The sequence below is a fragment of the Citrobacter sp. MGH110 genome (assembly GCF_001037515.1).
GTDB lineage: Bacteria > Pseudomonadota > Gammaproteobacteria > Enterobacterales > Enterobacteriaceae > Citrobacter > Citrobacter portucalensis.
The window spans coordinates 2175443-2233113 of record NZ_KQ089830.1 but is presented as its reverse complement, the minus strand read 5'-3'; the positions used below and the strand labels follow the sequence as shown (position 1 = coordinate 2233113).

Here is a 57671-nt window from a genome sequence, read left to right as displayed (position 1 = left end):
CGTTGGCAAATAGTTGGTGCAGCCAGATTTTTCATTGGCTTTTTGCATGATTTCCAGCGTTTCAACGGTTACGGCTTCTGCCGTATCGTTAAACTGCACGCCACCGCAGCCGTTCAGCTGTACATCAATAAAACCGGGGGAAACAATGGCCCCATTCAGTGAGCGCTGTTCAATCCCTGACGGTAATTCAGCCAGTGGGCAAACGCTGTCGATCAGGCCATTGGCGACAACAATCGCATGGTCATCAAGAATTTCGTGACCGGTAAAGATCCGGCCCTGGGTTAAAGCATACATTCCGACCCCCGATTTCAAAAAATGCCGCCCTGCAACTTATCGACAGGGCGGAGACATCAATTACAGACCTTTAATATTTTCCGCTTCTAACTCGTTGAAGTATTTCAGCGTCTTCACTTTCAGTTCCATGGTGGAAGGCTCATCGCAGACCACAACGGCTTTTGGATGCAACTGCAGGCAGCTGATGGTCCACATGTGGTTAACGTTGCCTTCAACGGCGGCTTGCAGCGCCTGTGCTTTCTGGTGGCCCAGAACCAGGATCATCACTTCTTCAGCATCCAGCAGGGTGCCCACGCCAACGGTCAGCGCATATTTAGGTACCTGGCTTACGTCGCCGTCAAAGAAGCGTGAGTTAGCAACACGTGTGTCGTGAGTCAGCGTTTTGATGCGGGTACGGGAAGCCAAAGAGGAAGCTGGCTCGTTGAACGCGATGTGACCATCGTTGCCTACACCGCCCATAAACAGGTGGATTTTACCGTAAGAACGGATTTTTTCTTCATACTGACGGCATTCTGCATCAATATCCGGCGCGTTACCATTGAGGAGGTTGATGTTTTCTGCTGGAATATCAACGTGATCAAAGAAATTGCGGTGCATAAAGCTGTGGTAGCTTTCCGGATGCTCTTTCGGCAGGCCAACATATTCGTCCATGTTGAACGTAACAACATGCTTGAAGCTCACCTGGCCCGCTTTGTGCATTTCAACCAATGCTTTATAAGCTGTCAGCGGAGTACCGCCAGTCGGCAGGCCCAGAACGAACGGACGATCTGCCGTTGGTTTGAACGCGTTAATACGGTTAACGATATGGCGAGCAGCCCATTTGCCGACTTGTTCAGCGGTATTCAGGGGGATCAGTCTCATTCTTCACCTCAAAAGTAAAAGTAAGCAGTTGGCGGATTGAGTCTCTGTGCAGTAATAAGCGTAACCTGGTTTTGCATCGGTAAGGATCAATCCGTTTCGATTTTTTGAATGATAAAATAAGTTTTCGTAGTTAGCCAGTGAAAGGGAGGGTTAATAACGATATTTGGTGACTGGAATCACAAAAAACACGCGTTTAATTTGCGATACGAATTAATTTTTCACACACTCTGAATGTAGATGAATGGTTAATATCGTTGTTCCAGAATCTTGCTGTCAGGAATGGTCGCACAATAAAAATATGGCTTCAAAGAAGCCTAATCGGGGTCTCGTAGGGGGAATAAAATGAATATTTTAGGTTTTTTCCAGCGGCTGGGTAGGGCGTTACAGCTCCCCATCGCTGTGCTGCCAGTCGCGGCACTGCTGCTGCGATTCGGCCAACCAGATTTACTTAACGTACCCTTCATCGCGCAAGCGGGTGGGGCCATCTTTGATAACCTCGCGTTAATTTTTGCGATCGGTGTTGCTTCCAGCTGGTCAAAAGACAGCGCAGGTGCAGCAGCGCTGGCAGGTGCGGTCGGTTATTTCATATTGACCAAAGCAATGGTTACCATTAACCCTGCAATCAATATGGGCGTGCTGGCTGGTATCATCACCGGTCTGGTCGGCGGTGCTGTGTATAACCGCTGGTCTGGTATCAAACTGCCTGACTTCCTGAGCTTCTTTGGCGGCAAACGCTTTGTGCCGATCGCCACTGGCTTCTTCTGTCTGGTGCTGGCTGCTATCTTCGGTTACGTATGGCCGCCGGTGCAGAACGCCATCCATGCGGGTGGTGAGTGGATCGTGGGCGCTGGCGCGCTGGGTTCCGGTATCTTTGGTTTCATCAACCGTCTGCTGATCCCAACCGGTCTGCATCAGGTGCTGAACACCATCGCCTGGTTCCAGATTGGCGAATTTACTAATGCTGCAGGTACCGTATTCCACGGTGACATCAACCGCTTCTACGCGGGTGACGGCACTGCGGGTATGTTCATGTCTGGCTTCTTCCCAATCATGATGTTTGGTCTGCCGGGTGCGGCGCTGGCGATGTACTTCGCGGCTCCGAAAGCACGTCGTCCGATGGTTGGCGGTATGCTGCTGTCCGTTGCGATCACCGCGTTCCTGACCGGTGTTACCGAGCCGCTGGAATTCCTGTTCATGTTCCTGGCTCCACTGCTGTACCTCCTGCACGCACTGTTAACCGGTATTAGCCTGTTCGTTGCAACACTGCTGGGGATCCACGCAGGCTTCTCCTTCTCCGCAGGTGCTATCGACTACGTGTTGATGTACAACCTGCCAGCAGCAAGTAAGAACGTCTGGATGCTGGTGGTGATGGGTCTGGTGTTCTTCGTTATCTACTTTGTGCTGTTCAGCGCGGTTATTCGTATGTTTAACCTGAAAACGCCGGGCCGCGAAGATAAAGAAGATGATATCGTTACTGAAGAAGCCAACAGCAACACTGAAGAAGGTTTGGCTCAACTGGCAACCAACTACATTGCAGCGGTTGGCGGTACTGATAACCTGAAAGCGATTGATGCCTGTATCACTCGTCTGCGTCTGACCGTTGCCGACTCCGGTCGCGTAAACGATGCGATGTGTAAGCGTTTAGGTGCATCTGGAGTAGTTAAGCTGAACAAGCAAACTATCCAGGTCATCGTGGGTGCGAAAGCCGAATCCATCGGCGACGAAATGAAGAAAGTTGTCGCGCGTGGTCCGGTGGCAGCAGCATCTGGTGAAAGTGCGCCAGCAGCAGCGGCCCCAGTAGCAAAACCGCAGGCTGTAGCGAATGCAGTCACCGTTGAAGCGCTGGTTTCTCCGATTACTGGTGACGTAGTTGCGCTGGAACAGGTTCCTGATGAAGCCTTCGCCAGCAAAGCAGTAGGCGACGGCGTGGCAGTGAAACCAACGGATAAAATCGTGGTTGCTCCGGCTGCGGGCACCATCGTGAAAATCTTCAACACTAACCATGCGTTCTGCCTGGAAACTGTTAAAGGCGCGGAAATCGTGGTCCATATGGGCATCGATACCGTAGCGCTGGAAGGCAAAGGCTTTAAGCGTCTGGTTGAAGAAGGTGCGGAAGTTACTGCAGGCCAACCGATTCTGGAAATGGATCTGGAGTTCCTGAACGCTAACGCACGTTCGATGATAAGCCCGGTTGTGTGCAGCAACAGCGATGATTTCGGCGCTCTGGTTATTAAAGCCGAAGGTCATGTGGTTGCCGGTCAAACACCACTGTATGAGATTAAAGGTAAATAACTGCTCCTGAGTAAAGTGAGTTAAGTGCCTTAAGCGGCGGGGGATATTCCTCCGCCGCTTTTTTTTGCAGCAAATGCCCTCATATATCCTGTTGAAACACCTTTTTTGTGCAACTAATAGTTGTCTCCTGACGTCGCTTATAAGATCATACTCCGTTATACGTTGTTTACGCTTTGAGGAATCCACGATGAGTGAGGCTGAAGCCCGCCCGAGTAACTTTATTCGTCAGATCATCGATGAAGATCTGGCCAGTGGTAAGCACACCACTATCCATACCCGTTTTCCGCCGGAGCCAAATGGCTATCTGCACATTGGCCACGCGAAATCCATTTGTCTGAACTTTGGCATTGCGCAAGATTACCAGGGCCAGTGCAACCTGCGTTTTGATGATACGAACCCGGTTAAAGAAGATATCGAGTACGTTGAGTCGATTAAAAACGACGTTGAATGGTTAGGTTTCCACTGGACTGGCGACATTCGCTACTCTTCGGATTACTTCGATCAGCTTCACGCCTATGCAGTAGAGCTTATTAATAAAGGCCTGGCGTACGTTGACGAACTGTCAGCGGACGAAATCCGCGAATACCGCGGCACGCTGACTCAGCCTGGCAAAAATAGCCCGTACCGCGATCGTAGCGTCGAAGAGAACCTGGCGCTGTTCGAAAAAATGCGTGCCGGTGGCTTTGAAGAAGGTAAAGCGTGCCTGCGTGCGAAAATCGACATGGCGTCGCCGTTTATCGTGATGCGCGATCCGGTGCTGTACCGTATTAAGTTCGCCGAACACCACCAGACCGGCAACAAGTGGTGCATCTACCCGATGTACGACTTTACCCACTGCATCAGCGATGCGCTGGAAGGCATTACGCATTCCCTGTGTACCCTGGAGTTTCAGGATAACCGTCGTCTGTACGACTGGGTGCTGGACAACATCACCATTCCGGTTCATCCGCGACAGTACGAATTCTCGCGCCTGAATCTGGAATATACCGTGATGTCCAAGCGCAAGCTGAACCTGCTGGTGACCGACAAGCACGTTGAAGGCTGGGACGATCCGCGTATGCCGACGATTTCTGGCCTGCGTCGTCGCGGTTATACCGCTGCCGCGATCCGTGAGTTCTGCAAACGCATTGGCGTGACCAAGCAAGACAACACCATTGAGATCGCTTCTCTGGAATCCTGTATCCGCGAAGATCTGAACGAAAACGCCCCGCGCGCGATGGCGGTTATCGATCCGGTTAAACTGGTTATCGAAAACTATCCGCAGGGCGAAAGCGAATTGGTCACCATGCCTAACCATCCGAACAAACCGGAAATGGGCAGCCGCGAAGTGCCATTTAGCGGTGAAATTTGGATCGATCGCGCAGACTTCCGTGAAGAAGCGAACAAGCAGTACAAGCGTCTGGTGATGGGCAAAGAAGTACGTCTGCGCAATGCTTATGTGATCAAGGCCGAACGTGTTGAGAAAGATGCGGAAGGGAATATCACCACCATTTTCTGCACCTACGATGCCGACACCCTGAGCAAAGACCCGGCCGATGGTCGTAAAGTCAAAGGCGTTATTCACTGGGTGAGCGCGTCCCATGCACTGCCGATTGAAATCCGCTTGTACGATCGTCTGTTTAGCGTGCCAAATCCAGGCGCGGCGGAAGACTTCCTGTCCGTTATTAACCCGGAATCGCTGGTCATTAAGCAGGGTTACGGTGAGCCGTCGCTGAAGGCAGCGGTTGCAGGTAAAGCGTTCCAGTTTGAGCGTGAAGGTTACTTCTGCCTGGACAGTCGTTATGCAACGGCTGACAAGCTGGTGTTTAACCGTACCGTTGGTCTACGTGACACGTGGGCTAAAGCGGGCGAATAAGCCGCAACACATCCTCTCTAAACGCCGCTTCATGCGGCGTTTTTTTTCGCAAAAAAACCGTGCTCCAGGCTCCGTTTGCGGAGCGAATTAATTACATGTCCGTAATAATGGACTGGGCGAATGTTTTTACGTTTAAATAACTTACCTCAATATGAAATGGGCTGAAACCGATTTCATCTCCATGGAAAACAAGCGATTTTTTCATTTTTTCAACGCTTTTTTATCTTCCGATGAAAATGTAACAGAAAGCAATCAAATATGTGCGGTTGCTCATACTATTACATACTCGTTACAGAAAGAGATTGATAATTCGCGTCGCGAAAAATAGTCTATTCATTGTAGTCACTGAGGTTTTCTTAGCGCTACTTTTTTATTTTTTGTTTTTTCGCTGTCCGCTTTTGTCGGCAGCATTTTATACGTCAAAGAGGATTAACATATGCGTACGTTTAGTGGCAAACGTAGTACGCTGGCGCTGGCTATCGCCGGTATCACAGCAATGTCGGGTTTTGTTGTCGCTCCGCAGGCACACGCCGAAGGTTTCATTGATGACTCAACCTTAACCGGCGGCATCTATTACTGGCAGCGTGAGCGTGACCGTAAAGATGTGACCGATCATGACAAATACAAAACCAACCTTTCTCACTCCACCTGGAACGCTAACCTCGACTTCCAGTCCGGTTATGCGGCCGATATGTTTGGTATTGATATCGCAGCATTTACCGCTATTGAAATGAACGAAAGTAGCGAAAGCGGCCATCCAAACGAAATCGCATTCTCTTCCAAAAATAAAGGCTATGACGAGGATTACTCCGGCGATAAGAGCGGGATTAGCCTTTATAAAGCAGCAGCTAAATTTAAATACGGCCCAACCTGGGCGCGCGCCGGTTACATTCAACCAACCGGGCAGACTCTGCTGGCACCGCACTGGAGTTTTATGCCAGGTACCTATCAGGGAGCTGAAGCCGGTGCCAACTTCGATTACGGTGATGCTGGCGCACTGAGTTTCTCCTATATGTGGGCTAACGAATATAAAGCACCGTGGCACACCGAAGTCGATAAATTCTATCAAGCTGATAAAAAGACCAGCGTTGATTACCTGCACTCAATTGGCGCGAAATATGACTTCAAAAATAACCTGTTGCTGGAAGCGGCATTTGGTCAGTCTGAAGGTTACGTCGATCAGTACTTCGCAAAAGCCAGCTACAAATTCGATTTAGGCGGTAACCCATTTACCACCAGCTACCAGTTCTACGGTGCACGCGACAAGGTTGATGATCGTACCGTGAACGATATTTATGATGGCACTGCCTGGTTGCAGGCGTTGACCTTTGGCTACAAAGTGGCAGAAGTCGTTGACCTTCGTCTGGAAGGGACCTGGGTTAAAGCGGACGGCCAGCAGGGTTACTTCCTGCAGCGTATGACCCCAACCTACGCCTCTTCAAACGGTCGTCTGGATGTCTGGTGGGATAACCGTTCTGACTTCAACGCCAACGGTGAAAAGGCAGTCTTTTTCGGCGCAATGTATGACCTGAAGAACTGGAATCTGCCGGGCTGGGCGGTAGGCGCGTCCTACGTTTACGCATGGGATGCTAAGCCATCAACCTGGCAGCTCAACCCGGATGCGTACTACGACAAAAACCGGACTATCGAAGAATCTTCTTACAGCCTGGATGCGGTCTACACCCTGCAGGAAGGTCGTGCGAAGGGCACCATGTTTAAGCTGCACTTCACTCAGTACGACAACCATTCAGACATTCCGAGCTGGGGCGGTGGCTACGGCAACATGTTCCAGGATGAGCGCGACGTGAAGTTCATCGTTATTGCTCCGTTCACCATCTTCTAATGCCAACAGCGGCAGGCCGGGTGCCTGCCGCATCGTTGAGGAAAGTGCTATGAAAAAACTGATACTCATCGCCGTTATGGCATCAGGGCTGGTGGCGTGTGCGCAATCTCCTGCGCCGAAAGAGGACAGCCGTCTGAAAGAAGCCTACAGCGCGTGTATTAATACCGCGCAGGGATCGCCGGAGAAAATTGAAGCCTGCCAAAGCGTGTTGAATGTGCTGAAGAAAGAAAAACAGCACCAACAGTTTGCCAATGAAGAAAGCGTACGCGTGCTGGATTATCAGCAGTGTATCCAGGCCACGCGCACGGGTAACGGTCAGTCCGTCAATGCTGATTGTGACAAGGTCTGGCAGGAAATACGCAGTAAGAATACTGCGCAGTAAATCGAAAAATGAAAATACAACGGGCGGAGAATTCTCCGCCCGATTTGATTGTGCTGTGCAATTAGCCAAGAATGTTTAAGTATGCCCCCAGTATTGAAACCACAATGATGCCAATGAGGATGCGGGAAATTTGGATATTCTTACCTAACAGATAGTACATGACGCCAAATGCCCCCATGGGTAACAGACATGGCATAATATCGTTCAAGATTTTCTGCAACGGTACGGCATAATCGCCTTCGCCAATCACAAAAGGGACGTTCAACGAGACCATGGTGGCCGTCATCCCTCCTATCACCATTAGCCCCAAAATAGCGGCCCCATAGGTGATTTTTTGCATCATTCCTGATTCTTCCATTTTTTTAAAGAAATCAGCGCCCAATCGGTATCCACCCATTAAGCAGAAGTAGCGGATGAAGTAGTGCGGAACGTTAAATACTAACAGGAACAATAATGGGCCCAGGATGTTACCGCTGGAGGCAAGTGAAATACCCAGACCTGCGGCGATAATACGCAAAGTACCCCAGAAGAAAGAGTCGCCAATGCCAGCTAAAGGGCCCATCAGTGAGGCTTTCACGGCATTTATTGAACTGGCATCAAAGTCATCGTCAAGCATGCGACGTTCTTCCATAGCGGAAGTAATCCCTAACGGTAATGTCGACAGATGGGGTGTGGTATTAAAAAACTCTAAATGTCTGACCAACGCATCAGAGATCTCCTGGTCTGTTTTGCACGTTTTTCGGATGATGGGAACCATGGAAAAGGTGTAGCCCATATGCATCATACGTTCATAGTTCCAAGAGGACTCCATGGTCAATGAGCGAAAATAGACGCTCCATAGGTCTCGCCGGGTAATTTTGGCATCAGAATTCGTTGTCATCGATGACCTCTTGTTTTTTGGCTTCGTTATTGACGAGTACGATGGCGAGGAACAGGCCAAACAGGGCGATCCCGACCAGAGGCAGCTTTAAATAGGCCGCCAGTAAAAAACCAAAGAAAAAATAGGGGAACACTTTTTTGTTGATGATCATTCTCGCCAACATGGCGAAGCCCAGTGCTGGTAGGATTCCCGTCGCTATTGTCATTCCCGTCATAATATCTTTAGGGATTGCTTCAAGGATGGCATTGACTACCGGGGTGCCAACATAAAATGCAAATCCTACCAGAATGGCGAACGGTACCGAGCAGGCGAGGGTCGAGTAAATATGCATCCGTACCACGCCATTAATATTGGCATTTAATGCATGTTTGTCTGCCCGGCGACAAAATATCGGTAAGACAAAAATATAAACGGCGTTCTGTAACACCAATACCAGCGTGGCGATAGGCACCGCGAGGGCGACGGCGGTTGCTACATTCTGCCCGGAGGCAATTGCAAATGCTGTGCCTAAAATCCCTCCGGATGTCACGTCAGGCGGATTGGATGCACCTATTTGAAACGCACCAAGCAGGACGAGTTCGATTGCCGAACCAATAATGATGCCATTGGTAAGATCGCCCATAATCAGCCCTACCAACGGCCCCATAACGATAGGTCGCCGGAGCATGGCGGTGCCAAAGATGGAGTCCAGGTAACCTACACAGGACAAGCCACCTAATAAAAAAGATTGCATTAATAAACTCATATCCATTACCTCATCCAAGTAAGGCGATAGCTTTTAAGCGGGTATCATTTGGAACTTGTCTAATCTCAAGTTCTACACCTTTTTTATCCAGCGCTTTTAATTGTGCTACATCCTGCTCGGTAATAAATATTGCTTTAGAGATTTGACGGGTTCCTGGAGCAGATTTAATCCCCCCGAGGTTTATGCTGGTTATTTTATCGTATTCTATAGCCAGTGCATGGGCATCATTAATTGAGGCGACAACAATAAAGAGGTTGTATTTTTCTGTTGCACCGCTTTGTAATGCTTTAATGGAATCGTGGATATTTTTTATGACCAGCTTAACGTTATTGGGCCTGGCCAGACGCATGGCGGTCATTTTTAGTTCATCATTAATGATGTCATCATTTGCAATGAGAATGCAGTCGGCCTGTAGCGCTGCAGTCCAGGCAAATGCCACCTGTCCATGTAGTAAGCGATGGTCAACACGTAATAATTTAATCATTTTTGTTTTACCTTTTTCATTAACTGCGAAACATGCTCGGCGCAAACATTACCGGTGTCTTTATAGGTATCTTTAAAATAACTGCCAACAACTGCACCTGCGCCAAGTGCCAACTGATCCTGACAATTATCAAGGGTAATTCCTGCGCCGATAATTAAAGGAAAATCACCAATAATTGCCTTGAATTCACGAATTTTATTTTCATCTGTTTCCTGCCCGGTAGCATCACCGGTAACCACAATCGCATCGCAGCGTTGCATGCCCAGCATCAAATCCTCCTCCAGGCTACGCCCAGAGCGATAGGGTTGGTATTTGAAACGTACGCCACCGAAAATGGCAACCGAGGACTCCTGACGGTGTTCTTCAAGGAACTGGGCAAATATGAGATCTTCTTCGGGAGGTAAGTGTCCGGCGACAGAATCTAATTGGATGAAACTGGCATTATATTTTTTTGCCAGCTCAAATCCTTTGCGATCATCATCCAGCAAATTCACACCGTAGATAATGTCTATACGATTACTATCAAGATAATGTAGAACACTTTCTACTTGTTCTGGTGTGCCAAAATAGTTTTCAACAATAACTGCATCAACATCATTTTCCTGATAAATTCGAATTTCTTTCTTAGCATTTTCAAGAACATCATGATCGCCTTCACCTTTCAGATGCAGCATGGCAAGGATGAATTTATTATTGCCGAATAACGTTTCAACTTTATTTTTCATGGGCGCTCCTGATATTAAAAATCTTCTGTTTTATGGTTTCTGGTTAATAGGATATCGTTGCAGTACTGAATGGTTTCTTTTGATTCAAGAACGGCAGTTCTAATCAACTCTTTGGTATCAACGGTATCCGGACTCTCCAGTATCAACGCAATCAGTAACGGTAAATTAAGTCCGGTGATTAAATGCAAGCGCGGGTCTTCAAGATAAGTAATAAATTCGTTGGTGACACTTCCCTTTGAGATATCAGTAATCACAATCGCATCATCCTGACTGTCTAAAGACGCCAGAAATTTTTGTACGCTGACTTTTATATCAGGAACGTCCTCGGTATAGGCGCAAAGTGTAGAGATATCTTCATTTTTACCAACGACCATTTCCAGTGAATCTCTGATTCCATCAGCGAATCTGCCATGACTGGCGAACAAAAACTTACGCATACAGCTCCATTCTCCGCATTAAGTGACGATACCTACGCTTGTCGTAATAAATGATAAGCCTGAGTATCAAATAGCAGGAATCATGCCAGCTAATGTCAAAGCTGAGAGGGAATGGAGAAGGTTATTGTATTAATTAATTGATTTTTAAGGCTAATTTGATTTTATGATGTCGTAAATATAGCCTATTTCGCTAAAGGGAATTGTGACACTATAAGTGTCTTCTATGACACTAAAGGCATCCTGGATCATGCATAGTGTTTCTTTATCGTTCTGGCTAAAGGTATCTTGCGAGGAGTAAGTTTCGATTGGGATCTGACGAATTAATCGCTCCAACATGCAACTCACATGCACATAGAGATTGATCTTCGTTTCATTGGTTAAGCGTTTTTTCAGTAATCTTTCCAGTGTGCAGAGACAAATATCCAGATGTTCGAGAATTTTTCCTGTGTCCAGAATCGTTAACTGAGCAATTACGCGTTTCAACGAAAAATTATGCACCAAGCGGTCGTTGATAGTCTGGATCATTTCAGCATCAGCGATTCCCTGGAATACTGTATCCAAACGGACATCACCCCGCCCACTGATCAGGTCATCTAATGAGATATAAGGAATAAAGGGAATTTCCGGATTGACTGTGCCGACTACGGCAATGATGTTATAGAACTGAAAAAGCGACTGACGAGAGGACTCTGAAAGCAGTAGCTGATGATCGTAGGCAATCACATCAACACCGGCTTCTTTAGGGATACTGTCTTCCAACAATGACTGTACGCGCTGCGCTGTACCCATCCCGGTATAGCAGCAGGTAATGATGACAGGGCGTTTGGCTTGCTCTGAATAGATTATTTTACTGTCATTCTTTTGATACGAGGTAACATTTTCAACAATGTTTTCCAGTGAGGCATTGTCCAGCAATAACTCACCAACATGCAGAGCCATTGCGGTGGATACGTTGTTAATAATGGCGACCGGGAAATGGATACTTTTATTAAATTCGGAGTAAATATCCGTCAATGACCCCATATCCACCAGGATAACCAGTCCGTTGGACATGTCATTATCGTTTATGTACTGCAGAATATTACTGGCAATGTCTTTGATCGCCGTATCAATAGGCATATCGAAAGAGGCAAAAATAGTGTCACCTAGCATCCGGTTGACCACATTGGCGATACTGCTGGCTGTTGCGTAGCCATGCGCTAGAATGACGGCTTTCGTTCTTGGGGAAACCGTCACCATTTTCATGCTTTTCAAATACAGTGTAAAAAATACCTCATCCTCTAACGCAATGGTGAGATCAAACTGTTGTTCAAACTGCGCGGATAACTTACCTGCAATAGATTGCTCCTCAGCCAGATGCTGACTCAAATAATGTTGCAGATTTTTGAGCATTTTTTTCTGTGCTGGGGTAGGTTCGTTGCCTTGTCTCTTTTTAGTGAATAAATACCATGCCAGACCGTACAGGCGGTTGCCATTGAACTGTACGGCATGTTTATCTTCTATCTGTTGAACAATATCCTGAATGGCACTGAGGTTCGAATAAATGGCTGAGTGAACGTTTTTAGTTTTCGGATCAAATATGATTTTATCAAACAGCGTATCGATTTCACGAGACACGGTGGATAGCAGTGTACCCTCACTCTGTTGTTGAAACAGCTCTAAAATGTTATCCCAAAAGTCGCTGATAAATTGGCTCAGGGGTGTTGCTGGGAGGGATAATTGTTGCAGGGTGGTTGTCGGCGTAAAAACAACCGGGTCACCCGACACCGCATGTTTAGTCTTCGCCGCGTGTAAAGCGATGCTCTCGGGTAAATCGTCTAAATGCAAAGAAAGTGTCTGTCCCGGCTGAGATTTTGCGAATCTTCCGGCGCTCAGACAGGTGATCGTATTTTTTAGCTCGCCAACATTTCCAGGGTAAACGTGGTGTTTTAAAACACTATTTACTTGAGATGACAGTTTTATATTCCGGCCAAGTAGTTTGGCTTCCTCAAGGAAGAAAGCATAAATGAACTGGATTTTTTCAGCTTCACCTCTTTCTTCCAATGAAGGAATTGCAATATTCAATGGGATCCGGCGGATAAAGGTATCCAGGAAATACTCTTGAGGTGACACAGTGGTGGCAAAAATAAGCCTGACCTGAGCGCTGTTTTCCTTTTCACTTTCACCCATCCGCCGAAAACGCCCGGTATCCATAAAGGTGAACAACTTTTCCTGGCTTTCTGCATTTAGGCGATGGATTTCATCAAGAAACAGTACCCCGCCATTGGCTTTTTGTAATAAACCTTCGGTGGTTTTATCCGCACCGGTGAACGCACCTTTGACATAGCCAAACAGGTGGCTCGATAACAGCTCCGGGTTGTTGGCATACTGTGCACAGTTAAAGGCAATAAATGGCGCTGCTGGCGGCAGAATTTGCTTCTCAACTGCGCGTTTCCAGGACAACTGCGCCAACATGCTCTTACCGCTGCCTGTCGGACCGTACAGCATTACCGACAGGCCATGCGGCGGATAACAGATAGCTGTATTCAGTTTTTCGATCACCGGGATCAGACTACCATTAGCACCGATTAACTCTGCGAATGTATTTTCTTGTTTATATTGATGATTTTTTAACTCGATAAGACTGGAAAATACGGACTGATGGACAGGGAAAAAGTGTTCTTCAAAGACGGCTCTATGCAAAAAATAGACAGGGCGAGTGTTGAGTTTGATGACTACATTATCATCAATTAACTGATTGAGGTAATGGCTGATGGTATTACGTTTTACATTGAAGCGTTCCGCCATGGTCTGGGCTGTGTGAAAGTCGTCCAGCGAGTCAAAAGAAAAATAACGGGTCTCTTCTGCCAAAAACGCAAAGATTTTATCTTTTAACACCGCGAGCCTCTTGCCTGTTCCGCCCTGGATCTGATGTCCAGTACATTTGAAGAAGTAATAAAAAATAATATTGCGGGACATCATGCCTCATTTAACAGGTAAAGAGTCATCATGCTACAACGATTATTATTTGATTTAGCCGCGGGGGAGGTTAACACATTTTGCGGATTTTCGGCGGACGACTGGCGGTAATTGTGACTATTTCGTACTTATATTTTGCTGGTACGTTAATCCCCGGCTCATGCAGAGCCGGGGATTAATGTGAGACATAAATTACTTGGAGACACCGTCGTGGGCATGCTCATCTTCGCGGCAATCGCCTTCAGCGCAGTGGCCGTAGAGATAGAGACTATGGTTGGTTAAACGAATACCATGTTTAGCCGCAATCTCACGCTGGCGCGCTTCGATGGAATCATCGCTGAACTCGACTACTTTGCCGCAGTCAAGACAGATGAGGTGATCGTGATGATGCTGTTGAGTCAGTTCGAAGACGGATTTACCACCTTCAAAATTATGGCGGGTCACGATACCGGCATCATCAAACTGGTTCAGCACACGATACACGGTCGCCAGACCAATCTCTTCACCCATATCGATCAGGCGTTTGTATAAATCTTCCGCACTGACGTGATGGTTATCCGGTTCCTGAAGAACTTCCAGAATTTTTAAACGAGGAAGCGTTACTTTCAGGCCAGCCTTCTTTAATGCGGTATTGTTGTCAGTCATGCGGAATCTGTCCTGTAGCTAAACGATTCACTTCATTAACAGAAGTGACAGAAATTGCACTTGAGATAATGCGTATCATTATAGAACTGCCATGGCTAAATGAAAACTGCAAGTCTCTGGCATATATTGTTAATCAAAACGTGGTATCGCCGACAAACACACTGTGCAACACCCGATTGGCATCCAGCCATTGTACAGGGTCAGACGAAAAAGTTACAAATTTGTAGCAATTATTTTGATTGGTTTTATCTATTGATGCGGCGCAGATAGAAATCTGCGCCGCACGAAATCAGGCATTGATGATTTCGTCGAGGTGCAGCTCTTCAGAGATCTGCTTAACCCATTTTTCTACGCGTTCTGCTGTCAGTTCTGGCTGGCGATCTTCATCGATAGCCAGACCGACAAAGTGGTCGTCGTCAGCCAGTCCTTTAGACGCTTCAAAGTGATAACCCGCCGTCGGCCAGTGACCAACGATGGTTGCGCCGCGCGGTTCGATGATGTCGCGAATGGTCCCTAACGCATCGCAGAAATATTCTGCGTAATCTTCCTGGTCGCCGCAGCCGAACAATGCAACCAGTTTGCCATTAAAATCAATGTCTTCGAGGGTAGGGAAGAAGTCGTCCCAGTCACACTGAGCTTCACCGTAGTACCAGGTTGGGATGCCGAGCAGCAGAATGTCATAACCTTCGAGGTCTTCTTTGCTGCTTTTTGCAATGTCATGAACATCGGCAACGTCTTTACCAAGCTGTTTTTGAATCATTTTTGCGATGTTTTCGGTATTACCGGTGTCGCTGCCGAAAAAGATGCCAGTGATTGCCATGAGTAAAATAACCTCTTGAAACTTATTGAAATGGTGGTGGCGCATTGCCCACGGATAAGGGCAATCATAGCAGAACAGTCAGGCATGCGGAAACAGCAAACACGCAGGACTGCACTCTGTGCTACACGATTTATGATTTAGAGCAGAAATTCAGACTATGCCTGACCGCGCAATGTGCTGAGTTGGGTCATCAGCATCTCTTCGATGAGTTCACTGCGACTCATGTTGCGCGCCTCGGCCAGCTCGTTCAGAGCGTCAACGGCATCAGCGTTCAGTTTCAGTTCGACACGCTTAAGCCCGCGAACTTTGTCACGCTTAAGCTGATTACGTTTATTAATACGTAACTGTTCATCACGCGAGAGCGGATTAGTTTTGGGTCGTCCCGGGCGACGCTCCTGCGCGAACAGATCTAATGTCGTACGGTCCGTTTGTTCTTTGGCCATGATCTTGGTGACTTCGGGGAAACAATCAGCCAGGCGTCTGCCCGGATGGATAGCGCGCCATAATACATCAGCAGGGGTGACACGCCAACGCCCACGCGCGTAATCGCGCGCAGACGCTGAGTTTTTAATCAGTTAGCCTGTTCGTTCAGATAACGACGGATGGCGCGCAGCACCGCCTCCGGTTTTTCCGCATGCACCCAATGACCGGCTCCAGCAATAACATGCGCCCGAGCCTGTGGGAATTGCGCCAGCAGTTGTTCGCGATACGCTTCGGTAACATACGGTGAGTTGCCGCCAGGGATAAACAGCGCCGGGTGCTCCCATGCAGGAATGGTTTCCCAACCGACGATATGAGGATATTGATCCCACAGCACGGGAACGTTAAAACGCCACTCGCCGTCGACGAAAGATTTCAGCAGAAACTGGATTACGCCTTCTTCATGCAGATGTTGACGCATGACGCTGGCCGCCTGCTGACGCGAAGTGGCCTGGGCATCGGTTACGGCATTAATAGCGGTAAAGATCGCATCGTGACGGCGAACATGATAGTCGACCGGCGCAATATCAATGGCCACCAGTCGATCGATACGATCAGGAGCCAGCGCGGTTAACGCCATGACGGCTTTTCCCCCCATCGAGTGACCAATAAAGGTCGCCTTTTCTATTTGCTGAGCGTCCAGCGTATCCAGCAAATCTTGCGCCATGGCCGGATAATTCATCTCAGGGGAACGAGGGGAGAGGCCATGATTTCGCATATCGACCTGGATGATATCGTGATCGACCACCAGATCGCGCGCCAGGATCCCCAGGTTATCCAGACTGCCAAACAGGCCGTGAACCAGGACGATGGGAGAATTATTGTGCAGGTTTTGCGCAGATTGCGCTCGGATATTCAATTTCATGGCAAAGTTCTTTTTTTCACACTCACGGGTTAGGGTATCATGTTGACCATTCTGCCACATGGCTGCAACAACTACGGTTACTCTGAGTTTTGCTGGCCACCAGGCTTGACGCTATCCGCTGTTGGGATTTGCCTTTACACTACGTGTGTTTACCCCGACAACTTGTATTCAGCTAAACACTGCACTGGATTAAGATGAAAACGATTGAAGTTGATGATGAACTCTATAGCTATATTGCCAGCCACACCAAGCATATTGGCGAGAGCGCATCCGACATTTTACGGCGTATGTTGAAATTTTCCGCCGCATCACAGCCTGTCACTCCGATAGTCAAAGAAGTCCGCGCTGTGCAACCTGTCGTGGAAGCTAAGCCGGTTAACCCCGTAAAAGATAAAGTGCGCGCGATGCGTGAACTGCTGCTGTCCGACGAATACGCGGAACAGAAGAAAGCAGTAAATCGCTTTATGCTGGTGCTGTCTACACTCTATTCACTGGATCAAAACGCGTTCGCCGAAGCAACGGAATCGTTGCATGGCCGTACGCGCGTTTATTTTGCAGCGGATGAACAGACGCTGCTGAAAAATGGTAATCAAACCAAACCGAAACACGTGCCAGGCACGCCGTACTGGGTGATCACCAACACCAATACCGGCCGTAAATGCAGCATGGTTGAACACATCATGCAGTCAATGCAATTCCCTGCGGAATTGATTGAAAAGGTTTGCGGAACAATTTAATCCTTGCATTAGAAGGACCAGGCAATGGCAATCCACAACCGTGCAGGTCAACCTGCGCAACAGAGTGATTTGATTAACGTCGCCCAACTGACGGCACAGTACTATGTACTGAAACCAACAGCAGGGAACGCTGAGCACGCCGTTAAGTTCGGTACGTCCGGACATCGCGGCAGTGCAGGTCGTCATAGTTTTAACGAGCCGCATATTCTGGCTATCGCTCAGGCGATTGCTGAAGAACGTGCGAAAAACGGGATTACTGGCCCGTGCTATGTGGGCAAGGATACCCACGCGCTGTCTGAACCGGCTTTTATCTCTGTACTGGAAGTGCTGGCGGCGAACGGCGTTGACGTCATCGTGCAGGAAAATAACGGCTTTACGCCAACCCCTGCTGTGTCGAATGCTATCCTGGTCCACAATAAAAAAGGCGGCCCGCTGGCTGACGGCATTGTGATCACGCCGTCCCACAACCCGCCGGAAGATGGCGGCATTAAATACAACCCGCCAAACGGTGGTCCGGCAGATACCAACGTCACCAAAGTGGTGGAAGACAGAGCCAACGCGCTGCTGGCTGACGGTCTGCAAGGCGTGAAGCGCATGTCGCTGGACGCTGCGCTGGCATCTGGTCATGTAACAGAGCAGGATCTGGTTCAGCCGTTTGTCGAAGGACTGGCTGACATCGTCGACATGGCAGCGATCCAAAAAGCGGGTCTGACGCTGGGTGTCGATCCGCTGGGCGGTTCCGGTATCGAATACTGGAAGCGTATTGCTAAGCACTACAACCTGAACCTGACTATCGTTAACGATCACGTTGATCAGACTTTCCGTTTCATGCATCTCGACAAAGATGGCGCAATCCGCATGGACTGCTCCTCCGAGTGCGCGATGGCGGGCCTGCTGGCGCTGCGCGACAAGTTCGATCTGGCCTTTGCCAACGACCCAGACTACGACCGTCACGGTATTGTCACCCCGGCAGGGCTAATGAATCCGAACCACTATCTGGCGGTGGCGATCAACTACCTGTTCCAGCATCGTCCGCAGTGGGGCAAAGATGTTGCCGTTGGTAAGACACTGGTGTCCTCGGCGATGATTGACCGCGTGGTGAATGATTTAGGGCGTAAACTGGTCGAAGTGCCGGTTGGCTTTAAATGGTTTGTTGACGGTCTGTTCGACGGCAGCTTTGGCTTTGGTGGTGAAGAGAGCGCGGGGGCATCTTTCCTGCGTTTCGACGGTACACCGTGGTCGACCGACAAAGACGGCATCATCATGTGCCTGTTGGCGGCAGAAATTACCGCAGTGACCGGTAAGAATCCGCAGGAGCACTACAACGAACTGGCTGCCCGCTTTGGTGCGCCGAGCTACAACCGCCTGCAGGCAAGTGCGACCTCCGCGCAGAAAGCGGCGCTGTCTAAGCTGTCTCCGGAAATGGTGAGTGCCAGCACGCTGGCGGGCGACCCGATCACCGCACGTCTGACGGCGGCACCGGGCAACGGTGCTTCTATCGGCGGTCTGAAAGTGATGACTGACAACGGCTGGTTTGCCGCTCGTCCGTCCGGCACCGAAGACGCTTATAAAATCTATTGCGAGAGCTTCCTCGGTGAAGAACACCGCAAGCAGATCGAAAAAGAAGCGGTTGAGATCGTCAGCGAAGTGCTGAAAAACGCGTAAACCGTAGGCCGGATAGCGTCGCTATCCGGCATGAATTAAAAAGCCGGATAGCTTTGCGCTGATCCGGCTTTTTTTTATTCGGCTTAGATTCACGGCATAAACCGATAGCCAATCCCGGTTTCGGTCAGAAAATGACGCGGACGCGCCGGGTCCTGTTCCAGCTTCTGGCGCAGGTGTCCCATGTAAATTCGCAGATAGTGACTGTGTTCGACGGCGTTCGGTCCCCAAACCTGATTTAGCAACTGGCGTTGCGTTAGTACCTTTCCGGCATTATTCAGCAGTACCGCTAACAGGCGAAACTCAATCGGCGTCAGATGAATCTCTTCATCACCACGATGTACGAGGCGGGCGGCGATATCTACTTTTACGTTGGAAAAATGCACCACCGGCTCGGGAGACGCGCCGCTGGCGTGGCGGCGCAATGCCACGCGTAATCGCGCCTGTAGCTCGCCAATACCAAAGGGTTTACTGAGATAGTCATCGGCACCGGCATCCAGGGCAGCGATTTTATCGCTTTCTTCGCTGCGGGCTGAGAGCACAATTACCGGTATCGCGCTCCATTGTCGCAGGTCACGAATAAAATCAATGCCGTCACCGTCCGGCAGACCGAGATCGAGAATGATGAGATCGGGTTTTCGCGTGGCGGCTTCCAGCAGACCACGTTGCAGCGTTTCCGCTTCATATACACGCAGACCATCGGCTTCCAGCGCGGTGCGCAGAAAGCGACGGATAGCCTGTTCATCTTCAACAATCAGTACGTTCGTCACATATCCTCATGAAAATCTTCAAGTTCAGGGGGGATTTCCTGGGGCAGTGTAACACGGAAACATGCTCCTCCCTGTGCGCGATTGTGGACGGAAATCGTACCGCCGTGCACGTCCACAATGGCCTGACAGATTGCCAGCCCCAGCCCAACGCCCGGTACCGATGACTCTTTGTTTCCCCGGGAAAACTTGTCAAAAACTCGCTGCTCCATACCCGATGGAATGCCGGGGCCATTATCCCAGACGTCCAGTTGCAGGTGCTCGCCATCGACGCTGGCATCAATACCGATTTGCGCCGCTGGACCTGCGTATTTAACGGCGTTTTCCAGCAGATTAATCAGCACCCGTTCAAAGAGTGGGCCATCGACGTGGATCAGCGTCAACGGTGCTGGTAGCGACAAATTAATAGGAGCAGAGAGTCCTGGCTCAAGCATCTGCAGGGCGCTGCCGACCACCTCTTCCAGTGTTAACCACTCCTTCTTAAGATTAAAGCCGCCAGACTGAATTCGCGCCATATCCAGCAGGTTATTAACCAGTCGGGTCGTATTAAGGACGTGCTGGCGAATCTCACTGGCCTGGCGCGCGTGCGGCGATCCTTCGCTTGCCAGATCCAACGTTAAGATCTCTGCCTGACCAAACAGCACCGTTAGCGGTGTACGTAAATCGTGGGAAAGGGCGGCGAGCAGCGCGTTGCGAATGCTTTCGCGCTCGCTGGCAAACCGGGCTTGCTCTTCGCTGGCAGTCAGCGTCAGACGCTCCAGCGCACTGGCGACCAGTAAAGTAAAAGTTTCCAGCAGGCGTTGCTGTTCGGGGATCATCAACTGGCGTAAATTTCCTGGTTCCACAACCAGCAGCCCATGCGTTTTGTCAGCACTTTTTAACGGTAAAATTTGATACGGCACACCTGGCAACGTGTCAGTACCTGCGCCAGCCGGTTGCCCTTTATCAAAGCTCCATTGGGCAATGGCATCATCCCACGGCGTCATGCCCTGTTGATGGGTGAGAGGGGCCAGCTTACCGTTCTCACCGGGCAGTAAAACCTGGCTGCGGGCCTGGAACGTTGAGGCAATAAACTGTTCGCTGGTGGCGGCAATATCTTGCTGACTACGCCCAACGGCCAGCGCTTTCGACATCTCATACAAATGGCGCGTACGTTGTTCACGATAACGGGCCACCCGCGCCTGATAACGCACTCCGGCGGTCAGATTACCAATAACCAGCCCTACCGTTAGCATCACGGCGAAGGTGAGCAGGTACTGGACGTCGGAAACGGCCAGCGTGCCACGCGGAGCAATAAAGAAGAGATCGAAGCTGGCGACGTTAATAAAAGTTGCCAGCACCGACGGCCAGCGTCCGTAAAAGAGGGCGATAACCACCACGCCCAATAAATAGATCATCACCAGGTTGGCGGCGTCAAAGGCCATCAACCACTGCATGGCAATCAACGTAATGATGGCGCACAGCGCGACGGCAACCACACAACCCTGAATTTGTACCCGCCATTTATCCTTAAAGGTGCGGTTATCTGCAGTTTGTAGCACAGGGCGCGAAGGTGGCTCATCGAGTGCAACAATCATCAGGTCGAGATCCGGTGCGCGATGGGCCAGTTTGTCAGCAAAGGAATCACTGCGCCACCAGCGTCGTGTAGTCGGACGTCCGAGGACAATTTTTCCCAGATTATGCTCACGAGCGTAGCGGATTACAGCCTTGTCTTCAGCGGGATCGGAAAGGGTGGCGGTTTCTGCACCCAGCTCCTGGGCTAACCGCAGAGCGCTTAGGATTGCCCGGCGCTGTTTTTCGGGCAGTCGGTGCAGCGCTGGCGTTTCGACATACACTGCATGCCAGACGCTGCCGAGGCGCGCTGCCAGACGCGCGGCAGCACGCACCAGCTTTTCGCTGCCGGTATTGTGTCCAATGCACAGTAAAATGGCGTCACGGGTATGCCAGACTTTTTCTTCCCCCGGACGCCCTCGCCAGGCACGCATCTGATCGTCGACCCGATCGGCCGTGCGGCGCAGGGCCAGCTCACGTAGCGCGATCAAGTTCCCTTTGCGAAAGAAATGCTCGATGGCTCTTTCCGCCTGACCGGCGATATAGACCTTGCCTTCGTTCAGGCGTTGGCGCAAATCGTCGGGGGGAAGATCGACCAGCACCACATCATCGGCGGCATCGAAAAAAGGATCGGGGACGGTTTCGCGAACCTGAATGCCGGTGACGCCGCTGACAACATCATTGAGGCTTTCCAGATGCTGCACGTTGACGGTAGTAAAAACGTCAATACCGGCTTCGATCAGTTCTTCAATGTCTTGCCAACGCTTAGGGTGGCGTGAGCCAGGCGCATTACTGTGCGCCAGTTCATCCATCAAAATGAGCGCCGGACGGCGGGCCAGCGCCGCGTCGAGATCGAACTCGCTGATATGACGACCATGGCGCGCCTGTCTCTTTAGCGGCAGGATGCTGAGACCGTCCAGTAGCGCGGCGGTCTCTTTGCGTCCGTGGGTTTCCACCACGCCAATCAGCACATCTAACCCCTGCGCCCGCAGCCGCTGGGCCTCTGCCAGCATGGCCCAGGTTTTACCGACGCCTGCACACGCGCCGAAGAAAATTTTCAGTTTTCCGCGGTGCGGGGCAGCGGTCTGCTCCAGCAGGCGATCGGGGTCGGGGCGTAAGGGTTCGTTATGCATGTCCTTTTTCTCAGTGCTTATCCAGCGCTAAATTAAGTTCCACCAGGTTCACCACCGGCTGGCCGATAAAACTGACCAACGGCTTTTGCGTGTATTGTGCAACCAGGCGCGTGACCTCTTCAATGCTGAGGTTGCGAGCCTGCGCCACGCGGGGGATTTGCCAGGCCACCGCGGCGGGTGTCAGGTTGTTGTCCAGCCCGCTGGCAGAAGCCGTTACCAGCTCTACCGGAACGACAGGATTTGCCTGCGGGTTAGCTGCACGCAGCGCGGCTATCCGGCTTTGCAGCTGTTTATCCAGTTCCGGGTTGCTGGCTGCCAGATTGCTGCCGCCTGAAGCCATTGGATTATAGGGCATTTCTGCTGTAGCAGACGGGCGTCCCTGAAAATAACCGGCCGCGGTAAAATGTTGCCCAATGAGCGCAGAGCCGCGAACGACCTGACCTTCGCGTAGAAGCGAGCCGTTAGCCTGGTGGGGAAACCACCACTGCCCCAACGCGGTGGTCAACAACGGGTAAGCCCCGCCGGTGATAAGCATCAGGAAAATCAATGTTGATAATGCAGGACGTAATCCACTCATCTGAAACCTCACACCAGACCCAGCAGGGTCAGCATTAAATCAATTGCTTTGATACCGATAAACGGTACAACCAGACCACCCAGACCATAGATCCACAAATTACGGCGCAGCATTGCGGATGCGGATAACGGTTTGTAGCTCACGCCTTTAAGCGCCAGCGGGATCAGAAAGACGATAACCAGCGCATTAAAGATAACCGCGCTGAGGATCGCCGAATCCGGCGAATGCAGCCCCATCACGTTAAGCGCATTGAGCTGCGGGTAGGTGGCGGCGAACGCGGCCGGGATAATGGCGAAATACTTCGCCACGTCGTTGGCGATACTGAAGGTGGTCAGCGAACCACGCGTCATCAGCATCTGTTTACCAATGTGCACCACTTCAATCAGCTTGGTGGGGTTAGAGTCGAGATCCACCATATTGCCTGCTTCCTTCGCGGCCTGGGTCCCGGAGTTCATGGCGACCGCCACGTCGGCTTGCGCCAGCGCCGGGGCGTCATTGGTTCCGTCGCCGGTCATCGCCACCAGACGACCTTCCGCCTGATACTGACGAATCAGCGCCAGCTTGGCTTCCGGCGTGGCTTCAGCTAAGAAGTCATCTACCCCGGCTTCTGCCGCAATCGCGGCAGCGGTAAGGCGGTTATCGCCGGTGATCATCACCGTTTTGATGCCCATTTTGCGTAGTTGGGCAAAACGTTCTTTGATTCCGCCTTTTACGATATCTTTCAGGGCAATCACGCCCAGCACGCGGGAGCCTTCGGCAACCACCAGCGGCGTAGCGCCAAGGCGTGCGACGTTTTCGACCTTCTGCTCCACGTCGGCAGGGAAGTGGCCGCCGTTGGCTTCGACGTGACGACGAATAGCATCGACCGACCCTTTGCGGATCATACGGTTGTCGATGTTGATCCCGCTCATTCGGCTTTGGGCGGTAAACGGTACAAAGGTGGCGTGCAGCGATTGCACGTCGCGAATACGCAGATTAAAGCGCTGTTTAGCCAGAATCACGATGCTGCGGCCTTCTGGGGTTTCATCGGCCAGCGATGAAAGCTGCGCGGCGTCGGCCAGCGTTTTTTCATCCACCCCCTGGGCGGGCAGAAAATCCGAAGCCTGGCGGTTACCCAGCGTAATGGTGCCGGTTTTGTCCAGCAGCAATACGTCCACGTCACCCGCAGCTTCTACTGCACGTCCGCTGGTGGCGATGACGTTCGCGCCCAGCATGCGGCTCATCCCGGCGACGCCAATTGCGGAGAGTAGCCCGCCGATGGTGGTGGGGATCAGACACACCAGCAGGGCAACCAGTACCGTGACGCTGACCGCGCTACCACCCCAGGCGGAAAACGGCCACAGCGTGGCGGTCGCCAGCAGAAAAACGATGGTCAGGGCTATTAACAGGATCGTCAGGGCGATTTCATTCGGCGTTTTACGCCGCTGCGCGCCTTCAACCATGGCGATCATTCGGTCGAGGAACGTTTCACCAGGGTTTACGCTACATTCAATCACCAGCCAGTCGGAGAGGATGCGGGTCCCGCCGGTGACGGAGGCGAAATCACCACCGGATTCACGAATGACCGGCGCGGATTCACCGGTAATGGCGCTTTCATCTACCGATGCGCCACCTTCGATGACCTCGCCGTCACACGGGATAATATCGCCCGCTTCTACTAACACGATATCTCCTTTGCGCAAATCCTCCGCCGGAACGTGATCCATGGCGGCACCGTATTTCGGTTCGCGGAGTTTGCGAGCAAATGCGGTTTTTTTCACTCCTTTCAGACTGTTAGCCTGAGCCTTACTGCGTCCTTCCGCCAGCGCTTCGGCAAAGTTGGCGAACAGAACGGTGACCCACAGCCACAGACTTATCGCGCCGGTAAACCACGGATTGCCTTGCATATGGCCTGTGGCCATTGCCAACGTTAACAGGGTTGTCAGCAGACTGCCCAGCCAGACGATAAACATCACCGGATTGCGCCACTGGGTATGTGGGCTTAATTTTTTCACGGCGTCCATCAGCGCCTGTGCGACCAGAGAGGGTTCGAACAGCGCCAGTTGCTTGCGACTCATAGTCATGTGCTCCGCATCACTCAGTGTAATGACAGGTATTCTGCGACCGGGCCAAGCGCCAGGGCAGGAACAAAGGTGAGGGCGCCAACCAGTAACACCGTACCGATTAACAACCCGACAAACAGTGCACCGTGAGTAGGCAGCGTGCCTGGACTTGCTGGCTGGATCTTTTTACTGACCAGCGATCCGGCAATTGCCATCACGGGAATGATCACGCCGAAACGGCCGAAGAACATGCACAGGGCCAGCAGACAGTTCCAGAACGGGCTGTTGGCGCTTAATCCGGCGAAGGCGCTGCCGTTGTTGTTCGCGGCAGACGATACGGCGTACAACACCTCACTAAAGCCATGTGGACCAGGATTGAGCATGGCGCTGCGTCCGGCGTCGCTCATCATCGCTATCGCCGTACCGAGCAGCACCAGCGCAGGGGTGACCAGAATCGCCAGTGCGGTCATTTTCATTTCGCGCACGTCTATTTTCTTACCCAGATATTCCGGCGTACGACCAATCATCAGGCCCGCGATAAACACCGCCAACAACACGAACAGCAGCATGCCGTACAGGCCCGAACCGACACCACCGAAGACCACTTCGCCAATCTGCATTAGCCACATCGGCACCATCCCGCCCAGCGCGGTGAAGGAGTCATGCATCGCATCGACAGCGCCGCAAGATGCCGCTGTCGTCACGACGGAAAAAAGACTCGTAGCCAGCACGCCAAAGCGGCTTTCTTTGCCTTCCATGTTGATATTACTGTCTGCACCGAATGCCATCAGGTGCGGGTTGCCTTGAACTTCGGCCCACATCACCACGGCTACGCAGACTACAAATATCAGCGACATGGCCCACAGCAGGGTCCGCCCCTGGCGACGATCGCCAACCACATCACCAAAGGCAAAACACAGCGCGGTAGGAATTAAGAAAATGGCCAGCATCTGTACCAGATTGGTCAACGCGGTAGGGTTTTCAAACGGATGTGATGAGTTAGCGTTAAAGAACCCACCCCCGTTAGTGCCAAGCATCTTAATCGCTTCCTGTGAGGCGACGGGCCCCATTGGCAGCAGCTGTTTCACCCCTTCAAGGGTAGTAATGGGCTGATAGGGCAACACGTTTTGCAGCACACCTTGCTGAATGAAGAACAACGCAATGAGCAATGCAATGGGGAGCAGGATCCACAGCGTAATGCGAACCAGATCGACCCAGGCGTTGCCCAGCGTGTTCATACTCTGGCGAGTAAAGGCACGGGCCAGGGCAAAAATCACCGCAATCCCGGTTGCCGCTGACAGGAAGTTCTGCACGGTCAGCCCGACCATCTGGCTGAAGTAGCTTAAGGTGGTTTCGCCAGCATAGGATTGCCAGTTGGTATTAGTGACAAAACTTACCGCCGTGTTGAGCGCCAAATCCCACGAAAGCCCAGGTAGCTGTTGCGGATTTAGCGGCAGCAGGTTTTGCGCCATCAGCATTGAAAACAGGACCAGCAACCCCAGCACATTGAGCGCGAGGATCGCCAACAGATACTGCCGCCAGTTCATCTCCTGCTGAGAGATGCCCAGACCGCGCCAGAGCAGATGTTCCACGCCAGCCAGGCCCGGCAGGGACGTATTATTGATCAGCCGAGCCAAGCCAAAACCCAGCGGTCTGGCGATGATAAACAGTACCAGCAAGAAACTGGCAATGAGTAAAAATCCTTGGGCCGCCATCAGAACGCCTCCGCATTAATCAGGGCATACACCAGATAACCTAATAATAAAAAGACCAGCACAATGCCGGTTATCACGCCTGCACTCACGGTGCACCTCCAGTGGCATAAATGTGATAACCAGAGCGTAGATTTTTGCTTGCAAAGATTTCGCAAAAATCAGTGGGAGGGGTGTAAAAAAAGTATAAAAATGGCAAAGACCATTATTTAACTAATGATTAGTATTAATTTAACTTTTATGTAACTTAATTACGGTTTTTAGCTAAACGGAGCATCAATAGATAAAAATAAGTGGTCGGATGAGTAGCAAAATTACACACAAGGCGGTATTATTTTCATCAGTTAACCAAGTTTATTTTTCCGGTGCGATTCACCGAACAGATATATGGGAGAGGATTATGGACTTTTATAAAGAATATCCAGCACACATTGTTTTCTTGCGCCGTACCTTTGCCGTTGTGGCGGGCGTGCTGGCGCTGCCGGTCATGTTGTTCTGGAAAGACCGCGCCCGTTTTTACAGCTATCTGCACCGCGTCTGGTCCAAAACCAGTGATAAACCGGTGTGGATGGAGCAGGCTGAAAAAGCCACCTGCGACTTCTATTAAGTTGTCGTTATTGTTCAAGAAAACCGCCAACAGCAATGTGGCGGTTTTTTTATACGCCGACGTCTACACTTATCTGAGTAACGGATAAGGAGTGGCGATGAGCACGAGAATTCCTGTTGGTATCCGCACCTGTCTGACCACAGAAGCGAGTGAGGCACCTCAGTTCGACGAAAATACATTAATACGTGTTTACGCTTTGCATGAATTGCACCGCCTGCGTCAGCGAAAATTAACGCGGGGCGCATTAATTGACTATCATACCCGCTACAAACTGGTACTACTGGCGCATTCCCAGCCAGAGTATGGGGAGCTTGGCCCCTTCGTTGCCGCAATCCATGAATGGCAAGATCTCGATGCTTTTTTTACCGAGTATCGCCTACGATTGACCCATCTGTTATTAAATCCTGCTACCCGGCGTAACCATACCAATGTATTGATGCACGTACAGGGCTATTTCCGTAATCAGCTCGATCTGCGTCAACGTCAGGAATTGACCTCGATAATCGATAACTATCGACGCGAGGCGCAGCCGCTACTTGCACCCTTAATGCTCCTCAAACACTATATGGCTGAGCACCCGAACACCTGGTTGTCCGGGCAACGTTATTTTGAACTCTGGCCTGCGATTTGGCGTTTACAGGGCAATGATTAATTTTTATCAGGGAGTGTTATGACCACGCATCTGGTCTGGTTTCGGCGTGATTTACGTCTGCATGACAATCTCGCGCTGGCGGCGGCTTGTCGGGATCGTTCTGCACATGTACTCGCGCTCTATATCTCCACGCCTGAACAGTGGAAGGCGCATGATATGGCCCCACGTCAGGCGGCATTGGTTAACGCGCAGTTGAACGCGTTGCAAACGGCGCTGGCAGAAAAGGGCATCCCGCTTCTGTTTCATGAAGTTGCTAATTTTGCGACCAGTGTGGAAACCGTCAAAAACGTCTGCGTACAGCATGGCGTCAGTCGAATATTTTATAACTATCAATATGAAATAAACGAACGCCAGCGTGATGCTGCCGTTGAAAAGTCATTACCTCAGGTGGTGTGCGAAGGGTTTGACGACAGCGTGATCCTGCCTCCGGGGGCGGTCATGACCGGTAATCACGAGATGTATAAAGTCTTTACGCCGTTTAAAAATGCCTGGCTGAAGCGGATAAAAGACGGGATCCCGGAATGTGTCAGTGCGCCGAAGGTGAGAGAAAGCGGTGCTCTTGACTCTCCATTAACATCCATCGCGCTGAGCTACCCGCAGCAGGATTTTGATACGCAGCAATTTCCGGCAGAAGAAAAATTGGCCATCGCGCAGTTACGCCATTTTTGCCAGCAGGCCGCCGGAGAATATGAACAACTGCGTGACTTTCCGGCGATTGATGGAACCAGTCGATTATCCGCGAGCCTGGCGACAGGAGGACTATCGCCGCGCCAGTGCCTGAATCGACTGCTCGTGGAGCAGCCGCAGGCGCTTGAGGATGGGACAGGCAGCGTTTGGTTGAATGAGCTTATCTGGCGCGAATTTTATCGTCATCTGATGACTTACCATCCGGCGCTGTGTCGGTATCAACCTTTTATTCGCTGGACCGAACACGTGCAATGGCAGAATAATCCGGCGTATTTGCAGGCCTGGAAAACAGGGCATACGGGCTACCCCATTGTGGATGCGGCCATGCGTCAGCTCAACGCCACGGGCTGGATGCATAATCGTTTACGCATGATTACCGCCAGTTTTTTAGTGAAAGACCTGCTGATCGACTGGCGTAAAGGCGAACAGTATTTTATGTCGCAACTGATCGATGGCGACCTGGCGGCCAATAACGGCGGCTGGCAGTGGGCTGCCTCAACCGGAACCGACGCTGCGCCGTATTTCCGTATCTTTAACCCCACGACGCAGGGCGAAAAATTCGACCGTGACGGTGAGTTTATCCGCCAGTGGGTGCCGGAACTGCGCGACGTGCCGGGTAAAGCCATTCATGAACCGTGGTCGTGGGCTGAAAAAGCGCAGGTAACACTGAGTTATCCTCGCCCGATTGTGGATCATCAACAGGCGAGGCTGGCGACGCTGGCGGCATATGAGGCGGCGCGTAAGGGATAAGCGCGCAGCGGATTTCTGCGTAATACCTTCCAACAGAATGAATATGTTGCAGTGGGGGGGCATTTAGCGCTGAAGCGTGTACGCAAGGCTGCTAATGCCTTGATGAAGATGTTTTCCGCCAGCAGTAAAGTGCAGTCATCTTCATTCAGGTGACGGAATTTGATGACAACACCAACGACATCTACACCGCACGATGCGGTATTTAAAACGTTTTTACATCATCCAGAAACAGCTCGGGACTTCCTCGAAATTCATCTACCCGCAGATCTGCAAACGCTTTGCGATTTAAATACGCTGAAGCTGGAGTCAGAAAGCTTTATTGAAGCGGATTTACGTACCCGCTACTCCGACGTGCTCTGGTCTGTGCATACGCACGATGGTGAAGGTTATGTATACGTGGTTATAGAACACCAGAGTTCAGCCGATCCGCATATGGCTTTTCGTCTGCTGCGTTACGCAATAGCGGCGATGCAGCGTCATTTGGATGCCGGGCACAAAGAACTGCCGATTGTGATACCCATGCTGTTTTATCATGGCTGTCGAAGTCCGTATCCGTACTCACTGTGCTGGCTTGATGCGTTTACCGATCCTGTAACGGCACGGCAACTTTATGCCAGCGCATTTCCATTGGTGGATATCACAGTGGTGCCCGATGACGAAATCATGGCTCACAGGCGAATGGCACTGCTGGAACTAATGCAAAAACATATCCGTCAGCGGGATTTGATGGGGCTGGTAGATCAACTGGCCACGCTGTTACTTACAGGGTGCGCTAATGACACGCAACTACAGGCGATGTTTAATTACATCCTGCAATCCGGCGATGAATCTCGCTTTAATGAATTTATACAAGAGATGGCGCAACGGATCCCCCAACATAAGGAGAAGCTGATGACGATTGCCGAGCGGTTACGCTTAGATGGATTACAAGAAGGGTTGCAGCAAGGCAAACGAGAAGCCGCATTACGTATAGCGCAAACTATGTTGGAGCAGGGAATAGATCGCAACATGGTGCTTCTGGTTACAGGTCTTTCTGAAGAGGAGTTGACTGCCAGCTATGCGTAATTCCTGAAAAAAAGCCCGAATCAGATTACATCATCGGGCCCCTACACTCAGGATTCTACCGCCAGTGAACGGTTTCTGAACTTAAGCGACTGGTACAGCCAAATCAGCAGCACCAGCACCACACAGGCCAGCGCGCCCCAGGTAATTTCACTAAAGACATCAATATAGGCATTGATGGAGTAGTTGATAGCGCCCGCAGCATCAAACGAGCCTTGGGAAGTCTGATCGGCGATAACACCAGCCAGATAATTGGCGATAGCACCGGAAAGCAGCATATAAATGCCGGTTAATACGCCGGTAACACCAGGGATCTCAATACGCGTAATTTGTGACATTGCCACCGGATCGATAAACAGTTCGGCAAAGCCCATGACCGCTAACCCAAGTACCATCAGCGGCATGGAAGAGTGGCCGTAAGCAGCGGACCAGCGAGCGCTCAAGGTTAGAATACAGAACCCAGCGCTCATTAAGCCGAGGCCAAGGGCAAATTTACCCCAGATACGTACGGTACGATTGCCACTCACGCTTTCTTTGACTACCCACGCCAGTACGATACCGCACAGCATAACGGCAAAAGCGTTAACCGACTGGAACATCGCGGTAGGGACGGAATACCCCAGAATATCGCGGTTAACGAAGCGGTCGATATACAGGCTGATCGAACTGCCACCCTGTTGAGCAAAGGCCCAAAACAACAGGCTAAAGAAGGTCAGTGTGACGATAAGCCCCAGCTCTTTGCGCTGTTTCTGCGTCTGTGCCTGGCGATAAATCTTCGCCAGAACTGCCAGACCAATAACAGTGGCAACAATCAGTGCATAAACGGACCACTCTTTCCAGAACAGCACGGTAATCAGCAGCGGTGTGGTAACTAGCAGAACTAACAGCCAGGCCCAGTTTGGCAGAATAAAGGTTTTAGCACACAGAACGGCCTTGTTGACGCCGGTGGTGTGGGCGAAATGGCGATTACCACATAAGAAAATCACCAGCCCTGCCAGCATGCCGATGGCAGCCAGCGCAAAACCCATCGCCCAGCTGTACTCTTCCTGCACGTATCCGCAGGCAATTGGTGCGATGATCGAACCGATGTTACCGGCGGCGTAGAGCAGAGAGAATCCACCGTCGCGACGCGGGTCTTCAGGTTGATATAACTCGCCCAGCAGGCAACTGATATTTGATTTAAACAGACCGTAACCGCAGACAATTATCGCCAGCGACAAATAGAGGAACGCCGGAGCCATTTCACTGGCACCTAATACCAGATGTCCCACCGCCATTAAAAATGCGCCGATCATCACCGCCATTCGATTGCCGAGCACTTTATCGGCCAGGTATCCCCCGAGAATAGGGGTGACATAGACCAGCGAGCAGTAGGCGCTGAACAGTTCATATGCGTGATTATCGTCGTACTTAAGCTGGTTAGTGAGATACAGGATCAGCAGCGCACGCATGCCGTAAAAACTGAAGTATTCCCAGATTTGTAGCGCGACGACGTAGTAAATCGCCCGTGGTTGAGATGCTTGTTTATTCATTATTTTCTCGAAGTAAATGCCTCGCGACTGGCTGAACGTGCTGCGCGAGTGTGTTTCCTTAAAGTTGTAACTTTGATACAGATCTGATTATTTTTGCAATATGCTGTCTGATTGCATAAATATACATGAATTAGATCGCGTAGTGGTAAGCAAATCACGTTCAAAGCGGGTGTGATTGTTTCTTTATGTGTCAGTGAAATGGCTATCGACGAACGCAGGCGGGGACGCTATTTTAACCTAAGCTGTGTTGCTGATTGGGCAGGCAGAAATGATGACTACGAGGACGATGATGAAAAACACCGAACTGGAACAACTGATCAACGACAAACTAAACAGCGCCGCCATTAGCGATTATGCGCCGAATGGTTTGCAGGTTGAGGGCAAAGAGACGGTGCATAAAATCGTGACCGGTGTGACTGCAAGCCAGGCATTGCTGGACGAGGCGGTACGCCAGCAAGCGGATGCGGTTATCGTTCACCACGGCTATTTCTGGAAAGGCGAATCTCCGGTTATTCGCGGCATGAAGCGCAATCGTCTGAAAACGCTGTTAGAAAATGATATCAACTTGTATGGCTGGCACTTGCCGCTGGATGCTCACCCGGAATTGGGGAATAACGCGCAGTTGGCCGCGCTGTTGGGAATCACCGTGATGGGGGAAATTGAACCGCTGGTGCCATGGGGAGAACTCTCCATGCCGGTACCGGGGCTGGAGCTGGCATCGTGGATTGAAGCGCGTTTAGGCCGTAAACCGTTATGGTGCGGTGATACCGGGCCGGAGAAAGTTCAGCGCGTTGCCTGGTGTACCGGGGGCGGTCAAAGTTTTATTGATAGCGCAGCCCGATTTGGTGTCGACGCCTTTATTACCGGTGAAGTCTCTGAGCAAACCATTCACTCAGCCCGCGAGCAGGGGCTGCATTTTTATGCTGCCGGTCACCATGCGACCGAACGCGGCGGCATTCGCGCATTAAGCGAATGGCTGAATGAAAATACCGATCTGGACGTAACCTTTATCGATATTCCTAATCCAGCGTAATAAAGAGGGATGAAAGTGCAGCGAGCGCGTTGTTATCTGTTAGGTGAAACGGCGGTGGTTCTTGAACTGGAGCCCCCCATCACGCTGGCGACTCAGAAACGCATCTGGCGTCTGGCTCAGCGTTTAGTTGACGCCCCGAATGTGCTTGAAGCTATTCCGGGAATGAACAATATCACGGTTACCCTGCGCGACCCGCAAACACTGGCGCTGGATGCGATTGAACGCCTGCAGCGCTGGTGGGAAGAGAGCGAAGCACTGGAGCCGGATTCACGCTTTATTGAAATACCTGTGACCTATGGTGGTGAGTTTGGCCCCGATCTGGCAGAGGTCGCCCGACACAGTGGATTAAGCGACAAGCAGGTCGTCGAACTTCATGCGTCAGTTGACTATGTGGTGTGGTTTATCGGTTTTCAGCCGGGATTTCCCTATCTCGGGAGCTTACCTGAACAGCTGCATACCCCCAGACGTGCGGAACCGCGTTTGCTTGTTCCGGCAGGTTCTGTCGGTATCGGTGGATCTCAAACGGGGATCTACCCGCTTGCCACACCCGGTGGATGGCAATTGATTGGGCGTACCTCCGTTTCGTTATTTGATCCAAAACGGGAGGAGCCGATTCTGTTACGGGCTGGCGATACCGTGCGTTTTGTCCCGCAGAAGGAGGGGATATGTTAAACATCATCCGCGCTGGCATGTACACCTCAGTACAGGACGGGGGACGCCATAGTTTTCGTCAATCCGGAATTAGTCACTGTGGCGCGCTGGATAAACCGGCGCTGAACGTGGCTAACCTGCTGGTGGGTAATGATGCGAATGCCGCTGCACTGGAAATCACGCTGGGGCAACTGGTGGTGGAGTTTGAAGCCGATGGCTGGTTTGCCCTGACCGGTGCCGGATGCGAAGCGCATCTGGATCGAACTCCCGTATGGAGCGGATGGCGGTTACCAGTAAAAGCCGGGCAGCGCCTGACGCTAAAACGACCTCTTCATGGTATGCGCAGTTATCTGGCTGTAGCGGGCGGTATTGATGTTCCCGAAGTGATGGGTTCGCGTAGTACCGATCTGAAAGTGGGCATTGGTGGGTTTGAAGGGCGTCTGCTGCGTGATGGCGATCGACTGGCGATTGGCGTATCGACCCGGCAATTAAGCGGGCCACAAGGTGTAAAACAACTGATGTGGGGTAATCTCATTCGTGCACTGCCCGGCCCTGAATATCAGGAGTTTGATGAGGTATCTCAGGCCTCTTTCTGGCGCTCGCCGTGGCAGCTTAGCCCACAAAGTAACCGTATGGGGTATCGTCTTCAGGGGCAGCCGCTGACGCGCACGACCGATCGCGAGCTGCTGTCGCATGGTTTGCTCCCCGGCGTGGTGCAGGTTCCGCATAATGGTCAGCCAATCGTGCTGATGAACGATGCTCAGACGACGGGTGGCTATCCGCGCATCGCCTGTATTATCGAGGCAGATATGTATCATCTGGCGCAGATCCCGCTCGGTCAGCCGATTCATTTTGTGCAGTGTTCGCTGGAGGAAGCGCTGAAGGCGCGGTACGACCAGCAGCGTTATCTGGAACAGTTAGCATGGCGACTTAACAATGAAAATTGATCTCAATGCAGACCTCGGTGAGGGATGTGCGAATGATGCAGCGTTGCTGCAATTGGTGTCATCGGCCAACATCGCCTGTGGGTTTCACGCCGGCGATGCGCAAACTATGCTCTCAAGCGTGCGTGATGCGTTAAAAAATGGTGTGGCGGTAGGCGCACACCCCAGCTTTCCGGATCGGGAAAATTTTGGTCGTAGCGCCATGACCCTGCCTGCACAAACGGTGTATGCGCAGACGCTGTATCAAATTGGCGCGCTGGCTGCCATCACGCGGGCAGAAGGTGGCGTGATGCGCCATGTCAAACCGCATGGCATGCTCTATAACCAGGCGGCGAAAGATCCTCAATTGGCCGATGCGATTGCGAAAGCGGTTCATGCCTGCGATCCGTCGCTGGTTCTGGTCGGGCTGGCGGGAAGCGAACTGATTCGCGCTGGAGAACACTATGGCTTGATAACGCGTCAGGAGGTTTTTGCCGATCGGGGTTATCAGGCTGATGGTAGTCTGGTACCTCGCAGCCAGCCGGGCGCACTGATTGAGGATGAAGAGCAGGCGCTGGCGCAAACGTTAGAAATGGTGCAATCCTGCAGAGTAAAAAGCCAAAGTGGAACATGGGCAAGCGTGACCGCCCAGACGGTATGCATTCATGGGGATGGCGAGCACGCACTCGCTTTTGCCCGTCGCTTGCGTAGCGCCTTTAATGCATGCAATATTGAAATTGGTGCATAAGATTTACCATACAAAACAACAATATATTACACAACAACATATACGGGAATGAATTATGGGAGAGGTAATTTCTCTCTGGCCATTGGCGGGGATCGCCGTCATCGTGGTCGGATTTCTTTTACGTTTTAATCCGGTATTGGTGGTTATTATTGCCGGGATCGTCACGGGACTGGCGGCGCATATGCCGATTGCCACCATCCTCGAGAAGCTGGGTGAAGGTTTTCTTAACACCCGCAACCTGCCGTTTATCCTGCTGATCCCGCTGGCGGTTATTGGCCTGCTGGAACGTCACGGACTCAAAGAGCGTGCTCAGGCGTGGATTGCGAAAATCCGCAGTGCCACCAGTGGCCGTCTGCTTATTGTCTATCTGTTCATTCGCGAAGCGACCGCTGCGTTAGGGCTGACCAGTCTGGGCGGGCATCCGCAGATGGTGCGCCCGCTGCTGGCGCCAATGGCGGAAGGGGCCGCCGAGAAAAATCACGGCGAGATACCCGGCGCGGTTCGCTATCGCCTGCGCGCAATGTCAGCGGCGACCGATAACGTCGGGCTGTTTTTCGGTGAAGATATCTTTGTTGCCTTCGGCGCGATCATATTCATGCACAACTTTATGCTGGAGTCTGGAGGGATCCAGACCGAACCTCTGCATATCGCCTTGTGGGGGATCCCAACGGCAATTTGTGCTTTCCTGATCCACGGCACGCGTTTGTGGCGTCTGGATAGCTATTTGCAACGTGAGGTGGCGAAAGCAAATGCCGCAGCGAAAGGGGAAGCGAAATGAATTTTCAACAAAGCTATCTCTACTGGCTGGCAGGTGCGGTATTACTGATTGTGGCGCTGATGTCCTGGCAGGACAAAGCAAACCCGCGCCGTTTCACCACAGGCCTGTTTTGGGGCATATATGGCGTACTGTTTCTGCTTGGTGACTGGACATACTCGCTGTTTGGCGATAAACGCGCAGTGCATATTGCCGTCGGCGTTGCGGTGGTCGTGCTGGCCCTGATCGCGGGTTTTGGCGGTGTGAAGCTGGGAAGCTACCATCAACGCACGCAGCAACAGCGCGAAGAAAGCGCCAGCCGCCTGGGCAACCGCCTGTTTTTCCCGGCATTAGCGATCCCGGTGGTAACGGTCATTGGCGTACTGATGTTCAACCATATTCCGGGCTTACAGGATGCGCTGTTCGGGCCGGGTAATCACGCCACGCTGGTAACGCTCTTTTCAATGACAGCGGGCTCGTTGATTGGTCTGGCGATGGCGATAAAAATGACCCATGAGCGGGTGCATCAACCGATTCAGGAGGCACGCCGTCTGCTGGACTCCATTGGCTGGGCGTTCATTCTGCCGCAGATTCTGGCTACGCTTGGGCTGCTGTTTACAGCGGCGGGTGTCGGTAGCGGCATTTCATACCTGACGCAGGAATATCTGGCGGTGGATAGTCGCTTTATCGCGGTGGCGGTGTACACCATCGGCATGGCATTGCTGACCATGGTTATGGGTAATGCGTTTGCTGCTTTCCCGATCGTGACCGCTGGGATTGGTATTCCAATCCTCGTACTGCAACACGGCGGCAACCCAGCGGTAATGGCGGCGATTGGTATGTTCTCCGGCTATTGTGGGACGCTGATGACGCCGATGGCGGCGAACTTTAATATTGTTCCTGCAGCGTTGCTGGAACTACCGGACAAAAATGCGGTGATTAAAGCGCAGGTGCCAACCGGCATACTGCTGCTGCTGGTCAACGTGTTCCTGATGTATTTCCTGATGTTCCTGTAAGGAGGAAGGATGAAAACAGTACTCATCACGGGATTTGAACCCTTTGGCGGCGAGTCAGTTAACCCTTCCTGGGAAGTGGTCTCGAGCCTCGACAATGCTATTATCGGCGGATGCCGCGTAATAGCCTGCCAACTACCGTGTGTCTTTGGCGAGTCTCTCGCTGTACTCAATGCCGCGATTGACGCGTTGTCGCCATCACTGGTGCTGGCTGTGGGGCAGGCGGGTGGTCGCACGGATATCACCGTGGAACGCGTGGCAATTAACGTTGACGATGCGCGTATTGCGGATAACCAGGGGCAACAGCCGGTAGATGTGCCGATTGTGGTCGATGGCCCGGCGGCATGGTTTAGTACGTTGCCGATTAAAGCGATGGTTGTCGCCATGCGCAACGCGGGAATTCCGGCCTCGGTTTCCCAGACTGCGGGTACTTTCGTGTGTAACCACGTGATGTATGGCCTGCTGCATAAACTACGCGACGTACCGGCGGTGAAGGGCGGCTTTATTCATATCCCTTATTTGCCGCAACAGGCTGCACAGCATCCCGGGGCGCCAAGTATGGCGACAGAAACGGTGCGCCGTGCGCTGGAGATTGCGATTGCCACCGCCTTGCAGGTGGAAAGCGATATTGCAGTGACGGGCGGCGCAACACATTAACAAAGGACAGTATTATGCCTGAAGGCCCGGAGATCCGCCGCGCGGCGGATAACCTGGAGGCGGCAGTCAAAGGCAAACCCCTGACGGATGTCTGGTTTGCCTTTGAGCAGTTAAAACCGTATCAATCTCAACTGATTGGGCAACGTGTTACCCAGCTTGAAACGCGAGGGAAAGCATTACTGACCCATTTTTCTAATGGCCTGACGCTGTACAGTCACAATCAGCTCTATGGTGTGTGGCGAGTGGTGGACACCGGCAAAATCCCGCAAACTTCGCGGGTACTGCGCGTCAGGCTGCAGACACACGACAAAACTATCCTGCTCTATAGTGCGTCTGATATCGAAATGCTGACGCCAGAACAGCTCACCACCCACCCGTTCCTGCAACGGGTTGGGCCGGATGTACTGGATTTACGTTTAACGCCCGATGAGGTTAAAGCGCGTCTGTTATCTCCGCGTTTTCGCAATCGCCAGTTTTCTGGTCTGCTACTGGACCAGGCATTTCTGGCGGGATTAGGTAACTACCTGCGGGTAGAGATCCTTTGGCAGGTTGGGTTGACCGGGCAGCATAAAGCGTCGCAGCTTAGTGATGAGCAACTGGATAAACTGGCACATGCGCTGCTTGATGTTCCGCGGCTGTCTTATACTACCCGCGGCCTGGCCGATGAGAATAAACATCACGGTGCGTTGTTTCGCTTTAAGGTCTTTCATCGGGACGGCGAAACCTGTGAGCGTTGTGGTGGAATAATCGAGAAAACGATGCTCTCTTCGCGCCCCTTTTACTGGTGCCCGGGTTGTCAGCACTAAGCGGGTTGTTTTGGTGCGTGCACCGAAATAAAACGCGCGACTGCGGGGCCAGTTAACAAAATGCTGAACAGTCGCAGGGTTTGCATCGCCATGATGAGCGCCATATCAGCGTGGCTCCCTGCGGCGATCACCGCAACAGAATCCACTCCTCCAGGACTGGTTGCCAGATAGGCAGTGAGAAAATCGATCTGCATGTAATGCGCCAGTCCCCAGGCCATGGCTGCGCAGATCGCCATCAGTGAAAAAATAGACAACAGGATCTGTGGCAGTGGTCGTAATGCCATTAAAAAGATCTGCTTGTCAAAGCCAAGACCGATTTGCCAGCCAATTGACATGTAGGCTATAGCCAGTAGCCATTCCGGCAGTTCAATCACCATCACTCCGCTTGCATTCAGCATGGCACCCACCAGCATTGGCAATAGCATAACGCCAGAGGGAAAACGCAGTAGGCGTCCAGCCGTGCCGGCAACGGCGGCCAGCATCAGAGTGCTGAAAAGATTGCCGCTTAGCGGCGGAAACCAGATGATTTGTTCACTGACCGTTTGGGCCTGGTCACCCATCACCAGCCGGGTGACCAGCGCTGCCGCGCCGACCACCAACAGTACGCGCAGATACTGCATAAACGCCACCAGCCTGATGTCGGCACCATAATCCTGGGCCATTGCGACCATTGCCGCTGCACCGCCTGGTGACGAGCCCCACGCACCAGTATTCCCCGGTAGATTACTATAGCGAACCAGCAGCCAGCCGATTATCGCGCTGCTGATAAGGGTAGCCAGCAGGATAACAATCACCATCGGCCAGTGGGCTGCAAGGGTTGTGAAGATTGAACCGGTCAGATTTTGGGCAATCATGCAGCCGAGAATCGCCTGTGCGCCAAGAAATGTGCAGCGAGGAGGATGCAGCGAGATGCCGCGCATACTGAAAATGATGCCGACGATCATCGAACCGAGCAGCAAGGGGCCTGGAAGATGGATAAACAGAAAGAGCAGGGAAAGAAGGAGCGATAGCACAAACAACAGGCTCCACTGCAAAACAGGCATCCCATGCTCCCTTGTTTTATACTGCATTCAATGTCTTGATACAGCATAGAGAAAAAGTCCGCTGAAAAAAATATCAGGTATCAATAAAAACGGACTAACCGGCGATCGGGTATTGATGTCTGTTATCTGAAAAAATCGTCGACAGCATCATTCCAGGCATGCCCGAAGATAGACCACTCCTGACTGATTGTAGGTGGAAAACCGCTCCGGCAGTATCCATTTTTTGATTCAAAATCAAAGACGCCATGTGGGTAACCATTTATCAGCAACACACATTTCTTACTGTCTTCTGACCAACCGATCTTCACATCTGATGGGATATGTCCATCTGACACGTCTTCTGCATTGTAAATATGTAGTTCATCTTTGATAGGATTTCCGTCAGTAGATTCATCAAGTGCATAGAAATATCCGGTTTGACCATTATCTTCAAATACAGCCGTGTATGAACCTTCTGGGGCCAAACTTTCTATTACCTGCGCTTCACCGACGATGAGTTGAGCTTGAACCGTAACTGTTATTGTCATTTTAATTTTCCTGGATGTATAAAACTAAGCGGTTCTATAATTAGTATTGATGTTTAACGACTTGATTTGAAATTTTTAGGTTGATTCTTTAAATGATGGGCGTCCCTGGGACTTACGCCATCTTTTGATTTCATCAATGACGCCTTGTGGGTTGTCCTCCCTGTCATCCGGGGGATAAAAAATCAATCCATTACTTTCCGGATGGTCCACGATTTTATCGAAGTGTTTGACTAACATATTACAGTGGGTTTCAAATTCTCTTCCCTTCAGATTGCCGGGGTTTTCAAATAATTCATTCAGAAATTCTATAAATTCAGCTTCAGTGTAGTCTTCTATTTTTTGTTTAAAATGAATCATATATTTAACTTTATAATATTCTGCATTGCAGCGTGCTATTATTTGTTTTTGAAATGGTTATTCAGCTTTTAAAATGAAAGGCAACTGACCTAAAACCTCGTTTACCTTTTCAATCAGCTCATTTTTATCCCATCCTGAGGATGTTTTTATCATAGGGTGATCCCAATCGCCATTCGATATAACCTGGATAAGAAACTCCCCTTTCTCGTCAAGCGAGGGGTACCAGCCGATGTCTATGACAACACCATTATTTTGGGTTAGTTGAAATAAATCTTCATCTAGTCGGATAGCCTCCTCTGATACTGTTTTGGTAAAATCTATAGTAGATAACTCATCGTAAATACTCTTCACATTTTCAATGAAATAATCTTTTCCTAAAATATTGAAATTGGTTTTCATTTTGTTTTTCCATTACCTGTGAAGGTTTTTATTCTGAATCTTTAAATGACGCTCGTCCCTGGGACTTACGCCATCTTTTGATTTCATCAATGATGCCTTGTGGGCTATCTTCCCTGTCATCCGGCGGATAAAAAATCAATCCATTACTTTCCGGATGATCCACGATTTTATCGAAATGATCGACTAATGAGTCGATGTAAGATTCACGGTCCATTTCGCCTTGATAGCGCGGATTTGCGGAGAATTCATTCAAGAGTTCTATGAATTCAGCTTCGGTGTAGTCTTCGATCTTTTTAAGATGATTCATATACTCACCTTTATAATAAGTTTCTTTGTATAGCTCATTTAGAATCTTTAAATAACTCTAATCCATGAGATGTTCTCCACTTTTTTATTTCCTTAAATATTCCTAAGGGTGAACATTCAATCTCATCTGGAGTATTAAAAATCAGTCCATTACCAAGTGGATGCTGGGTGACTTTGACTACATGTAGTTGTAGGTTATCGATAAATTTACCAAAATCACTAGCATTTAGTCCATGTTTATTCTCAAAAAAGTTAGATAGCAGATCAATGAACTCTGACTCAGTGTAATCGCTTATTTTTTTTTCATTATCTATTAGCATTTTTATGTATTCCTATATGTAAGCGAGGAGTAGTAATATTTATATTATCCATATTAAACGCTTCTCCGCCATGCTGGATTTCTTCTAAGTGATGAAGTTCAAAAGTGCTTCTGCCACCTACTTGCTCTGAAGGACCAGGATATGGTGCTAACCCCATTCTTATCAGGGTTTGGTTAGAAGGTTTAAAATCCTTCATTAGCTCAGGGCACTCTGACACCGCAAGCCAGAACTCTCTTCTGAAATGGTCAAAGTTGCGAAATGTTCTTCCTCGCAGCTTATCTGCGACCTGTGCAGGTATCGGTGCGCCCAGCCCTGAACTGGCGGCCTCAAGCCAGCGACCATTTCCGGATAGAATTTCACCTTGGCCGGTTGCTGTGCCGGGTTCGTCCCGGGCTGTTTTCAGGTATACATATATCGGCTGAATGCCTGAATCGGCCGGAAAGACCAGAATATAATCGTTAAAATCGGCGACATCCGGCACAAGGAACGGTGGCGTGGTGTACTCATTTTTGCCATCCGGGATGGGTGTCACCAGAATTGTTGGCTGATCAAGCGGTGGAATATCGCTTCCAGTATGTTCAGGTACATCACCCGTCGCAGGATTTTCTGGCGTCCATGTGATTAACGGCCCGTCTACGTCGTGGGCAGGCGTAAATTCATAACGATGGTGTCCATCATTCCATAGCATATTCGCGACGCGCACGTTTTCATACGGAGTACCTTCGCCGGTATGCACGCCGTAGACTTGCGACTTACCGTGAATGTCGGTTCCCCAGAAAAAACGAACCCGGGTTGTGGCTGTGCCACCTACCAGCGCCTTTTTCCGCAGTTCTTCCTCATACCAGAACTCATCACGTCCGGGAACGCGTGCGCTGCCCGTCCCCGCAGACGGAATATACAGCGCGGAAGCTAACGCTCCGATATAAGGAACGCCGCGTGCGGCGCTGAGAATGCCACTGAGTGACCACTCGCCCCACACCTGCGTCAGCCCACCTAAGATCGGCAGTGCGGCCGAGGCTTCTGCGGGTTGTGCATATCCGCAACAATCATCAACGGAAGATTGTGCGAAAACCGCCATCTGACCGAAGTTTTCAGCCGATTCTTCACGGCTCCCTGCGTCTGTACAGCCTTTCTCTTTCAGACAGGATTTGGCATAGACCGGTGTGACTGCAGGAATGAGTGGTGCTGGGGGGGAAGGTCGGTTCGCAACGGGTATTATCGAACTAGCCGGCTGATTGCGGGGCGGTATAAACAAACGATTGTACTCAGCAGGCAACGCCAGGTAGTCAAACTCCGTATTGGCAATCAGGTGCTTGCAAAGAATATAGTCATACGATACCGCAATTTCTTCGGTATCCAGCTCGTTTAGGGCCACATAGGTTTGTATGCTTTTTACCGAAGCATTTCTTAATTGAATATAATAGTAGCGTTCCCATCTGCCGAATCTGTTTATTCGCCATAAATCAATTTCAATAAACAGACGTTCATTGTTATTGATGGCGTTAATAAATAGTGGTGTGCTTTTATCAATTAATTTTTCAAATCTTAGCTCCCGGGTATTAATACCAGAACCCGTATTAACTAATCCGTTAGAGAGCGAAAAAGCAAAAATCTCATCAGGATGGTTTTCCTGCCAGCGATTTCCTATCGATGCGTCTGTACCACAACCAGAAGAGATATCGCCTTGTCGCTCACCTGTTATCTTCAGATAAATAAGGTCGCCCATGCCATTTAATCCAGCGCTGTGTTTTATGAGGCTGGATTAAATAGTTAATGAATTTAAAGATCAAATAATGCTTTGGCAATTAATGCTATATTAAACAGGGTAGGAATTGCGCTCAATTAAATATATTAAAGGGCGAGTAAACGAGAGAAAGTAATATTGAAGAGGTGAATGCAATGAACAAGACGGAAACTGAAAAAAACCACCGGAATTATCCGGTGGCCTGAACAATTAACGCTTAATATCAGACTTAAAATCGCGCTTGTCGTAGCCGGTGTACAGCTGACGCGGACGCGCGATTTTCATGCCGTCGGTGTGCATTTCGTTCCAGTGTGCAATCCAGCCAACGGTACGTGCCATGGCGAAGATCACGGTGAACATGGAGGACGGAATGCCCATCGCTTTCAGGATGATGCCGGAGTAGAAGTCTACGTTCGGGTAGAGTTTCTTCTCAATGAAGTACGGGTCGTTGAGCGCAATGTGCTCAAGTTCCATCGCCACTTCCAGCAGATCATCTTTGGTACCCAGTTCTTTCAGCACTTCGTGGCAGGTTTCACGCATGACGGTAGCGCGCGGGTCATAGTTTTTATAAACACGGTGACCAAAGCCCATCAGGCGGAAGGAATCATTCTTGTCTTTCGCGCGGCGAACAAATTCCGGAATGTGTTTAACAGAGCTGATTTCTTCCAGCATTTTCAGCGCAGCTTCGTTTGCGCCGCCGTGTGCCGGTCCCCACAGGGAAGCAATACCTGCCGCGATGCAGGCAAACGGGTTAGCGCCAGAAGAGCCCGCGGTACGTACGGTAGAGGTTGAGGCGTTCTGTTCGTGGTCAGCGTGCAGGATTAAGATACGGTCCATTGCGCGTTCCAGAATCGGATTCACTTCGTATTTTTCGCACGGCGTAGAGAACATCATGTTCAGGAAGTTACCGGCGTAGGAGAGATCGTTACGTGGGTACACGAACGGCTGCCCGATGGAATATTTGTAGCACATCGCTGCCATGGTTGGCATTTTGGACAGCAGGCGGAAGGCGGCGATTTCACGGTGACGCGCGTTGTTTACATCCAGCGAGTCATGATAGAACGCTGCCAGCGCTCCGGTTACACCGCACATAACGGCCATCGGGTGAGAGTCGCGGCGGAAACCGTGGAACAGACGGGTGATCTGCTCGTGGATCATGGTATGGCGAGTGACTGTGGTTTTGAACTCGTCGTACTCTTCCTGCGTCGGTTTTTCGCCGTACAGCAGGATATAACACACTTCCAGATAGTTGGACTCGGTCGCCAGTTGGTCAATCGGGAAGCCGCGATGCAGCAAAACACCTTCGTCACCGTCGATGAAAGTAATTTTGGATTCGCAGGATGCGGTAGAGGTGAAACCTGGGTCAAAAGTAAACATCCCTTTTGAGCCAAGGCTACGAATATCAATAACATCTTGACCGAGCGTACCTTTCAGCACATCCAGTTCAATAGCAGCGTCACCATTTAGAGTGAGTTTTGCTTTAGTATCAGCCATTTACGGTCTCCTTAGCGCCTTATTGCTTAAGACTGCCGGAACTTAAATTTGCCTTCGTGCATCAATAAACCGTTACCAGTTTGTTATTTGGCTCGCCGCTCTGCGAAAGAGGGGATGACCTGGGTACAGAGCTATGGGCGCTTGCAGGTAAAACGGTCTTTTCATGGCGAATAAACTGCAAATCAAGAACTTAGCAATCCGAATTATTTAACCTGTCTATCACTAATAACTGTCCTGAAGGTATTGGTCAATACTTCCACACTGTTACATAACTAAATCTCCGGTGAAAGAGTGACCCCATAACTTTTACGCATTATATGCTTTTTCTGGTGTCGTTTGTAACAACTTTGTTTAATGATTGTCAAATCAGATGATTAAAAATTAAAATAATGTTGTTATCGTGACCTATGTCACTGTTCGGGATAAAACCCGACAAACTATATGTAGGTTAATTGTAATGATTTTGTGAACGTCCTATACTGCCGCCAGGTCTCCGGAATACCCTGCAATCCCGAGCCAACCAGCGTTGTAACGTGTCGTTTTAGCATCTGGAAGCAGTGTTTTATATGACGCGTAGTTATAGTAAGGACGCTGTCTGACCCGCACGCAGACCGGAGGAAGGAAATCCCGTCGTCTTTCAGGCTACAGGTGTCTTCATCTTCTGTACCCGAAGTCTAAAGGGAATAATAAGAACAGCATGTGGGCGTTATTCATGATAAGAAATGTGAAAAAACAAAGACCTGTCAATCTGGATCTGCAAACGATCCGGTTCCCAATCACGGCGATAGCGTCCATTCTCCATCGCGTATCCGGAGTGATCACCTTTGTGGCGGTCGGGATTCTGTTGTGGTTATTGGGTACCAGCCTTTCCTCCCCTGAAGGTTTCCTCACCGCGTCATCCATTATGAATAACTTCTTTGTGGAGTTAATTCTGTGGGGGATCCTGATTGCGCTGGCATATCACGCCGTAATGGGCATTCGCCATCTGTTGATGGATTTTGGCTATATCGAAGAAACCCTCGGAGCAGGGACACGCTCCGCCAAAATTTGTTTCGTTATCATTGTCGTGCTTTCACTTCTCGCAGGAGTCCTCGTATGGTAAGCAACGCCTCCGCATTAGGACGCAACGGCGTACATGACTTCATTCTGGTCCGTGCTACCGCTATCGTTCTGACGTTATACATCATCTATATGGTCGGTTTCTTCGCCACCAGCGGCGAGCTGACGTATGAAGTCTGGACCGGTTTCTTCTCATCGGCATTCACCAAAGTCTTCACCCTGCTGGCACTCTTCTCCATCTTGATTCATGCCTGGATTGGCATGTGGCAGGTGTTGACCGACTACGTTAAACCTCTGGCTGTGCGCCTGATTCTGCAACTGGCTATCGTCGTTGCGCTGGTGGTTTACGTCATTTATGGATTTGTTGTGGTGTGGGGTGTGTAATGAAACTGCCAGTCAGAGAATTTGATGCTGTTGTGATTGGTGCCGGCGGCGCAGGTATGCGCGCGGCGCTGCAAATTTCCCAGAGCGGTCAGACCTGTGCGCTGCTCTCCAAAGTGTTCCCAACCCGTTCCCATACCGTATCCGCGCAGGGTGGCATCACCGTTGCGCTCGGTAATACCCATGAAGATAACTGGGAATGGCACATGTACGACACCGTTAAAGGGTCGGACTACATTGGTGACCAGGACGCTATTGAATATATGTGTAAAACCGGTCCGGAAGCGATTCTGGAGCTGGACCACATGGGGCTGCCGTTCTCTCGCCTCGACAATGGCACAATTTATCAACGTCCGTTTGGCGGCCAGTCGAAGAACTTCGGCGGCGAGCAGGCGGCTCGTACTGCGGCAGCGGCCGACCGTACCGGTCATGCGCTGTTGCACACGCTGTATCAGCAGAACCTGAAAAACCATACCACCATCTTCTCCGAGTGGTATGCGCTGGACCTGGTGAAAAATGCCGATGGCGCAGTTGTCGGTTGTACCGCGCTGTGTATCGAAACCGGTGAAGTGGTTTACTTCAAAGCCCGCGCGACCGTGCTGGCCACCGGCGGTGCTGGCCGTATTTATCAGTCCACTACTAATGCCCACATCAATACCGGTGACGGTGTTGGTATGGCTATCCGCGCTGGCGTGCCGGTGCAGGATATGGAGATGTGGCAGTTCCACCCAACCGGTATCGCCGGTGCAGGCGTTCTGGTAACAGAAGGCTGCCGTGGTGAAGGTGGCTACCTGCTGAACAAACACGGTGAGCGCTTCATGGAGCGTTATGCCCCGAATGCGAAAGACCTGGCGGGTCGTGACGTGGTGGCGCGTTCCATCATGATCGAAATTCGCGAAGGTCGCGGCTGCGACGGCCCGTGGGGTCCGCACGCCAAACTGAAACTCGACCACCTGGGTAAAGAAGTACTGGAATCCCGTCTGCCGGGTATTCTCGAACTGTCCCGTACCTTTGCTCACGTTGACCCGGTCAAAGAGCCGATTCCGGTTATCCCAACCTGCCACTATATGATGGGCGGTATTCCGACCAAAGTAACTGGCCAGGCGCTGACCGTGAATGAGCAGGGCGAAGATGTGGTGATCCCTGGGCTGTTTGCCGTCGGCGAAATCGCCTGCGTATCGGTTCACGGCGCCAACCGTTTGGGCGGTAACTCGCTGCTGGACCTGGTAGTATTTGGTCGTGCGGTTGGTCTGCATCTGCAGGAGTCCATCGCTGAGCAGGGTGACCTGCTGGATGCGACCGAAGATGAAATCGACGCTTCTCTGGCGCGTCTGAACCGCTGGAACGGTAACCGTAACGGTGAAGACCCGGTAGCGATTCGCAAAGCGCTGCAAGAATGTATGCAGCATAACTTCTCGGTATTCCGCGAAGGCGATGCGATGGCGAAAGGTCTGGAAGAGCTGAAAGCGATCCGCGAACGCCTGAAAAATGCCCGTCTGGACGATACCTCCAGCGAGTTCAACACCCAGCGCGTTGAGTGTCTGGAGTTGGATAACCTGATGGAGACCGCGTACGCCACTGCAGTATCTGCAAACTTCCGTACCGAAAGCCGTGGCGCGCATAGCCGCTTCGACTTCCCGGAACGTGATGATGAAAACTGGCTGTGCCATTCCCTGTACCTGCCAGAGTCGGAATCCATGACGCGACGTCAAGTCAATATGGAACCGAAGCTGCGCCCGGCATTCCCGCCGAAGATTCGTACTTATTAATGCGGAGACAGGACAATGAAACTCGAGTTTTCAGTTTATCGCTATAACCCGGATGTTGACGACGCTCCGCGCATGCAGGATTACACCCTGGAGGCGGAAGAAGGGCGCGACATGATGCTGCTGGATGCATTGATGCAGCTGAAAGAAAAAGATCCGTCGCTGTCGTTTCGTCGCTCCTGCCGTGAAGGAGTTTGTGGCTCCGACGGTCTGAACATGAACGGCAAAAATGGACTGGCCTGTATCACTCCTATTTCTGCGCTGAATCAGCCGGGCAAAAAAATTGTCATTCGCCCGCTGCCGGGTTTACCGGTTGTGCGCGATTTGGTGGTAGACATGGGGCAATTCTACGCACAGTATGAGAAGATTAAGCCTTACTTGTTGAATAATGGGAAAAATCCGCCAGCTCGTGAGCATTTACAAATGCCAGAGCAGCGTGAGAAGCTCGATGGGCTGTATGAATGTATTTTGTGTGCATGCTGCTCAACGTCCTGCCCATCATTCTGGTGGAACCCGGACAAGTTTATTGGCCCGGCAGGTCTGCTGGCAGCGTATCGCTTCTTAATTGATAGCCGCGATACCGAGACCGACAGCCGCCTGGAAGGTTTAAGTGACGCTTTCAGCGTATTCCGCTGCCATAGCATCATGAACTGCGTCAGCGTATGTCCGAAAGGACTGAACCCGACGCGCGCCATCGGCCATATTAAGTCGATGCTGCTCAAACGTAGTGCGTAAGTAGTTGTAGTGGTTGCCGGATGGCGACGTAGCGTCTTATCCGGCCTACGGGTTACGTACCTTGTAGGCCTGATTAGCGAAGCGCCATCAGGCAATTTAAGTGCAGGAAACCTCTAAAAACTGCCACATTATTAGACAGTTTTTAAAGGTTCCTTAGCGGACGCAGATGACACGACAGTCCGCAACAAGTGAACCCCGGCACGCACATCGGTGTGCGTGGTAGTATCCACGGCGAAGTAAGCATACAAATGCTTAAGGGATCACGATGCAGAACAGCGCTTTGAAAGCCTGGTTGGACTCTTCTTACCTCTCTGGTTCTAACCAGAGCTGGATAGAACAGCTCTATGAAGACTTCTTAACCGACCCTGACTCGGTAGATGCTAACTGGCGTTCGACGTTCCAGCAGTTACCTGGTACCGGAGTCAAACCGGATCAACTTCACTCAAAAACACGTGATTATTTCCGTCGACAGGCGTTGATTACCCCACGTTACTCTTCTTCTATTTCCGACCCTGATGCCAATGTGAAGCAGGTTAAAGTCCTGCAGCTCATTAACGCCTATCGTTTCCGCGGTCATCAGCATGCGAATCTTGATCCGCTGGGACTGTGGCAGCAAGAAAATGTGGCCGATCTGGACCCGTCTTTCCACGATCTAACCGATGCGGATTTCCAGGAAAGCTTTAACGTAGGTTCTTTTGCCGGCGGCAAAGACACGATGAAGCTGAGCGACCTGGTTGTTGCGCTGAAACAAACCTACTGCGGCCCAATTGGCGCCGAGTATATGCACATCACCAGCACCGAAGAAAAACGTTGGCTTCAGCAGCGTATCGAGTCTGGCCGTGCCGCATTCAGTAGCGAAGAGAAAAAACGCTTCCTCAGTGAACTGACCGCAGCAGAAGGTCTGGAACGCTACCTGGGCGCTAAGTTCCCGGGCGCGAAACGCTTCTCGCTGGAAGGCGGCGATGCGTTAATCCCAATGCTCAAAGAGATGATCCGCCACGCCGGTAACAGCGGTACCCGTGAAGTGGTACTGGGCATGGCGCACCGTGGTCGTCTGAACGTTCTGGTTAACGTACTGGGCAAACGCCCGCAGGAACTGTTCGACGAATTTGCGGGCAAACATAAAGAACACCTCGGCACCGGTGACGTGAAGTACCACATGGGCTTCTCGTCTGATATCGAAACCGAAGGCGGCCTGGTACACCTGGCGCTGGCGTTTAACCCGTCGCACCTGGAAATCGTTAGCCCGGTGGTTATCGGTTCTGTACGTGCACGTCTGGATCGTCTGGACGAGCCGAGCAGCAATAAAGTCCTGCCAATCACCATTCACGGTGATGCGGCAGTTACCGGGCAGGGCGTGGTTCAGGAAACCCTGAACATGTCGAAAGCGCGTGGTTACGAAGTGGGCGGTACCGTTCGCATCGTTATCAACAACCAGGTGGGCTTCACTACGTCTAACCCGCTGGATGCGCGTTCTACACCGTACTGTACCGACATCGGTAAGATGGTTCAGGCGCCGATTTTCCACGTGAACGCGGATGACCCGGAAGCGGTCGCTTTCGTGACGCGTCTGGCGCTGGATTTCCGTAATACCTTTAAACGCGATGTCTTCATCGATCTGGTGTGCTACCGCCGTCACGGCCACAACGAAGCCGACGAGCCGAGCGCAACCCAGCCGCTGATGTATCAGAAAATCAAAAAGCATCCGACCCCGCGCAAAATCTACGCTGATAAGCTGGAAGCGGACAAGGTCGCCACGCTGGAAGATGCGACCGAGATGGTCAATCTGTACCGTGACGCGCTGGATGCTGGCGAATGCGTAGTGAAAGAGTGGCGTCCAATGAACATGCACTCCTTCACCTGGTCGCCGTACCTCAACCACGAATGGGATGAAAACTACCCGAACAAAGTTGAGATGAAGCGTCTGCAGGAGCTGGCAAAACGCATCAGCACCGTACCTGAAGCGGTTGAAATGCAGTCGCGTGTTGCCAAGATTTACGGCGACCGTCAGGCCATGGCCGCAGGCGAGAAGCTGTTTGACTGGGGTGGTGCAGAGAATCTGGCTTACGCCACGCTGGTTGACGAAGGCATTCCGGTCCGTCTGTCGGGTGAAGACTCCGGTCGCGGAACCTTCTTCCACCGTCACGCGGTGATTCATAACCAGGCGAACGGTTCAACCTACACGCCGCTGCAGCATGTGCATAACGGACAGGGCACCTTCCGCGTATGGGACTCCGTGCTGTCTGAAGAAGCCGTGCTGGCGTTCGAGTACGGTTATGCCACAGCAGAACCGCGCACGCTGACCATCTGGGAAGCACAGTTCGGTGACTTCGCTAACGGTGCACAGGTCGTTATCGACCAGTTCATCTCTTCCGGCGAGCAGAAATGGGGCCGTATGTGCGGTCTGGTTATGCTGCTGCCGCACGGCTATGAAGGTCAGGGTCCAGAGCACTCCTCCGCGCGTCTGGAACGTTATCTGCAACTTTGCGCTGAGCAAAACATGCAGGTTTGCGTCCCGTCTACCCCGGCGCAGGTTTACCACATGCTGCGTCGTCAGGCGCTGCGCGGTATGCGTCGTCCGCTGGTGGTGATGTCACCGAAGTCGCTGCTGCGTCATCCGCTGGCGGTGTCTACGCTGGACGAACTGGCAAATGGTACTTTCCTGCCAGCCATTGGCGAAGTAGATGAACTTGATCCTAAAGGCGTGAAGCGTGTCGTGATGTGTTCTGGTAAGGTTTATTACGACCTGCTGGAGCAACGCCGCAAGAACGACCAAAAAGATGTCGCCATTGTGCGCATCGAACAGCTCTATCCGTTCCCGCATAAAGCGGTGCAGGAAGCGCTGAAACCATTTGCTCACGTACATGATTTTGTCTGGTGCCAGGAAGAGCCGCTCAACCAGGGCGCATGGTACTGCAGCCAGCATCATTTCCGTGAAGTAATTCCATTTGGGTCAGCTCTGCGTTATGCAGGTCGCCCGGCCTCTGCCTCTCCGGCAGTAGGGTATATGTCCGTTCACCAGAAGCAGCAACAAGATCTGGTAAATGACGCGCTGAACGTCGATTAAATAAAGGATAAATAATGAGTAGCGTAGATATTCTTGTTCCCGACCTGCCTGAATCCGTAGCGGATGCAACGGTTGCAACCTGGCACAAAAAACCGGGCGATGCAGTACGTCGTGATGAAGTACTGGTAGAAATCGAAACTGACAAAGTGGTACTGGAAGTACCGGCATCAGCGGACGGTATTCTTGATGCGGTTCTGGAAGATGAAGGGACAACCGTCACTTCTCGCCAGATCCTCGGTCGCCTGCGTGAAGGCAACAGCACCGGTAAAGAAACCAGTGCTAAGTCTGAAGAGAAAGATTCTACTCCGGCACAGCGCCAGCAGGCGTCTCTTGCTGAGCAGAACAACGATGCCCTGAGCCCGGCGATCCGTCGTCTGCTGGGTGAGCATAACCTCGAAGCCAGCGCTATCAACGGCACCGGTGTCGGCGGTCGTATCACCCGTGAAGATGTTGAAAAACATCTGGCGAAAGCTCCGGCTGCGAAAGCCGAAGTAAAAGCGCCGGCTGCAGCACCTGCACCGCAGGCTCAACTGGGCGCGCGTGGCGAAAAACGTGTTCCGATGACCCGTCTGCGCAAACGCGTAGCCGAGCGTCTGCTGGAAGCGAAAAATTCCACCGCCATGCTGACCACGTTCAACGAAGTCAACATGAAGCCAATCATGGACCTGCGTAAGCAATACGGTGATGCGTTCGAGAAACGCCACGGTATCCGTCTGGGCTTTATGTCTTTCTACGTGAAAGCGGTTGTTGAAGCGCTGAAACGCTATCCGGAAGTGAACGCGTCCATCGACGGCGATGACGTGGTTTACCACAACTACTTTGATGTCAGCATGGCGGTCTCCACGCCGCGTGGCCTGGTCACGCCGGTCCTGCGTGATGTGGATCTGCTGGGTATGGCTGACATTGAGAAGAATATTAAAGAACTGGCAGTTAAAGGTCGCGACGGCAAGTTGACGGTCGAAGATCTGACGGGTGGTAACTTCACCATCACTAACGGTGGTGTGTTCGGTTCCCTGATGTCTACGCCGATCATCAACCCACCGCAGAGCGCCATCCTGGGTATGCATGCCATCAAAGATCGTCCGATGGCGGTAGACGGCAAGGTTGAAATCCTGCCGATGATGTATCTGGCGCTGTCTTATGACCACCGTCTGATCGATGGTCGTGAGTCAGTAGGCTTCCTGGTAACCATTAAAGAGTTGCTGGAAGATCCAACGCGTCTGCTGCTGGACGTGTAGTTAATAAGAGTATCACCTGCCCCGTAGGTCTGGACGCTAGTCAGACCTACGGGTAAAAGATAACGATTACCTGAAGGATGGACAGAACACATGAACTTACATGAATATCAGGCAAAACAACTTTTTGCCCGCTATGGCTTACCGGCACCGGTGGGTTATGCCTGTACTACTCCGCGCGAAGCCGAAGAAGCTGCATCTAAAATCGGCGCTGGCCCGTGGGTAGTGAAATGTCAGGTTCACGCTGGTGGCCGTGGTAAAGCGGGCGGTGTGAAGGTGGTAAACAGCAAAGAAGACATTCGCGCTTTTGCTGAACACTGGCTGGGTAAACGTCTGGTCACTTACCAGACAGATGCTCATGGCCAACCGGTAAATCAGATTCTGGTTGAAGCCGCGACCGACATTGGTAAAGAACTTTACCTCGGCGCAGTTGTTGACCGTAGCTCCCGTCGCGTGGTCTTCATGGCCTCTACCGAAGGCGGCGTGGAAATCGAAAAAGTAGCGGAAGAAACCCCGCACCTGATCCACAAAGTGGCGCTCGATCCGCTGGCAGGTCCGATGCCTTACCAGGGCCGTGAGCTGGCGTTCAAACTGGGTCTGGAAGGTAAACAGGTTCAGCAGTTCACCAAGATCTTCATGGGTCTGGCGACTATCTTCCTGGAGCGCGATCTGGCGCTGATCGAAATCAACCCGCTGGTTGTGACCAAACAGGGTGATCTGATCTGCCTCGACGGCAAATTGGGCGCTGACGGCAACGCACTGTTCCGCCAGGCTGACCTGCGCGAAATGCGCGACCAGTCTCAGGAAGATCCGCGTGAAGCGCAGGCTGCACAGTGGGAACTGAACTACGTCGCACTGGACGGTAACATCGGTTGTATGGTTAACGGTGCGGGCCTGGCAATGGGCACCATGGACATCGTTAAGCTGCACGGCGGCGAACCGGCTAACTTCCTCGACGTTGGCGGCGGTGCGACCAAAGAACGTGTAACCGAAGCGTTCAAAATTATCCTTTCCGATGACAATGTTAAAGCCGTACTGGTTAACATCTTCGGCGGTATCGTACGTTGCGATCTGATCGCTGACGGTATCATCGGCGCGGTAGCAGAAGTAGGTGTAAACGTTCCGGTCGTGGTACGTCTGGAAGGTAACAACGCTGAACTCGGCGCGAAAAAACTGGCTGATAGCGGCCTGAATATTATTGCAGCGAAAAGTCTGACGGATGCAGCTCAGCAGGTTGTTGCCGCAGTGGAGGGGAAATAATGTCAGTTTTAATTAATAAAGATACCAAGGTTATCTGCCAGGGCTTCACCGGTAGCCAGGGGACATTCCACTCCGAACAAGCGATCGCTTACGGTACGCAAATGGTCGGTGGCGTTACGCCGGGCAAAGGCGGCACCACGCATCTGGGTCTGCCAGTGTTCAACACCGTACGTGAAGCGGTAGAAGCGACCGGCGCAACTGCCACCGTTATCTACGTTCCGGCGCCGTTCTGCAAAGATTCCATTCTGGAAGCAATCGATGCAGGCATCAAGCTTATCATCACCATCACCGAAGGTATCCCTACGCTGGATATGCTGACCGTGAAAGTGAAGCTGGATGAAGCTGGCGTACGCATGATCGGCCCGAACTGCCCAGGCGTTATCACTCCGGGTGAATGTAAAATCGGTATCATGCCGGGCCACATTCACAAGCCGGGTAAAGTGGGTATCGTTTCCCGTTCAGGTACCCTGACCTATGAAGCGGTTAAGCAGACCACCGACTATGGTTTCGGCCAGTCTACCTGTGTGGGTATCGGTGGCGACCCGATCCCTGGCTCTAACTTCATCGACATCCTGAAGCTGTTCCAGGAAGATCCGCAGACTGAAGCGATCGTCATGATCGGTGAGATCGGCGGTAGCGCGGAAGAAGAAGCGGCTGCTTACATCAAAGATCATGTAACCAAGCCGGTTGTAGGTTACATCGCGGGTGTGACTGCGCCGAAAGGTAAGCGTATGGGTCACGCGGGTGCGATTATCGCGGGTGGTAAAGGTACAGCGGATGAGAAATTCGCTGCGCTGGAAGCTGCAGGCGTGAAAACTGTTCGTAGCCTGGCCGATATCGGCGAAGCGCTGAAAACCGTTATTAAGTAAGAAATAAAAAAACAGCCCTGACTCTCTGCATAGTCAAGGGCTGGTCCCGTTTCGACATGGTTGGCCATCTGATGATGGCCTTTTTTTTGCCGGGAATTTACCGTTCAGCCAGCGTTTTCAACCAGCGAATTCCGCTTTCCGGTGAGGTCATTACCGGCACCGGCGGGGAAGGGAGCTGTTGTAAAACGCGCGCCATCGAAGCCTGTGCCAGCATCACGACATCCGCCTGGGTAAAGGCGCTCTGTAACCCTTCACTGACGATACGGTCATGGGTATCCATATCTCCCGCCAGCAGCGCGTGGAATGCATCCTCCATTAATACAGGCGTAATGGTTCGTGATTTACCGCTTTGCTGAACTTTACGCTGGACGTAATCCAGCGTTGGCTTCAGCGTGGTTGCCACAGTTGCCAACACGGCGATCCGCTCGCCTTTTCCAATCGCCTCTTCCACCATCGCGCAGTCAATGCGCGCGAGCTGGAGTGGAGTCATAAACTGGCATTGCTCCACCGCAGTACCAATTGAAGAGCAGGCGGTAATAAAGATATCGCAGTCCGCCTTTTCAGCAATATGCACATAGTCGGCGATGCGGGCGGCAATATTTGGCGATACGCCTCCGGCTTTCATCACCTGTTTAATCATAGATTCTTCAACCAGGTGCATCACTTCGACCTCCGGCATGATGTCGGCGATCAGCTGTTGCATCATTGCAAGGGTGGCTGCACTGGTATGCAGCATGGCGACCTTTTTCATTGGGCAATCTCCTTAAGTAATATTTCTGCGACGGACAGCGCCGCATCATGATCTTCCTGCGCGGATAAACCACCTACCGCGACGGCTCCAAGGCATTTCCCCTGGTGCAGAATAGGGATCCCGCCCGGCAGCGCCGTAAAACGCGGATCGGCAAAATAGCTAATATCCAGCTGCTCTTTTTGCAGACGCTGTAAAAATGCCTGCGTGGTGCAGCCCAGGCGGCTGCTGGTGCGCGCTTTACGCTGGGTTAACTCGATGGTTAACAGTTTGGCGTTATCCATCCGCGCAAAGCTGAGCAGTTCTCCATTGGCATCGCATACGGCCACGCTTAACGGGCGATTTGCATAACGTGTTTCGGCGAGTTCGAGCGCACAGGTTACGGCGCGCAGGGCGTGTCCCAGAGTGAGAGTTGTCATCGTGATTATCCTTTCGACAGATTTTCGCAAGCGGGTTGAACGGGATCTTTGGCTGCTGCTGCCTGCGCCTGTCTGGCGTCTTTTTTGCGCCAGTAGTTGGCGAGCAGCGAGCCGCTAACGTTACCCAGCGGTGTCATCACCGCTGAGGCGAGTCCTACCGTTGCCAGTTTGCCCATCGCGGCGGCAAGCCCTGACGCCATACCGCCGTTTTGCAGGCCGACTTCAAAGGCCACGGTACGGGCAGACTGCACGTCCATGCGGAAGATCCAGCGGCTCATCAGATAACCAATCAGGAAGCCGCCGAGGTTATGCATCAACATGGCGAAGCAGAGCAGGAAACCGACCTGCACCAGGTTGTCGCGCCCGGCGGCGGCGGCGGTGGTGGTAAAGAAAATGATCCCCATCATTGAGATGGTTGGCATGACCTTCTTCACGCCCGCCACGCGGCCATACAGCCAGTTGTAGAACAATGCCCAAACGAGGCCGCCTGCTACGAAGTTGAGGACCACCGCGTACATCTGCGCTTCGGCGCTGGCATGACCAAACAGCGCGTCCCAGCCGCCGGCAATCATATACAGCAGCCAAATTGCGCCGATCCCGGCCAGCATCTGGACAACACGGCGTCCGCGCACGCCTGCATAGGTTTTCAGATAGTCATGCAGAATTGCTGCGCCGATGGGAATTAATACGATTTTCACCACGTCCATCACCATCGCGGTGAGCTGGATATCAATCATCGAACCCGCCAGCAGATTAACCCACAACGGTGTCATTACCGTTGCCGCCAGCGTTGAGACTGCGGCGATTGATACCGCCAGCGCGAGGTTGGCGTTGGCGATGTAAACCATCACCGTTGACGAGAGACCGCTGGGGCAAGCGCCAATCAACAAAATGCCCACCGCCACTTCAGGCGGAAAATCAAAGATCAGGGTAATGCTCAGGCCGAGCAGGGGCATGATCACGAAATGGCAGAAGGTACCGATAAAAACTGCCCACGGCATTTTGGCGACATCAATAAAATCCTGGATCGTTAGCTTGGTGCCCATGCTGAACATGGTGGCCTGAATCACAAGGAACACGATCCATTTATGGGTGATATTGAAACCGCCCCAGACGATCAGATCCGTAGACCAGGTCATGGCGGCAACAAAACCGGCGATGATCCACAACGTAAACTGATAGCTGCGTAAACCAGGCCAGTAGCCTGCACCGGCGGCGAATCCGACGGTGAACATCACCAGCCCCGGCTGCCACAGCGCCGTGGACTGGATGAGCGCGCCGATAATCGCCAGCGCCACGCCCGCAACGCTGACGCCGAGT

57 protein-coding genes and 1 pseudogene (2 of these 58 running past the window's edge) are annotated in these 57671 nt (G+C 51.5%); 26 read left to right on the top strand and 32 right to left on the bottom strand.

All coding sequences use genetic code 11. The features are described from left to right. Positions 1–294: the beginning of an N-acetylglucosamine-6-phosphate deacetylase gene (gene nagA / locus SK38_RS10705; protein ID WP_048235882.1), read on the bottom strand. It extends 855 nt beyond the left edge of the window; the window shows 294 of its 1149 coding nt (coding positions 1–294); its start codon is at positions 292–294; its stop codon lies off the left edge, out of view. Between the two features lie 60 nt (positions 295–354). Beyond that, positions 355–1155 carry a glucosamine-6-phosphate deaminase gene (gene nagB, locus SK38_RS10700; RefSeq protein WP_003022803.1) on the bottom strand — a complete coding sequence of 267 codons (801 nt, stop codon included), beginning with the start codon at positions 1153–1155 and terminating at the stop codon, positions 355–357. A 342-nt stretch (positions 1156–1497) separates the two neighbouring features. On the opposite strand from nagB, the gene nagE reads away from it, so the two are divergent. The 4 genes from nagE (at position 1498) to chiQ (ending at position 7527) form a co-directional block, all read left to right on the top strand. Beyond that, on the top strand, positions 1498–3447 hold the full coding sequence (gene nagE, locus SK38_RS10695; protein WP_048235881.1) for a PTS N-acetyl glucosamine transporter subunit IIABC: 1950 nt from the start codon (positions 1498–1500) through the stop codon (positions 3445–3447). 187 nt (positions 3448–3634) lie between these two features. After that, positions 3635–5302, top strand: coding sequence for a glutamine--tRNA ligase (gene glnS, locus SK38_RS10690; RefSeq protein WP_048226099.1), 1668 nt, complete (start codon positions 3635–3637; stop codon positions 5300–5302). A 436-nt stretch (positions 5303–5738) separates the two neighbouring features. Further along, positions 5739–7145 carry a chitoporin ChiP gene (gene chiP, locus SK38_RS10685; RefSeq protein WP_048235880.1) on the top strand — a complete coding sequence of 469 codons (1407 nt, stop codon included), beginning with the start codon at positions 5739–5741 and terminating at the stop codon, positions 7143–7145. A gap of 49 nt (positions 7146–7194) precedes the next feature. Next, on the top strand, positions 7195–7527 hold the full coding sequence (gene chiQ, locus SK38_RS10680) for a ChiQ/YbfN family lipoprotein (protein ID WP_008784106.1): 333 nt from the start codon (positions 7195–7197) through the stop codon (positions 7525–7527). Positions 7528–7588: 61 nt separating this feature from the next. Here the strand turns inward: chiQ and SK38_RS10675 are convergent, their stop codons facing one another. The 11 genes from SK38_RS10675 to ybfF form a co-directional block, all read right to left on the bottom strand. Next, on the bottom strand, positions 7589–8407 hold the full coding sequence (locus SK38_RS10675) for a PTS system mannose/fructose/sorbose family transporter subunit IID (protein ID WP_048235879.1): 819 nt from the start codon (positions 8405–8407) through the stop codon (positions 7589–7591). Beyond that, positions 8391–9152 (bottom strand): PTS mannose/fructose/sorbose/N-acetylgalactosamine transporter subunit IIC, encoded by a 762-nt coding sequence (locus tag SK38_RS10670; RefSeq protein WP_048235878.1) that lies wholly within the window; start codon positions 9150–9152, stop codon positions 8391–8393. The genes SK38_RS10675 and SK38_RS10670 overlap by 17 nt, the downstream gene beginning before the upstream one ends. A gap of 10 nt (positions 9153–9162) precedes the next feature. Then, positions 9163–9636 (bottom strand): PTS sugar transporter subunit IIB, encoded by a 474-nt coding sequence (locus SK38_RS10665; RefSeq protein ID WP_048235877.1) that lies wholly within the window; start codon positions 9634–9636, stop codon positions 9163–9165. After that, a complete protein-coding gene (locus SK38_RS10660; protein WP_048235876.1) occupies positions 9633–10361 on the bottom strand; it encodes a BtpA/SgcQ family protein in 729 nt (242 codons plus the stop codon). The genes SK38_RS10665 and SK38_RS10660 overlap by 4 nt, the downstream gene beginning before the upstream one ends. A 14-nt stretch (positions 10362–10375) precedes the next feature. After that, positions 10376–10798, bottom strand: a complete 423-nt coding sequence (locus tag SK38_RS10655; RefSeq protein WP_048235875.1) for a PTS sugar transporter subunit IIA — start codon at positions 10796–10798, stop codon at positions 10376–10378. Positions 10799–10948: 150 nt separating this feature from the next. Next, entirely contained in the window at positions 10949–13759 is a 2811-nt protein-coding gene (locus SK38_RS10650) for a sigma-54-dependent transcriptional regulator (RefSeq protein ID WP_082196952.1), read from the bottom strand. Positions 13760–13948: 189 nt separating this feature from the next. Then, on the bottom strand, positions 13949–14401 hold the full coding sequence (gene fur, locus SK38_RS10645) for a ferric iron uptake transcriptional regulator (protein ID WP_048235874.1): 453 nt from the start codon (positions 14399–14401) through the stop codon (positions 13949–13951). Continuing rightward, positions 14394–14480: a ryhB-regulated fur leader peptide gene (locus tag SK38_RS24995; RefSeq protein ID WP_100247215.1), complete on the bottom strand. Its 87-nt coding sequence runs from the start codon at positions 14478–14480 to the stop codon at positions 14394–14396. The genes fur and SK38_RS24995 overlap by 8 nt, the downstream gene beginning before the upstream one ends. A 210-nt stretch (positions 14481–14690) precedes the next feature. After that, positions 14691–15221: a flavodoxin FldA gene (fldA, locus tag SK38_RS10640; protein WP_003022839.1), complete on the bottom strand. Its 531-nt coding sequence runs from the start codon at positions 15219–15221 to the stop codon at positions 14691–14693. 155 nt (positions 15222–15376) lie between these two features. Continuing rightward, the gene (gene ybfE / locus SK38_RS10635) at positions 15377–15664 is read right to left on the bottom strand and encodes a LexA regulated protein (RefSeq protein ID WP_003831362.1); all 288 of its coding nucleotides are present in this window, start codon (positions 15662–15664) and stop codon (positions 15377–15379) included. Between the two features lie 128 nt (positions 15665–15792). After that, a complete protein-coding gene (ybfF, locus tag SK38_RS10630; RefSeq protein ID WP_048236466.1) occupies positions 15793–16566 on the bottom strand; it encodes an esterase in 774 nt (257 codons plus the stop codon). A gap of 194 nt (positions 16567–16760) precedes the next feature. Here ybfF and seqA point away from each other — a divergent pair, with 194 nt between their 5' ends. Continuing rightward, complete coding sequence (gene seqA, locus SK38_RS24990; RefSeq protein ID WP_003022848.1) at positions 16761–17303, top strand: replication initiation negative regulator SeqA; 543 nt, start codon at positions 16761–16763, stop codon at positions 17301–17303. Positions 17304–17327: 24 nt separating this feature from the next. After that, positions 17328–18968 carry a phosphoglucomutase (alpha-D-glucose-1,6-bisphosphate-dependent) gene (pgm, locus tag SK38_RS10620; RefSeq protein WP_008784117.1) on the top strand — a complete coding sequence of 547 codons (1641 nt, stop codon included), beginning with the start codon at positions 17328–17330 and terminating at the stop codon, positions 18966–18968. An 89-nt stretch (positions 18969–19057) separates the two neighbouring features. On the opposite strand, the gene kdpE is transcribed toward pgm, so the two are convergent. Genes kdpE through kdpF form a run of 6 tightly spaced genes read right to left on the bottom strand, consistent with a single transcriptional unit; the run spans position 19058 to position 26839 of the window. After that, a complete protein-coding gene (gene kdpE / locus SK38_RS10615) occupies positions 19058–19735 on the bottom strand; it encodes a two-component system response regulator KdpE (protein ID WP_048226088.1) in 678 nt (225 codons plus the stop codon). Further along, positions 19732–22416, bottom strand: coding sequence for a two-component system sensor histidine kinase KdpD (gene kdpD, locus SK38_RS10610; protein WP_008784119.1), 2685 nt, complete (start codon positions 22414–22416; stop codon positions 19732–19734). Before kdpD ends, kdpE begins: the two co-directional genes overlap by 4 nt. A 10-nt stretch (positions 22417–22426) precedes the next feature. Beyond that, positions 22427–22993, bottom strand: a complete 567-nt coding sequence (gene kdpC, locus SK38_RS10605) for a potassium-transporting ATPase subunit KdpC (protein WP_048235873.1) — start codon at positions 22991–22993, stop codon at positions 22427–22429. 8 nt (positions 22994–23001) lie between these two features. Continuing rightward, positions 23002–25050 (bottom strand): potassium-transporting ATPase subunit KdpB, encoded by a 2049-nt coding sequence (gene kdpB / locus SK38_RS10600; RefSeq protein ID WP_048235872.1) that lies wholly within the window; start codon positions 25048–25050, stop codon positions 23002–23004. A 20-nt stretch (positions 25051–25070) separates the two neighbouring features. Next, entirely contained in the window at positions 25071–26750 is a 1680-nt protein-coding gene (kdpA, locus tag SK38_RS10595; protein ID WP_032942710.1) for a potassium-transporting ATPase subunit KdpA, read from the bottom strand. Next, positions 26750–26839 carry a K(+)-transporting ATPase subunit F gene (gene kdpF, locus SK38_RS24735; RefSeq protein ID WP_001670793.1) on the bottom strand — a complete coding sequence of 30 codons (90 nt, stop codon included), beginning with the start codon at positions 26837–26839 and terminating at the stop codon, positions 26750–26752. Before kdpF ends, kdpA begins: the two co-directional genes overlap by 1 nt. A gap of 308 nt (positions 26840–27147) precedes the next feature. On the opposite strand from kdpF, the gene SK38_RS10585 reads away from it, so the two are divergent. From SK38_RS10585 to SK38_RS10570, 4 genes are all read left to right on the top strand, one after another. Beyond that, positions 27148–27354 (top strand): YbfA family protein, encoded by a 207-nt coding sequence (locus SK38_RS10585; RefSeq protein ID WP_003022870.1) that lies wholly within the window; start codon positions 27148–27150, stop codon positions 27352–27354. 97 nt (positions 27355–27451) lie between these two features. Then, positions 27452–28006 (top strand): DUF1722 domain-containing protein, encoded by a 555-nt coding sequence (locus SK38_RS10580; protein ID WP_156183254.1) that lies wholly within the window; start codon positions 27452–27454, stop codon positions 28004–28006. Between the two features lie 18 nt (positions 28007–28024). Further along, positions 28025–29443 (top strand): deoxyribodipyrimidine photo-lyase, encoded by a 1419-nt coding sequence (gene phrB / locus SK38_RS10575; protein WP_048235871.1) that lies wholly within the window; start codon positions 28025–28027, stop codon positions 29441–29443. A 162-nt stretch (positions 29444–29605) separates the two neighbouring features. Next, positions 29606–30508, top strand: coding sequence for an Rpn family recombination-promoting nuclease/putative transposase (locus tag SK38_RS10570; protein WP_048235870.1), 903 nt, complete (start codon positions 29606–29608; stop codon positions 30506–30508). Between the two features lie 47 nt (positions 30509–30555). On the opposite strand, the gene dtpD is transcribed toward SK38_RS10570, so the two are convergent. Next, a complete protein-coding gene (gene dtpD, locus SK38_RS10565; RefSeq protein ID WP_008784127.1) occupies positions 30556–32037 on the bottom strand; it encodes a dipeptide permease DtpD in 1482 nt (493 codons plus the stop codon). Positions 32038–32326: 289 nt separating this feature from the next. Here dtpD and ybgI point away from each other — a divergent pair, with 289 nt between their 5' ends. Genes ybgI through nei form a run of 8 tightly spaced genes read left to right on the top strand, consistent with a single transcriptional unit; the run spans position 32327 to position 38622 of the window. Continuing rightward, complete coding sequence (gene ybgI, locus SK38_RS10560; protein ID WP_003831390.1) at positions 32327–33070, top strand: radiation resistance protein YbgI; 744 nt, start codon at positions 32327–32329, stop codon at positions 33068–33070. A 15-nt stretch (positions 33071–33085) separates the two neighbouring features. Continuing rightward, positions 33086–33742 carry a 5-oxoprolinase subunit PxpB gene (gene pxpB, locus SK38_RS10555; protein ID WP_003831391.1) on the top strand — a complete coding sequence of 219 codons (657 nt, stop codon included), beginning with the start codon at positions 33086–33088 and terminating at the stop codon, positions 33740–33742. Further along, positions 33736–34668, top strand: coding sequence for a 5-oxoprolinase subunit PxpC (gene pxpC, locus SK38_RS10550; protein WP_048235869.1), 933 nt, complete (start codon positions 33736–33738; stop codon positions 34666–34668). Before pxpB ends, pxpC begins: the two co-directional genes overlap by 7 nt. Then, positions 34658–35392, top strand: coding sequence for a 5-oxoprolinase subunit PxpA (pxpA, locus tag SK38_RS10545; RefSeq protein ID WP_048235868.1), 735 nt, complete (start codon positions 34658–34660; stop codon positions 35390–35392). The genes pxpC and pxpA overlap by 11 nt, the downstream gene beginning before the upstream one ends. 55 nt (positions 35393–35447) lie before the next feature. Continuing rightward, on the top strand, positions 35448–36170 hold the full coding sequence (locus SK38_RS10540) for a DUF969 domain-containing protein (protein WP_048235867.1): 723 nt from the start codon (positions 35448–35450) through the stop codon (positions 36168–36170). Then, a complete protein-coding gene (locus tag SK38_RS10535; RefSeq protein WP_032942722.1) occupies positions 36167–37162 on the top strand; it encodes a DUF979 domain-containing protein in 996 nt (331 codons plus the stop codon). The genes SK38_RS10540 and SK38_RS10535 overlap by 4 nt, the downstream gene beginning before the upstream one ends. Positions 37163–37171: 9 nt before the next feature. Then, positions 37172–37816, top strand: coding sequence for a pyroglutamyl-peptidase I (gene pcp / locus SK38_RS10530; protein ID WP_048235866.1), 645 nt, complete (start codon positions 37172–37174; stop codon positions 37814–37816). Positions 37817–37830: 14 nt separating this feature from the next. Further along, on the top strand, positions 37831–38622 hold the full coding sequence (gene nei / locus SK38_RS10525; RefSeq protein WP_048235865.1) for an endonuclease VIII: 792 nt from the start codon (positions 37831–37833) through the stop codon (positions 38620–38622). Here nei and SK38_RS10520 read toward each other — a convergent pair. The 9 genes and pseudogenes from SK38_RS10520 to SK38_RS25110 all read right to left on the bottom strand — a co-directional run bounded on the left by SK38_RS10520 (position 38619) and on the right by SK38_RS25110 (position 45126). Continuing rightward, positions 38619–39665 (bottom strand): AbrB family transcriptional regulator, encoded by a 1047-nt coding sequence (locus SK38_RS10520; RefSeq protein ID WP_048235864.1) that lies wholly within the window; start codon positions 39663–39665, stop codon positions 38619–38621. The two genes, nei and SK38_RS10520, sit on opposite strands and share 4 nt — an antisense overlap. A gap of 122 nt (positions 39666–39787) precedes the next feature. Further along, positions 39788–40192, bottom strand: coding sequence for a DUF2251 domain-containing protein (locus SK38_RS10515; RefSeq protein WP_048235863.1), 405 nt, complete (start codon positions 40190–40192; stop codon positions 39788–39790). Between the two features lie 75 nt (positions 40193–40267). After that, entirely contained in the window at positions 40268–40549 is a 282-nt protein-coding gene (locus SK38_RS10510; protein WP_048235861.1) for a bacteriocin immunity protein, read from the bottom strand. A gap of 57 nt (positions 40550–40606) precedes the next feature. Beyond that, complete coding sequence (locus SK38_RS10505) at positions 40607–40948, bottom strand: hypothetical protein (RefSeq protein WP_048235860.1); 342 nt, start codon at positions 40946–40948, stop codon at positions 40607–40609. A 28-nt stretch (positions 40949–40976) separates the two neighbouring features. Then, complete coding sequence (locus tag SK38_RS10500; RefSeq protein ID WP_048235859.1) at positions 40977–41255, bottom strand: bacteriocin immunity protein; 279 nt, start codon at positions 41253–41255, stop codon at positions 40977–40979. 34 nt (positions 41256–41289) lie between these two features. Further along, on the bottom strand, positions 41290–41574 hold the full coding sequence (locus SK38_RS10495) for a bacteriocin immunity protein (RefSeq protein ID WP_048235858.1): 285 nt from the start codon (positions 41572–41574) through the stop codon (positions 41290–41292). Beyond that, entirely contained in the window at positions 41561–43300 is a 1740-nt protein-coding gene (gene tssD, locus SK38_RS10490; protein WP_048235856.1) for a type VI secretion system tube protein TssD, read from the bottom strand. The genes SK38_RS10495 and tssD overlap by 14 nt, the downstream gene beginning before the upstream one ends. Positions 43301–43528: 228 nt before the next feature. Further along, positions 43529–44812: a citrate synthase gene (locus SK38_RS10485; RefSeq protein WP_003831404.1), complete on the bottom strand. Its 1284-nt coding sequence runs from the start codon at positions 44810–44812 to the stop codon at positions 43529–43531. A gap of 203 nt (positions 44813–45015) precedes the next feature. Next, positions 45016–45126: pseudogene (locus tag SK38_RS25110) on the bottom strand (hypothetical protein). Between the two features lie 383 nt (positions 45127–45509). Here SK38_RS25110 and sdhC point away from each other — a divergent pair. The 8 genes from sdhC to sucD all read left to right on the top strand — a co-directional run bounded on the left by sdhC (position 45510) and on the right by sucD (position 55184). Further along, positions 45510–45914 (top strand): succinate dehydrogenase cytochrome b556 subunit, encoded by a 405-nt coding sequence (gene sdhC / locus SK38_RS10480; protein WP_048235854.1) that lies wholly within the window; start codon positions 45510–45512, stop codon positions 45912–45914. After that, positions 45908–46255 carry a succinate dehydrogenase membrane anchor subunit gene (sdhD, locus tag SK38_RS10475; RefSeq protein WP_003831408.1) on the top strand — a complete coding sequence of 116 codons (348 nt, stop codon included), beginning with the start codon at positions 45908–45910 and terminating at the stop codon, positions 46253–46255. Before sdhC ends, sdhD begins: the two co-directional genes overlap by 7 nt. Next, positions 46255–48021 (top strand): succinate dehydrogenase flavoprotein subunit, encoded by a 1767-nt coding sequence (gene sdhA, locus SK38_RS10470; protein WP_003831409.1) that lies wholly within the window; start codon positions 46255–46257, stop codon positions 48019–48021. The genes sdhD and sdhA overlap by 1 nt, the downstream gene beginning before the upstream one ends. Before the next feature lie 15 nt (positions 48022–48036). Then, positions 48037–48753 (top strand): succinate dehydrogenase iron-sulfur subunit SdhB, encoded by a 717-nt coding sequence (gene sdhB, locus SK38_RS10465; protein ID WP_003022921.1) that lies wholly within the window; start codon positions 48037–48039, stop codon positions 48751–48753. 265 nt (positions 48754–49018) lie between these two features. Next, positions 49019–51820: a 2-oxoglutarate dehydrogenase E1 component gene (sucA, locus tag SK38_RS10460; protein WP_003831411.1), complete on the top strand. Its 2802-nt coding sequence runs from the start codon at positions 49019–49021 to the stop codon at positions 51818–51820. Between the two features lie 14 nt (positions 51821–51834). Continuing rightward, a complete protein-coding gene (gene odhB, locus SK38_RS10455) occupies positions 51835–53058 on the top strand; it encodes a 2-oxoglutarate dehydrogenase complex dihydrolipoyllysine-residue succinyltransferase (protein WP_048235853.1) in 1224 nt (407 codons plus the stop codon). 90 nt (positions 53059–53148) lie between these two features. After that, positions 53149–54315 (top strand): ADP-forming succinate--CoA ligase subunit beta, encoded by a 1167-nt coding sequence (gene sucC, locus SK38_RS10450; protein ID WP_003022927.1) that lies wholly within the window; start codon positions 53149–53151, stop codon positions 54313–54315. Continuing rightward, positions 54315–55184: a succinate--CoA ligase subunit alpha gene (sucD, locus tag SK38_RS10445; protein WP_003022929.1), complete on the top strand. Its 870-nt coding sequence runs from the start codon at positions 54315–54317 to the stop codon at positions 55182–55184. Before sucC ends, sucD begins: the two co-directional genes overlap by 1 nt. Positions 55185–55281: 97 nt before the next feature. Here sucD and SK38_RS10440 read toward each other — a convergent pair whose 3' ends face one another. The 3 genes in view from SK38_RS10440 to SK38_RS10430 are tightly spaced (at most 5 nt apart) and all read right to left on the bottom strand, a layout consistent with a single transcriptional unit that may run on beyond the window. After that, entirely contained in the window at positions 55282–55935 is a 654-nt protein-coding gene (locus tag SK38_RS10440) for an aspartate/glutamate racemase family protein (RefSeq protein ID WP_032942725.1), read from the bottom strand. After that, positions 55932–56351 carry a GlcG/HbpS family heme-binding protein gene (locus SK38_RS10435; protein WP_048235851.1) on the bottom strand — a complete coding sequence of 140 codons (420 nt, stop codon included), beginning with the start codon at positions 56349–56351 and terminating at the stop codon, positions 55932–55934. Before SK38_RS10435 ends, SK38_RS10440 begins: the two co-directional genes overlap by 4 nt. Positions 56352–56356: 5 nt before the next feature. Further along, positions 56357–57671: the 3' portion of a bile acid:sodium symporter family protein gene (locus tag SK38_RS10430; RefSeq protein ID WP_048235850.1), read on the bottom strand. 32 nt of this gene lie beyond the right edge of the window; only the last 1315 of its 1347 coding nucleotides appear in the window; the start codon falls outside the window, past its right edge; the stop codon is at positions 56357–56359.

What these genes read in the sequence shown, in the direction of transcription:
- nagB (WP_003022803.1), bottom strand. Translation starts at nt 1,155, where the DNA reads ATGAGACTGATCCCCCTGAATACCGCTGAACAAGTCGGCAAATGGGCT.
- nagE (WP_048235881.1), top strand. Translation starts at nt 1,498, where the DNA reads ATGAATATTTTAGGTTTTTTCCAGCGGCTGGGTAGGGCGTTACAGCTC.
- glnS (WP_048226099.1), top strand. Translation starts at nt 3,635, where the DNA reads ATGAGTGAGGCTGAAGCCCGCCCGAGTAACTTTATTCGTCAGATCATC.
- chiP (WP_048235880.1), top strand. Translation starts at nt 5,739, where the DNA reads ATGCGTACGTTTAGTGGCAAACGTAGTACGCTGGCGCTGGCTATCGCC.
- chiQ (WP_008784106.1), top strand. Translation starts at nt 7,195, where the DNA reads ATGAAAAAACTGATACTCATCGCCGTTATGGCATCAGGGCTGGTGGCG.
- SK38_RS10675 (WP_048235879.1), bottom strand. Translation starts at nt 8,407, where the DNA reads ATGACAACGAATTCTGATGCCAAAATTACCCGGCGAGACCTATGGAGC.
- SK38_RS10670 (WP_048235878.1), bottom strand. Translation starts at nt 9,152, where the DNA reads ATGAGTTTATTAATGCAATCTTTTTTATTAGGTGGCTTGTCCTGTGTA.
- SK38_RS10665 (WP_048235877.1), bottom strand. Translation starts at nt 9,636, where the DNA reads ATGATTAAATTATTACGTGTTGACCATCGCTTACTACATGGACAGGTG.
- SK38_RS10660 (WP_048235876.1), bottom strand. Translation starts at nt 10,361, where the DNA reads ATGAAAAATAAAGTTGAAACGTTATTCGGCAATAATAAATTCATCCTT.
- SK38_RS10655 (WP_048235875.1), bottom strand. Translation starts at nt 10,798, where the DNA reads ATGCGTAAGTTTTTGTTCGCCAGTCATGGCAGATTCGCTGATGGAATC.
- SK38_RS10650 (WP_082196952.1), bottom strand. Translation starts at nt 13,759, where the DNA reads ATGATGTCCCGCAATATTATTTTTTATTACTTCTTCAAATGTACTGGA.
- fur (WP_048235874.1), bottom strand. Translation starts at nt 14,401, where the DNA reads ATGACTGACAACAATACCGCATTAAAGAAGGCTGGCCTGAAAGTAACG.
- SK38_RS24995 (WP_100247215.1), bottom strand. Translation starts at nt 14,480, where the DNA reads ATGATACGCATTATCTCAAGTGCAATTTCTGTCACTTCTGTTAATGAA.
- fldA (WP_003022839.1), bottom strand. Translation starts at nt 15,221, where the DNA reads ATGGCAATCACTGGCATCTTTTTCGGCAGCGACACCGGTAATACCGAA.
- ybfE (WP_003831362.1), bottom strand. Translation starts at nt 15,664, where the DNA reads ATGGCCAAAGAACAAACGGACCGTACGACATTAGATCTGTTCGCGCAG.
- ybfF (WP_048236466.1), bottom strand. Translation starts at nt 16,566, where the DNA reads ATGAAATTGAATATCCGAGCGCAATCTGCGCAAAACCTGCACAATAAT.
- seqA (WP_003022848.1), top strand. Translation starts at nt 16,761, where the DNA reads ATGAAAACGATTGAAGTTGATGATGAACTCTATAGCTATATTGCCAGC.
- pgm (WP_008784117.1), top strand. Translation starts at nt 17,328, where the DNA reads ATGGCAATCCACAACCGTGCAGGTCAACCTGCGCAACAGAGTGATTTG.
- kdpD (WP_008784119.1), bottom strand. Translation starts at nt 22,416, where the DNA reads ATGCATAACGAACCCTTACGCCCCGACCCCGATCGCCTGCTGGAGCAG.
- kdpC (WP_048235873.1), bottom strand. Translation starts at nt 22,993, where the DNA reads ATGAGTGGATTACGTCCTGCATTATCAACATTGATTTTCCTGATGCTT.
- kdpB (WP_048235872.1), bottom strand. Translation starts at nt 25,050, where the DNA reads ATGAGTCGCAAGCAACTGGCGCTGTTCGAACCCTCTCTGGTCGCACAG.
- kdpA (WP_032942710.1), bottom strand. Translation starts at nt 26,750, where the DNA reads ATGGCGGCCCAAGGATTTTTACTCATTGCCAGTTTCTTGCTGGTACTG.
- SK38_RS10585 (WP_003022870.1), top strand. Translation starts at nt 27,148, where the DNA reads ATGGACTTTTATAAAGAATATCCAGCACACATTGTTTTCTTGCGCCGT.
- SK38_RS10580 (WP_156183254.1), top strand. Translation starts at nt 27,452, where the DNA reads ATGAGCACGAGAATTCCTGTTGGTATCCGCACCTGTCTGACCACAGAA.
- phrB (WP_048235871.1), top strand. Translation starts at nt 28,025, where the DNA reads ATGACCACGCATCTGGTCTGGTTTCGGCGTGATTTACGTCTGCATGAC.
- SK38_RS10570 (WP_048235870.1), top strand. Translation starts at nt 29,606, where the DNA reads ATGACAACACCAACGACATCTACACCGCACGATGCGGTATTTAAAACG.
- dtpD (WP_008784127.1), bottom strand. Translation starts at nt 32,037, where the DNA reads ATGAATAAACAAGCATCTCAACCACGGGCGATTTACTACGTCGTCGCG.
- ybgI (WP_003831390.1), top strand. Translation starts at nt 32,327, where the DNA reads ATGAAAAACACCGAACTGGAACAACTGATCAACGACAAACTAAACAGC.
- pxpC (WP_048235869.1), top strand. Translation starts at nt 33,736, where the DNA reads ATGTTAAACATCATCCGCGCTGGCATGTACACCTCAGTACAGGACGGG.
- pxpA (WP_048235868.1), top strand. Translation starts at nt 34,658, where the DNA reads ATGAAAATTGATCTCAATGCAGACCTCGGTGAGGGATGTGCGAATGAT.
- SK38_RS10540 (WP_048235867.1), top strand. Translation starts at nt 35,448, where the DNA reads ATGGGAGAGGTAATTTCTCTCTGGCCATTGGCGGGGATCGCCGTCATC.
- SK38_RS10535 (WP_032942722.1), top strand. Translation starts at nt 36,167, where the DNA reads ATGAATTTTCAACAAAGCTATCTCTACTGGCTGGCAGGTGCGGTATTA.
- pcp (WP_048235866.1), top strand. Translation starts at nt 37,172, where the DNA reads ATGAAAACAGTACTCATCACGGGATTTGAACCCTTTGGCGGCGAGTCA.
- nei (WP_048235865.1), top strand. Translation starts at nt 37,831, where the DNA reads ATGCCTGAAGGCCCGGAGATCCGCCGCGCGGCGGATAACCTGGAGGCG.
- SK38_RS10520 (WP_048235864.1), bottom strand. Translation starts at nt 39,665, where the DNA reads ATGCCTGTTTTGCAGTGGAGCCTGTTGTTTGTGCTATCGCTCCTTCTT.
- SK38_RS10515 (WP_048235863.1), bottom strand. Translation starts at nt 40,192, where the DNA reads ATGACAATAACAGTTACGGTTCAAGCTCAACTCATCGTCGGTGAAGCG.
- SK38_RS10510 (WP_048235861.1), bottom strand. Translation starts at nt 40,549, where the DNA reads ATGATTCATTTTAAACAAAAAATAGAAGACTACACTGAAGCTGAATTT.
- SK38_RS10505 (WP_048235860.1), bottom strand. Translation starts at nt 40,948, where the DNA reads ATGAAAACCAATTTCAATATTTTAGGAAAAGATTATTTCATTGAAAAT.
- SK38_RS10500 (WP_048235859.1), bottom strand. Translation starts at nt 41,255, where the DNA reads ATGAATCATCTTAAAAAGATCGAAGACTACACCGAAGCTGAATTCATA.
- SK38_RS10495 (WP_048235858.1), bottom strand. Translation starts at nt 41,574, where the DNA reads ATGCTAATAGATAATGAAAAAAAAATAAGCGATTACACTGAGTCAGAG.
- tssD (WP_048235856.1), bottom strand. Translation starts at nt 43,300, where the DNA reads ATGGGCGACCTTATTTATCTGAAGATAACAGGTGAGCGACAAGGCGAT.
- SK38_RS10485 (WP_003831404.1), bottom strand. Translation starts at nt 44,812, where the DNA reads ATGGCTGATACTAAAGCAAAACTCACTCTAAATGGTGACGCTGCTATT.
- sdhC (WP_048235854.1), top strand. Translation starts at nt 45,510, where the DNA reads ATGTGGGCGTTATTCATGATAAGAAATGTGAAAAAACAAAGACCTGTC.
- sdhD (WP_003831408.1), top strand. Translation starts at nt 45,908, where the DNA reads ATGGTAAGCAACGCCTCCGCATTAGGACGCAACGGCGTACATGACTTC.
- sdhA (WP_003831409.1), top strand. Translation starts at nt 46,255, where the DNA reads ATGAAACTGCCAGTCAGAGAATTTGATGCTGTTGTGATTGGTGCCGGC.
- sdhB (WP_003022921.1), top strand. Translation starts at nt 48,037, where the DNA reads ATGAAACTCGAGTTTTCAGTTTATCGCTATAACCCGGATGTTGACGAC.
- sucA (WP_003831411.1), top strand. Translation starts at nt 49,019, where the DNA reads ATGCAGAACAGCGCTTTGAAAGCCTGGTTGGACTCTTCTTACCTCTCT.
- odhB (WP_048235853.1), top strand. Translation starts at nt 51,835, where the DNA reads ATGAGTAGCGTAGATATTCTTGTTCCCGACCTGCCTGAATCCGTAGCG.
- sucC (WP_003022927.1), top strand. Translation starts at nt 53,149, where the DNA reads ATGAACTTACATGAATATCAGGCAAAACAACTTTTTGCCCGCTATGGC.
- sucD (WP_003022929.1), top strand. Translation starts at nt 54,315, where the DNA reads ATGTCAGTTTTAATTAATAAAGATACCAAGGTTATCTGCCAGGGCTTC.
- SK38_RS10440 (WP_032942725.1), bottom strand. Translation starts at nt 55,935, where the DNA reads ATGAAAAAGGTCGCCATGCTGCATACCAGTGCAGCCACCCTTGCAATG.
- SK38_RS10435 (WP_048235851.1), bottom strand. Translation starts at nt 56,351, where the DNA reads ATGACAACTCTCACTCTGGGACACGCCCTGCGCGCCGTAACCTGTGCG.